The organism is Variovorax sp. PBL-E5 (genome assembly GCF_901827185.1).
Lineage (GTDB): Bacteria > Pseudomonadota > Gammaproteobacteria > Burkholderiales > Burkholderiaceae_C > Variovorax.
Genome location: NZ_LR594671.1, coordinates 5,334,403 through 5,389,137, shown reverse-complemented (window position 1 = coordinate 5,389,137; position 54,735 = coordinate 5,334,403). Strand labels below are relative to the sequence as shown.

Sequence of the window (54,735 nt, the reverse complement as noted above, 5' to 3'; positions counted from 1 at the left end):
GGGGGCACGCGTCGCCGCGCCAGTAGTTTTCGTAGACGAACACGAGCACTTCGAACATGCGACCAATATAGCCCACTCGCGCGACGGCGCCCGCCGCGTTGCACCATGGCGACGCCTTGCGGCTCAGCCTTGTGCGATCCGCTGGAACAGGCCGCCCGGAAGGCGGGCCACGCGGCCGGCGAGCTCCAGTTCGAGCAGTTGAGCCTGCAAGGCGGCAGCGCTCCAGCCGGTGCGGGCACACAGCGCATCGAGGCTGACCGGATCGAAGCCGAGTTCAGACAGCAGTCCGTGTTCTTCGGGCTGCGCGGTCCCGGGGTCCGCGGCGGTGGAAGTGTTCATGGCGAGCTTCTCCAGGCGAAGCTCCTCGAGAACGTCATGCACCGATTCGACCAGCTTGGCGCCCTGGCGTATCAGCGCATGGCAGCCGCGCGATTGCGGCGCATGGATGGAGCCGGGGATGGCGAACACGTCCTTGCCCTGCTCGCTCGCGAGCTGCGCGGTGATCAGCGAACCCGATTTCAGCGCGGCTTCCACCACCAGGGTGCCACGCGAGAGTCCGGCAATGAGGCGGTTGCGCTTGGGAAAATTCTGGCTGAGCGGCGGCGTGCCGAGCGGATATTCGCTCACGAGCAGGCCTTGTGCGGCAATGCGATGCGCCAGCGCGCGGTGTCTTGCGGGGTAGACGCGGTCGAGACCGGTGCCGACCACGGCCACGGTCGCCAGCCGGTCCGGCGCGCCGGCGGCCGCGTCGAGTGCGCCCTCGTGCGCCGCGCCGTCGATGCCGAGCGCAAGCCCCGAGACGACCGCGATGCCTGCCTCGCCGAAGGCCCGTGCGAAGGCGCGTGCGTTCGCCGCACCCTGCGGCGTCGGATTGCGGCTGCCGACGATCGCGATGCTGCGTTCCAGTTGCGTGAGATCGAAAGCGGGCGCCCCGAGCAGATAGAGCATCAGGGGCGGGTCGGCGGTTTCGAGCAGCGAGGCCGGATAGCCCGCATCGCCCAGCGTCACGATGCGCCGCGTGGCGCCATGCGCTTCCACACCTTGCAGCCATGCCGAGGTCTGATCGACCAGCGCGGACAGCGTCGCCGGCGCGTGCGCCAGCGCATCGGCCTGTGCCACCGTCACGACCTGTTCCAGCGCTGCGCGCGCTTGCGCGAAGACACCCGACGGAAGGCCGAAGGCCGCGAGCAGCTTGCGCGCGGCCGTGTTCCCGATCCCTGGCGTCAGCGCGAGCCGCAGCCAGTCCGCGAGTTCTTCGCGCTCCACGTGAAGGCCTGGGGCCTCAGGGATTGACCAGCCGATCGCCGGGGCGCGGCGCATCGCTGATCTCGAGCACCAGCGCGTACGAGACCTTCTCGAACGGCCGGAACACCATCAGCAGTCCGATGCGTTCGTTGGGCAGCTTCAGGGTGTCCTTGCCGCCGCCGGTCTTGTCGACGATGGTTTCGCCGTTCTTGAGAATGGCAAGCACGTCGCCGTTCTCGATGCCGTCGCGCGTGCCCTTGTTGATGGCGACGACCTGATTCTGTGCCGCGAATTCGACCGCGCTGCCGTACACCGACACGATGCGGCCATCGACCACGGGATCCGCCGGCGCGTGCGGCGCGTAGCTCAGCAGCTGGCGCGGCGGCTCGGGCAGCAGGCGGTCGCCGGCGCGGATTTCCTCGCGCGCGGCCACGATGTCGATGGTGGCGGGCACGACGTTGACGACCTGCTTGCCGTCCACTTCGTCCTCCGCAGTCGACTCGCCGCGCTGCAGCGTCGCCTTGCCGACATACTGTGCTTCATAGCCGAGGATCTCTCCCGTGCCCGGATCCTTCAAGGGCGTCGCATCGCGGAACACGCGGAAGGTCTTGATCGGGCCGGGCGCCTCGACCAGCGGGGAATTCTTGTCGCCGCGCGCATAGGCACGGTCGCCGCGCGCCAGCAGCACGCGGCTGTCGTTGCCGGCCACGATGCGCGGCGCGGTGAGCAGGGTCTGCTCGTCGACCACGATCGGTTCGGTGAGGAAGGGCTCGATCAGGCTCGGGTTGAGCGTCGGCAGCGCCATGTCGGCGAGCGACTCGTAGCGGGTGCGCGGGCTCAGCTTGATGGTGCCTTCGGGCGCGCCGGTGCCGCCCCGGCGCGTGCTCAGCCGGGCCCGGCCGCCGGTCTTGTCGAGGTAGAGGACCTGGCCCGGGTAGATGCGGTGCGGATTCGAGATGTCGCTGATGTTCATGCCCCACAGCTCGGGCCAGCGCCACGGGCTGCGCAGATAGAGGCGGGAGATGGCCCAGAGCGTGTCGCGGGGCTTGACGGTGTATTCGTCCGGCGCATTCGGTGTCAGTTCGCCGACCGGGATGCCGGCTTGCGCCGTTTGCTGCGCGGTGGCCCGCTGCTGCGGTGTGATGGGATAGTTCTGCGCCGCGGCCGTCGTGGCCGTGCCCACCATGGCAACCATCGCCAGCGCAGCAAGGAGGGTCGGACGCAGGCCTTCGTCGATTCGGAGTTTTTTCATGGTTTGATGGTGTGCACGCACTGCGCCGCGGAGGGCATACGAATCCTCACAATTTGCAACGAATTTTGCGCTGAAGCCCTTGATTGGGCAACGTTTATCAAGGTGCGGTCCCTCGGGCAGTCGCGGAAATGGCGAAAATAGCGACAACTTTTCCTCGTTTTCATGGCCAAGAGAACCATCCTGAGTTTCCCCGACAAACGGCTGCACACGGTCGCCAGGCCCGTGCAGGGCGTCGATGCGCGCATCAAGGCATTGGTCGTCGATCTGCTCGAGACGATGTACGACGCCAATGGCATCGGGCTGGCGGCCACGCAGATCGACGTGCACGAGCGCCTGGTGGTGATCGACATTTCCGAGGAGCGCAACCAGCCGCTGGTGCTGATCAATCCCGAAATCGTCTGGGCCAGCGACGAGAAGGTCTTGAACGAGGAAGGCTGCCTCTCGGTGCCCGGCATCTACGACGGCGTCGAGCGCCCCACCGCCGTGCGCGTGACCGCGCTCGATGCCGAGGGCGAGCCGCAGACGATCGAGGCCGACGGCCTGCTCGCGGTCTGCATCCAGCACGAACTCGATCACCTGCTCGGCAAGGTCTTCGTCGAATACCTCTCGCCCCTCAAGCGCAACCGCATCAAGAGCAAGCTGCTCAAGCAGCAGCGCGAGGACCAGCGGCTCGAGCAGGAACGCTGACCATGAGAGGCCGGCGTTTCATCCTGGCGCTGGCCGCCGCATTGGCGCTGGCCGCCTGCGTGAGCGAGCCGGCCAGACTGCCGCTCGGCACGTCGCGCGCCGAGGCCCTGCAGCGACTCGGGTCGCCGACCTCGACCTATCCCTTGCCCAACGGTGGCGAGCGCCTGCAATATTCCCGCGCGCCGGCCGGCTTCGAAGTGAACAACGTCGACCTCGACGCCAGCGGGCATGTGGTGTCCATACGTCAGGAGCTGTCCGAAGGCCTTTTCGACCGCACGATCAAGCCCGGCGTCTGGCGCGAGGCCGACGTGCTGCGCACCTATGGCCGTCCGCTGGAGATCACGCGGGTGAGTTCCTTCGACGGTGTCGTGTGGACGTGGCATTTCCTGTCGCTGAACAACCCCCGCTTCCTCTATATCTACATCGATCCGGCGGGCGTGGTCCAGCGCTACCACACCGGCGACGACATGCGGCGCAATCATCTGTCCCTGTGAGCGCAAAGGCCGCATGAAGATCGCATTCGCGGGTACGCCCGAGTTCGCCCGCGTCGCGCTGCAGGCCATTGCCGCCGCCGGTTTCGAGCTCGTGCAGGTGCTGACCCAGCCCGACCGGCCCGCGGGCCGCGGCATGAAGCTGCAGGCTTCGCCGGTCAAGCAGTTTGCCGTGGAGTGCGGCTGGCCCGTCGCGCAGCCGCGCAGCCTGCGGCTGGACGGCAAGTACCCCGACGACGCGGCCGCTGCACGCGCGGTCCTCGACGAAGCGAAGCCCGACCTCATGGTCGTCGCCGCCTATGGCCTGATCCTGCCGCAATGGGTGCTGGATGCGCCGCGCCTGGGCTGCCTCAACATCCACGCGAGCCTGCTGCCGCGCTGGCGCGGCGCGGCGCCGATCCATCGCGCGATCGAAGCCGGCGATGCCGAGACCGGCGTCACCATCATGCAGATGGACGCCGGCCTCGACACCGGCGCCATGCTGCTGCGCGAAGCGCTGGCGATCGGCGACGACAGCACCGCGCGCCTGCACGACCGGCTCGCGACACTCGGCGGACGGCTGATCGTGCAGGCGCTCCATCAGGCGCAGGCCGGCACGCTGCACGCCGAGCCGCAGCCGGCCGATGGCGTGAGCTATGCGCACAAGGTCGAGAAGCACGAGGCGCAGGTCGACTGGTCGCAGCACGCCGACGCGATCGTGCGCCGCGTCCGCGCCTTCGATCCCTTCCCCGGCGCCAGCAGCCTGCTCGACGGCGAGACGCTCAAGCTCTGGGCCGCGCACGCACGCCCCGGTGAGGTCGGCGACAAGCCCGGCACCATCCTCGCCGTCGGCCCGGCCGGCGTCGAGATCGCCGCGGCGGATTCGACGGTCGTCGTCACCGAGCTGCAGCGTGCCGGCGGCAAGCGCCTGCCGGTGGCCGATTTCCTGCGCGGCTTCGATCTGAAGCCGGGGCAGGTGTTCGGCTGATGTTCCTCTCCCCGTCCATCCGGCGCCTGCCCGAGTTCCGCGGCGGCCTGCGCGACATGTCGCCGGTCGCGCTCGGCATCGGCGCGTGGGGTCTGATGACCGGCGTGGCCATGGTCAAGTCGGGCATGAGCGTGTTCGAGTCCGTGGCGATGACGCTTCTGGTCTACGCCGGCAGCTCGCAGCTTGCGGCCATTCCGCTGCTCATTGCCGGTGCGCCGATCTGGGTCATCCTGGCCACGGCCTTCTGCGTCAACCTGCGCTTCGTCGTCTTCAGCCTGCACTTGCGGCCCTATCTCATGCACATGCCGCGCTGGCGCCGCATGACCCACGGCTATCTCACCGCCGATATGAGCTATGCGATGTTCACCCGGCGCTACCCGGCGCCGGCGGCGACCGAGCCCGGGCAGCGGGCGCAGGAGGCCTACCTGACCGGCAACTACTGCGTCACCTGGTGCGCGTGGATGGGACTGAGCCTGCTCGGCATCGCGCTGGCCAACCTGATCCCGCCATCCTGGGGCCTGGGCTTCGCCGGCGTGCTCAGCCTGGTCGCCATCGTCTGTTCCATGGCGACCACGCGCCTGCGCGTGCTGGCCGCGCTGATCGCCAGCGCGACGGCCGTCGCGGCCTTCGCCCTGCCGCTCAAGCTGAACATCGTCGCCGGCATCGGCGTCGCGGTGCTGCTGTGCTTCTGGCTGGAGAAGCAGTTCGGGCTCGATCCGGTGGCGGAGGACGATGCATGAGCGGTGGCATGGGCGGAACCGATCTGTGGACACTGGCCGTGATCCTCGGCATGGCCGGCGTCACGGTGCTCACGCGCTGCTTCTTCTTCATCTTCGATCGCCCCTGGGGCCTGCCCGAGTGGGCGCACCGCGCGCTGCACTACGCGCCGGCGGCCGCGCTCGCCGCGGTGATCGCGCCCGAGATCGTCATGACGCAGGGCCATCTGGTCGCCACCTGGCAGGACGCGCGGCTCTACGGCACCGCGGCCGGCGCGCTCTACTACATCTGGCGCCGCGGCGTGCTCGGCACGATGGGGGTCGGGATGGCGGTCTACCTGCCGCTGCATCTGGGGCTGGGCTGGTAGGGCCCGCGTGCCCTCACGCGGAGGCAGGGCCGCTGCGGCGAGATGCGAAACCTACAATGACCGCTGGCTCTCGAAGTCCCCTTCATCCGCTTTCACTTCCGTTTCCACCCATGAACGTTCTTCGATTCACCGACCTCTGCAAAGAGGGCAAAGCCGCCGGCCGCCGCGTGTTCATCCGGGCCGATCTCAACGTGCCGCAGGACGACGCGGGCCGCATCACCGAGGACACGCGCATCCGCGCCTCGGTGCCCTGCATCCGGCTGGCGCTCGAAGCCGGCGCCGCGGTCATGGTCACCTCGCACCTCGGCCGGCCGACCGAAGGCCAGTTCAAGCCGGAGGATTCGCTCGCACCGGTCGCCGAGCGCCTGGCCGAACTGCTGGGCCGCGAGGTGCCGCTGGTGTCGAACTGGGTCGACGGCGTCGACGTCAAGCCGGGCCAGGTCGTGCTGCTCGAGAACTGCCGCCTCAACAAGGGCGAGAAGAAGAACGACGAGGCGCTGGCGCGCAAGCTCGCCGCGCTCACCGACATCTACGTCAACGACGCCTTCGGCACCGCGCACCGCGCCGAGGCCACCACCTACGGCATCGCGCAGTTCGCCCCCGTGGCCTGTGCCGGGCCGCTGCTGGCGGCCGAGATCGATGCCATCACCCAGGCGCTGGCGCAGCCGAAGCGCCCGCTGGTCGCGATCGTCGCCGGTTCCAAGGTCAGCACCAAGCTCACCATCCTCGAGAGCCTGGCCGACAAGGTCGATCAGCTGATCGTTGGCGGCGGCATCGCCAACACCTTCATGCTGGCGGCCGGCCTGAAGATCGGCAAGTCCCTCGCCGAGCCCGATCTGCAGGACCAGGCCGAGGCCGTGATCGAAGCGATGCGCGCGCGCGGCGCGGCCGTGCCGATCCCGGTCGACGTGGTCACGGCCAAGACCTTCGCGGCCGATGCGCCGGCGACGGTGAAGGACGCGAACGACGTGGCCGACGACGACCTGATCCTCGACATCGGCCCGAAGACCGCCGAGCTGCTGGCCGCGCAGCTGCGCGAGGCCGGCACCATCGTCTGGAACGGCCCGGTGGGCGTGTTCGAGTTCGATGCCTTCGCCAACGGCACGCGCACCATCGCGCAGGCCATCGCCGACAGCGCGGCCTTCTCGATCGCCGGCGGCGGCGACACGCTGGCCGCGATCGCCAAGTACGGCATCGAGGACAAGGTCGGCTACATCTCGACCGGCGGCGGCGCTTTTCTCGAAGTGCTGGAGGGCAAAACGCTCCCCGCCTTCGAGATCCTGGAAAAAAGAGCTGGATAGGGCTCGCCCCCAGGCTTCGCGCACTTCGTGTCGCTACGCCAACCCCCTGCCCGGGGGCAACACCGGCGGACCGGCCAAGCCGGATCCGCGGTGTTTCTGGAAAGGGGCAGGCCAGGGCGCTGGAATTGCGTACTAGCCGCTGGCGGCCAAAGTGTATACAGTAGCGAATACAACCGGAGACCCGAATGAGCACGCCTCGCCTTCCCCGTCATGCCACCAAGATCGTCGCCACGCTCGGCCCGGCGTCCAGCACGCCCGAATTGCTGGAGCAGATGATCCATTACAAGGTCAGCGTGGTGCGGCTCAACTTCAGCCACGGCACCGCGCAGGACCACATCAACCGCGCCGCGATGGTGCGCGAGGCCGCGCGCCGCGCCGGCCGCGAGGTCGCGATCATGGCCGACCTGCAAGGGCCGAAGATCCGTGTCGGCAAGTTCGCCGAAGGCAAGATCTGGCTCGAGCCGGGCGCCAAGTTCGTGCTCGATGCCTCGCGCACCGAGCTGGGCGACGTCGGTGCGGTGGGGCTCGACTACAAGGATCTGCCGCGCGACGTGAAGCCCGGTGACAGCCTGTTGCTGAACGACGGGCTCATCGTGCTCACGGTCGATGCCGTCAAGGGCGACGCGGTGCACACCACGGTGCGCCTGGGCGGCGAGCTCTCGAACAACAAGGGCATCAACAAGCAGGGCGGTGGCCTCACCGCGCCGGCCCTGACGGCCAAGGACATGGAAGACATCAAGACCGCGATGAGCTTCCAGGCCGACTACGTTGCCGTGAGCTTCCCGAAGAACGCGACCGACATGGAAATGGCGCGCCAGCTGTGCAACGTGGCCGCCGCGGAGTTCGGCCACAAGCCCGGGATGATCGCCAAGATCGAACGCGCCGAGGCGATCCCCAAGCTGGAAGAGATCCTGCGTGCCAGCGACGGCATCATGGTCGCGCGTGGCGACCTCGCGGTCGAGGTCGGCAATGCCGCGGTGCCCGCACTGCAGAAGAAGATGATCCGCATGGCGCGCGACATGGACAAGGTCGTCATCACCGCCACGCAGATGATGGAATCGATGATCACCAACCCGGTGCCCACGCGCGCCGAGGTCAGCGACGTGGCCAACGCCGTGCTCGACGGCACCGACGCGGTGATGCTCTCGGCCGAGACCGCATCCGGCCGCTATCCGCTCGAGACCGTGCAGGAGATGAGCCGCATCTGCGAGGCCGCCGAGGCCGCGGAAGATCCGCACCTCGATGCCGACTTCAGCGGCCAGACCTATGCCCGCATCGACCAGTCGATCGCGATGGGTGCGCTCTTCACCGCCCATCACCTGGGCGCCAAGGCGATCGTGGCGCTGACCGAGTCAGGCTCGACCTTGCTCTGGATGAGCCGCCACCGCGCGCACATCCCGATGTACGCGCTGACCTCGCGGCTGGCGACCCAGCGCAAGCTGGCGCTCTACCGCAACGTGCGGCCGCTGCTGATGGATTCGGAAAGCGACCGCGACACCGCCCTCGAACGGGCGGAAGCCCATCTGAAGAAGCGCGGCATCGTGCAGACCGGCGACGTCTATGCGATCACCTGCGGCGAGCCGATGGGTGCGCCCGGCGGCACCAACATGCTGAAGATCTGCCGGGTCGGCTGAGGACGCGGCGCGTTCCCGCGAAACCGCTGCCGGGCGGCATGCGTACTGCCCGGATGAAGTTTCATCCGTTTTTCTTCCGCGTCCGCGGTCGTGCACTGCGGCTCGGCGTGCTCGCCGCTCGGGATCGTCAACAGCCTGGTGCCCGGCAACACCTACCGCTTCGAGGGCGACATCGCCTACGGGCAGGCGCTGCGCCAGCAGCTCGATGTCTACCGTCCGCTGCCTTCCGCTCTTCCGGCAGAAGGCAGCCGGCCGCTGATCGTGTTCTTCTTCGGCGGCAGCTGGAGCAGCGGCGATCGCGCCAGCTACAAGTTCCTCGGCGAGGCGCTCGCGGCGCGCGGCGCCGTGGTCGTCATCCCGGACTATCGGTTGTCGCCGCAGGTCGCCTACCCGGCGTTCGTCGAAGACAGTGCGCTGGCCGTGAAATGGGGCCTCGACCATGCGGCGCAATTCGGTGCCGATCCGCGGCAGGTCTACGTCGTGGGCCACAGCTCGGGCGCCTGCAACGCGGCCATGGTCGCGCTCGACGCGCGCTGGCTGAACGCGGTGGGCGCGAGTCCGAAGCAACTGGCCGGCTGGATCGGTCTGGCCGGGCCCTATGACTTCCTGCCGATCGTGCATGCCGCGTCCGGCGCGCCGCGCACGCCGCTCATGGCGGCGACGAAGGACACGCTGGTCGATCCGGTGCGAAATACCCGACAGATGGCCGACAAGCTGCACGCAGCCGGCGTCGAAGTGGCGCTGCGGGAGTTCGACGACCTCAGCCATGTCACCCTGATCGGCGCCTTCGCGAAACCACTCACCTGGATCGGCGGACCGGTGCTGTCGTTCATCGGGCTGTCGTCGGCGCCGTCCGACAAGGTCGCTCGCTAGAATCGACCGGAAGTCCCTACCGTCTTTTTTCTTATTCCCGCGAGGTATTCCCATGGCACTCGTCTCGATGCGCGAACTGCTCGACCACGCCGCCGCCAACGGCTACGGCATTCCGGCGTTCAACGTCAACAACCTCGAACAGGTGCAGGCCGTGATGGAAGCCGCCAAGGAAACCGGCGCGCCGGTGATCCTGCAGGCCAGTGCCGGCGCGCGCAAGTACGCCGGCGAGCCTTTCATCAAGCATCTGATCCTGGCGGCCATCGAGGCCTACCCGACCGTGCCGCTGGTGATGCACCAGGACCACGGCCAGAGCCCCGACGTGTGCCAGGGCGCGATCAATCTGGGCTTCTCCTCGGTGATGATGGACGGCTCGCTGGAAGCTGACGGCAAGTCGATCGCCAGCTACGACTACAACGTCGACGTCACGCGCCGTGTCGTGGACATGGCGCACAAGGTCGGCGTGACGGTCGAGGGCGAACTGGGCTGCCTGGGCTCGCTCGAAACCATGAAGGGCGACAAGGAAGACGGCCACGGCACCGACGCGACGATGACGCGCGAGCAGCTGCTGACCGATCCGGAGCAGGCCGCGGACTTCGTGAAGAAGACCCAGCTCGATGCGCTGGCGATCGCGATCGGCACCAGCCACGGCGCCTACAAGTTCACCCGCAAGCCCACCGGCGACATCCTGGCGATCGACCGCATCAAGGAAATCCACCGCCGCATCCCCAACACCCACCTGGTGATGCACGGCTCGTCGTCGGTGCCGCAGGATCTGCTGGCCATCATCCGGCAGTTCGGCGGCAACATGAAGGAAACCTACGGCGTGCCGGTCGAGGAAATCCAGGAAGCCATCAAGTACGGCGTGCGCAAGATCAACATCGATACCGACATCCGCCTGGCCATGACCGGCGCGGTGCGCAAGTTCATGGCCGAGAATCCCGAGAAGTTCGATGCGCGCGAATGGCTCAAGCCGGCGCGCGAGGCGGCCAAGCAGATCTGCAAGCAGCGCTACATCGAGTTCGGCTGCGAAGGGCAGGGGCCGAAGATCAAGGGCGACACGCTGCAGATCGTCGCCGCGAAGTACGCTAAAGGCGAACTCGCACAAGAAGTGGTCTGAGCCTTCCATCGGCCCGGGAAGCCACCCTCGCGGTGGCTTTTTTCTGCGCGCACAATCTGCGTCGTCTCTCGCCCATCGACACCGTCACTCCGCCATGACCACCGTCCACACCTCTTCCATCCAGAGCCTTCCGCTGCTCGCGCGCGGCAAGGTGCGCGACAACTACGCGGTCGGCAGCGACCGCATCCTGATGGTCGCGAGCGACCGCCTGTCGGCCTTCGACGTGATCATGGGCGAGCCGATCCCCGGCAAGGGCGTGATCCTCACGCAGATGGCGCTGTGGTGGTTCGACCGGCTCGGCGCGCTGTGCCCCAACCACCTGACGGGCGAGGCGCCCGAGAGCGTGGTCGCGCCGGGCGAGGTGGCGCAGGTCAAGGACCGCTCGATGCTGGTCAAGCGGCTCACGCCGATCCCGGTCGAGGCCGTGGTACGCGGCTACCTGGCCGGCAGCGGCTGGAAGGAATACCAGGAGGGCCGCGCGGTCTGCGGCGTGCCGCTGCCCGAGGGCCTGCGCAATGCGAGCAAGCTGCCGCGGCCGATCTTCACGCCGGCGGCCAAGGCGGCGGCGGGCAACCATGACGAGAACATCAGCTACGACAAGGTGGTGGAGGTGGTCGGCCCGAAGCTCGCGCAGCAGATCCGCGAGACCAGCATCGCCATCTACGAGGCTGCCGCCGAGATCGCGCTGGCCCGCGGGATGATCATTGCCGATACCAAGTTCGAGTTCGGCCTCGACGAGGCCGGCACGCTGGTGCTGATGGACGAGGTGCTGACGCCCGACAGCTCGCGCTACTGGCCGGTCGAAGGCTACGACGCGGCGCTCGCCGCCGGCACCAATCCGCCGAGCTACGACAAGCAGTTCGTGCGCGACTGGCTCGAGGCGACCCGGATCAACGGCAAGCCCTGGGACAAGACCCCGCCGGCACCGCGCCTGCCGGCCGAGGTGATCGAGAAGACGGCGGCCAAGTACCGCGAAGCGCTGGAACGGCTCACCGGCTGACGGGCGCCGTTCCGGCGCTCAGCGTCGCGACGGTGCGCCCGTTCGCATCCAGCAGCGCAAGCCGCGAGTGTCCCTGCAGCCGGTAGCTGGCGGTGGACTGCAGCGCAGCGAAGAACTGGCTTTCGTTGATGCGGGTCGCCTCGTCGGCGCAGGCCATGCGGGTCGCGCCCATCTGGCTCAGCTTGAGCGCGCTGCCGCTGCGCTCGAAGGTGCCCGAAATACGGTTGCAGCCGCCCGAACCGCTCACGCGGCCGCTGCTGCCGTCGAACTGGATCCGCGCAATGCGCTGCGGATCGCTGCTCGGTTCGATCAGCATGTCGCCCAATTGGTCGAGTTGCCAGACCGGCCCTTCGATCGGCTCGTCGAGGTTGATGCCGCTGCCGCAGCCGGTGGTCAGTGCGCAGGCGAGCAACGCCGCCGTGAGGAACAAGGAACGCATGGCCGGTTTTCCCTTTGCAACGAAATGATTCGGCTCCATCGTATGCGAGGCAGCACGTCGCGCCAACGCCACTCCCACTGCGAGTCCGGACCGGGCGCAACGTTCCGTTCCATGGCCGCTCCGCGCCGCATCGCGTGCCGGCCGGCGGCCGCCCCGATCAGCTCAGGACGACGCTGCTGAGCCGCCGCCGATAGGTCGCGACCGTGGGGTCGTCCGGCGGGATCTGGCCATCCGCCACCTTGGGCCGGGGCGGCTCGATGATCTCGAGGATGGCGATGTAGGTCTTGCGGGCGAGCTCCTCGCTCCAGCTCTTGTCGCGCATCAGGATGTCGAGCAGCTCGTCCATCGCGTCGGTCCAGCGCTGCGCGGCCATGAGCAGCCGGGCGCGGTCGAAGCGGGCCTCGAAGTCGCGCTTGTTGGCCGCGATGCGGGACTCGGCATCGGCCAGCGAGGGTGCCGCACCCTGGGCGGGCGAGGCGAAGTCGATCGCATCCATCCAGCGCTGCAGCGCATCGAAGCGGCGCACCTGCGTGGTCCTGGCGATCGCCGGTGCGAAGGCGACCTTGGCATCGTCGATGCGGCCTTCCTGCAGCAGCAGCTTCACGTAGTCGAAACGCGCGTCGTCGTTGGCCGGATCGGCGGCCACCGCATGCTGCAGCCGCTCGAGCGCGCCCTCGGTATCGCCTTCGGCCAGCGCCTCCTGGGCGGCTTCTCCCTGTTCGAGCGCCTCGACCTCGTCCGCGCCCGGCACGTGCTTGTCGAGGAAGGCACGGATCTGCTCGGCCGGGATGGCGCCGACGAAGCCGTCGACCGGCTGGCCCTCCTTGAACATCACGCAGAACGGGATGCTGCGCACGCCGAACATCTGGCTCAATTGCTGCGAGATCTGCGGCACCTTGTCGGCATCGAGCTTGGCCAGCGCGAAGCGGCCGGCATACTCGGTCTCGAGCTTTTCGAGCACGGGGCCGAGCTGTTTGCAGGGTCCGCACCATTCGGCCCAGATGTCCAGCAGCACCGGCGTGGTCATGGAGCCGTCGATCAGCTCGGTCTGGAAGTTTTCGAGGGTGATGTCGATCATCGTGGGAAGCTGAGGGTGAAACGTAAAATTGAAACCATGAAGCAAGCAATTCAGGTCGGCGTGGTCATGGGCTCGAACTCCGACTGGGAGACGATGCGCAATGCGGTCGAGATTCTCCAGCAATTCGGCGTCGCCCACGAAGCCCGGGTGGTCTCGGCGCACCGCATGCCGGACGAATTGTTCGCTTATGCCGAAAACGCCGCCCCGCGCGGCCTGGCCGCCATCATCGCCGGTGCCGGCGGCGCGGCCCATCTGCCGGGCATGCTGGCGGCCAAGACCCCGGTGCCGGTGCTCGGCGTGCCGGTGGCGAGCAAGCACCTGCAAGGCGTGGATTCGCTCTACAGCATCGTGCAGATGCCCAGGGGCGTGCCGGTCGCGACCTTCGCCATCGGCCCTGCCGGCGCGGCCAACGCGGCCCTGTTCGCGGTCGCGATGCTGGCGGTGGGCAATCCGGCCCTGCGCGCCCAGCTGGACGCCTTCCGCGCGAAGCAGACGCAGGCCGCCCAGGCGATGACCCTGCCGCCGCTCGATGCGCCGGCCGGCCGGGGTGCCGTGTCGCCGTTCTCGCCGCAGGGCGGGGGCGCGCTGTGAGCGCGCTGCTGCCAGGCGCCACCCTCGGCGTGCTGGGCGGCGGCCAGCTGGGCCGCATGTTCGTGCACGCGGCCCAGCGCATGGGCTACTTCACGGCCGTGCTCGACCCCGATCCCGACAGCCCCGCGGGGCGCGTGAGCCACCACCACATTCCCACCGACTACACCGATGTCGACGGTCTGGCGCGGCTGGCGGGCCTGGCCGATGCCATCACGACCGAGTTCGAGAACGTGCCCGCGCCCGCGCTGGTGCATCTCTCGGTCGCGCGGCCGGTCTCGCCCGCCGCGGAGGCGGTGGCGATCGCGCAGGACCGCATCCGCGAGAAAGCGCATTTCGTGGGCTGCGGCGTCGCCTGCGCGCCCCATGCCGTGATCGAGACGGCGGACCAACTGGCCGCCGTGTCCGGCGACCTGCTTCCCGGCATCCTCAAGACCGCGCGGCTCGGCTACGACGGCAAGGGCCAGCAGCGCGTGGGCACGCGAGCCGAGCTGGCCGCGGCCTGGGAGGCCACGGGCGACGTGCCCTGCGTGCTCGAGAAGCTGCTGCCGCTGGATTTCGAATGCTCGGTGATCATCGCGCGCGGCGGCGACGGCCAGATCGTGCACTACCCGCCGCAGCGCAACCTGCATCGCGACGGCGTGCTGGCCGTGACCGAAGTGCATGCGCACAGCATGCCCGAAGCGATCGCGCGGCAGGCGGTGGCGGCGACCCAGTCGATCGCGCAGGGGCTGGACTATGTCGGTGTGCTGTGCGTCGAATTCTTCGTGCTCGCCGACGGCGAACTGGTCGTCAACGAAATGGCGCCGCGCCCGCACAACAGCGGTCACTGGACGATGGACGCCTGCGACATGTCGCAGTTCGAACAGCAGGTGCGCACCCTGGCCGGCCTGCCGCTGAACATGCCGCGCCAGCACAGTCCGGCGATCATGCTGAACCTGCTCGGCGATCTGTGGTTCCTCGACGACGGCACCGAGCAGGCGCCGCGCTGGGCCGACGTGCTCGCGCTGCCCGGCATCCACCTGCACCTGTACGGCAAGGCCGAGGCGCGCCGCGGCCGCAAGATGGGTCATCTCACCATCACGGGCGCCGACATCGGCGAAGTCCGCAGCACCGCCGACTTCGCCGCTGCGCTGCTCGGCCTGCCGATCCCGCTCTCGGAGTGACCATGGGTCTCCACGCTCACCCGTTGCTCCCGCCGTGCGGCCCGGGCCGATGATCCTCGACGGCCGCACGCCCGACGCCATTGACGAGGCCGCGCGCGTGCTGCGTGCCGGCGGCCTGGTCGCGTTCCCGACCGAGACCGTCTATGGCCTGGGCGCCGATGCGGCCAGCGAGGCCGCTGTCGCCGGCATCTTCGCGGCCAAGGGGCGGCCGAGCGACCATCCGTTGATCGTGCACGTGGCGGCCGGTGCGCAAGGCACCGAGGCGCTGTCGCGCTTCGCGCTGCCGCTGGCGCCCTTCGCGCAAAAGCTGGTGCTCGCCTTCTGGCCGGGTCCGCTGACCTTGATCGTTGCGCGGCAGCCCGGCGTCGCTGCCGCTGCTGCCGGCGGACAGGACACCATCGGGCTGCGCTGTCCTTCGCATCCGGTGGCGCAGGCGCTGCTCGCGGCCTGCGCCGAGCAGGGCGTGCATGGCGTGGCGGGCCCGAGCGCCAACCGCTTCGGCCGCGTCAGCCCGACCACGGCCCGGCACGTGCAGGACGAATTCGGCGACGAGCTGCTGGTGATCGACGGCGGCCCCTGCGAGGTCGGCATCGAGTCGACCATCGTCGACTGCAGCCGCGGCGCGCCGGTGCTCCTGCGCCCGGGCGCCATCACGCGCGCCCGCATCGAAGCGGCCTGCGGCGAGGCGCTGCGCGACAAGGACGATCTCGCCGCGCCCGACCCGCGCGCCTCCGGCACGCTCGAATCGCACTACGCGCCGAGCGCCAAGCTGCGCCTGATGGATGCCAAGGCACTGCAGACCGGCCTCGACCTGCTGGGCGCGAACGCCGCCCACATCGCGGTCTGGTCGCGCACCGCGCTCAAGAGCCGTTCGCAGCGCATCGTGCAGCGCCGCATGCCCGACGACGCCGCTGCCGCGGCGCAGCAACTGTTCGCGGTGCTGCGCGCCTTCGACGACGAAGGCGTCAAATTGATCTGGGTCGAAACGCCCCCCGCCGAGCCCGAATGGGAAGGCGTGCGCGACCGTCTGCAAAGAGCGGCTGCATAGGTACACCCCCAGGCTGCGCGCACTGCGTGTCGCTTCGCCTACCCCCTTGCAGGGGGCGCAGCCTGCGGCCCGGCTGAGCCGGTTCCGCGGCGGCCCACGAACTCGGCGCGCGGTGCGCGGCCGGCAGTCTGGGGCGAGCCTATTTCACCGTGTCGAACAATGCGCGCGCCCGGGCGTGGCAGAACGGCGGCTCGTAGGTGCCGTGGTAGGAGCCGAAGTAGGTGGCATACGCGGCCGAAGCCGGATCGGTGGGCGCCTTGCCGCCGGGTCCGAAGGCGGCCTGCACCTGCGCGTCGACGTCGACCGTCGTGACCGTGGTCACGCCGCGCGAGTCGAAGTCCGCCTTCATCGGGATCAGGTGCACCGCCGGCGGCACGGTCGGGTCGCCAGCGCCGCCGCACAGCAGCGTCCTGGCGCGCGGGTTCCAGCCGAACAGGTCGTTCTTCTTCGCGTCGAGGAAGAGCGCGTTGTTCGGATTGGTCCGCACGTCGGTCAGGAAGCTCGCCTGGAACAGTTCGTCGCGCGCCTGGTCCGGCGTCTCGCCGTTGGCGCCAGGCAGCGCGCCGGTGGTCACCAGCGTCGTGTAGTTCAGCGTCGGGCTCGGCAGCAGGTTCTCGATGTTGGCTGCGTAGGGCGGCTTGAAGACGGCATTGACGTCCGTGTACACGTCGCCGTAGACCTTCTGGTAGGAGGTCACGATGAAAGGCACGAAGAACTGATAGCCGGCGATCGCTTCCGTGAGCTTGAACGATCCGGACAGGTTGTACGGCCCGGCCAGATGCGCGCCGGCCACCACGTTGAATTCGAGCGGATTGTCGCGCTCGGCGGCGCGCTGCGCCGCCATCGACGAATGCCCGCCCTGCGAATAGCCGGTGAACATCACCTTGCCGGAAAAGGTCGCGCCCGCGCTCAGCATCGCGGCACGCGCCGCGCGCAGCGAATCGAGCACCGAGCGCGCTTCCGAATCGGCGTGCAGGTAGGGGTGGTACGGGAAGGTCGACTTCGCATAGCCCAGGTAGTCGGTCGCCGTCACCGCATAGCCTTGCGCTGCATACATCGCGATCAGCAGGAAGGTTTCGGAATCCTGCGGATTGGCCAGGGTGCGCGGCTTCTGCACGTCCGTGCCCTTGGCATAGGCCACCAGTGGCGCTGCGGCGGTGCAGGCCGTGCCGGTCGGTACCAGCAGCACGCCGGATTCATTGGTCGCCTCGCCCTTCGGACCCACGGTGCTGTAGTTGAGTGCCACCACCTTCACGTCGCATTTGGCCTTGCCGCTGATCGCCTGCAGTCCGTTGGCTGCAGTGGCAGCGTCGATCTGCGCGGCGGTCAGCGTCACCAGCGTGGTGGCGGGTTCCTTCAAGGCACCGGTGCCCGGCCCGGCCACTGCGCCGCCGCCCACACCGACACCGAGGCCGAGGCCACCGCCGCCGTCCCCCCCGCCACCGCAGGCAGCGACCAACAGACTTGCCGTGGCAACGGCGCTCAGAAGATGCAGACGCTTCATGAATGTCTCCTCCGTGGAATGGGTGTGAAAGGCGCAATGCGCACGATCCTAGGCGCGCCCTTTGCAAAGAAGGACGAGGGAAACCCCGAGCCGGTGCGATGCGGGAGTCGCCTCGGCGACGCCGCGGTGCCTCAGTTGTCCTGCGAGGCCCAGTCGACCAGCGCATCGAAGGCCGGTCGTGCCGCGGTGGCGTTGCCGTTGTTGGCGATCGCGACGACCACCCAGCGATGGCCGCTGGCGCCGAGCACGTAGCCCGCGACGCCCGCCGCATCGCGCAGGGTGCCGGTCTTCATGTGGGCGGCGCCGCCCGAGCGCAGCGCGCGCTTCTTCAGCGTGCCGTCGACGCCCGAGGCGGGCAGCGAGGACATGAGTTCGGGCATCACCGGCGAACGCCAGGCCACCTGCAGCAGCCGGGCGAGCGCGGCCGCGCTGATGCGCTCGTCGCGCGACAGGCCCGAGCCGTTGTCGAAGATCGGCTGGCCCTCGCCGGTGCCGATGCGATCGTTCCACCATTGGCGCAGCGTGGTGCGCGACGCTTCCAGCGTGCCGCGCTTCTTCTGCTGCAAGCCGAGCGTGAGGAACAGCTGCTGCGCCATCACGTTGTTGCTGTACTTGTTGATGTCGCGGATCACCTCGGCCAGCGGCGGCGAGGCGACTTCGAAGGCGGGCGCGAGCGCGGGCGGCACGCGGCCATCGCGCACCTGGCCCGTGAGCCCTGCGCCCATCTCGGCCCACAGCCCGCCCACCGCGCGCAGCGCGTAGCTGCGCGGATCCGCATAGGCCACCGGCCACACCTTTTCGCCGCAGGCGGCCGGATAGCTGCCGGCGAAGTCGATGCGCGCAGGGTCCGCGAACTGGCCGCCCAGCGCGGCGCGCCAGTCGCCGCATTCGCCGTTCGACAGCGGCACCTTCGCCTGCATTGCCACGCCGGCCAGCGGCGGCTCGAAGTTGACCTGCGCGGTCTGCGTGCCGCGGCTCGGCACGAAGGTCATGACCACCGACTTGAAGTTGATCAGCAGCGCATCGGGCGCCGCGTTGTAGGGGCGCAGGCCTTCGCCGTCGAAGGCCGCCGGATCGGTGTCGGCCAGCTCGAAGGCGCTGCGGTCGAGCACGATGTCGCCGCGGATGGTGCGGATGCCCAGCCCCTGCACGCGGCGCAGCAGCAGCCACAGGCGCTCCAGCACCAGCGTCGGATCGCCCTGGCCCCTGATGTAGAGGTTGCCGTTCAGCACGCCGTTCTGCACCGGGCCGTCGACGTAGACCGGCGTGGTCCAGGTGAATGCCGGGCCGAGCAGGTCGAGCGCCGCGTAGGTGGTGACCAGCTTCATGACCGACGCCGGATTGACCGGCACCTGCGTGCGCCAGGCGAGCCGCGGCGGGCGCGTGCCGTCGGCATCGGCCACCAGCATCGTCACCGCGTCGCGCGGCACCTTGGCACGCGCCAGCGCGGCATCGACGTCGTTCGGCAGGCTTTGCGCGAGGGCGCTCGTCCAGGCCGGTGCGGCCAGTGCCAGGACGAGAAAAAACGTGCGGCAGGCGCGCTGCGCTGCGGATTGCGGGGCGAGAGGCATCGCGTGATTATCCGGGCCGTCGCCGAGGCCGCGCGTGCGGGCCGGCGGGCCTCGATAATCGAGGCATGCCCGCCGCTCTTCCAACCTTCGCACGCGCCTTCCGACGGAGCGCCGGCGATGCCTAGGCTGCTGGCCTTCGACACCAGCACCGAGACCCTTTCGGTCGCGGTGCGCCATGGCGATGCGCTGCTCGAACACAGCGGCGCGGGCGGACCGCAATCGTCGACCACGCTGATCCCGCTGATCCAGCGTCTGCTGGCCGAGGCCGGCCTGAGGCTGGCCGATCTCGACGCGATCGTCTTCGGCCGCGGCCCCGGTTCGTTCACCGGCCTGCGCACGGCCTGTTCGGTGGCGCAGGGCCTGGGCTTCGGCGCGGGCGTGCGGCTGCTGCCGGTCGATACGCTGCGGGCGGTGGCCGAGGAGGCCCGCCATCGCTTCGGCGACCGGCGCGTCGTCGCCGTGCTCGACGCGCGCATGGACCAGGTCTATGCGGCGCGCCATGACTTCGACGTTGCCCCGCCCGGCGGCATCGCCGAGGTGGAATTGCTCGCCCCCGAGCAGGTCGTGGTGCCCGTCGGCTGGACGCTCGCGGGCAATGCCTTCGGCGCCTATGGCGAGCGCCTGCCGCCGGCGGTGGCGCGCCGCGACGTGCTGCCCGCCGCGGCCGCGATGCTGCGCCTGGCCCCCGAATTGCTTGCGGCCGGCGCAACCGTTGCACCGGCCGATGCGTGGCCGCTCTATGTTCGCGATAAAGTGGCGCAGACCACCGAAGAGCGTGCCGCGATCAAGGCGGCCTCCAAGACCCTGACATGAGCGCAGTCCTGCAATCCCGCGAAGCCCGCCTCGAGCCGATCACGCTCGAGCGCCTGCCTGCCGTCGCCGATATCGAGCGCGACGCCTACAGCCATCCGTGGACGCGTGCCAACTTCGCCGATTCGCTGACCGCCGGCTATCACTGCCAGTGTCTCGTCGGCCCCGGATTCGACGCCGAGCCCGCGCCGGCGTCAGTGCGCGGCCGCCGCCCGCGATGGGGCCTGCCGAGCCCGCGCACCATCCCGGCCGAGGTCATCATCGGCTACTTCGTCGCGATGAAGGGTGTCGACGAGGTGCACCTGCTCAACATCACCGTCGCACCGCCTTTCCAGGGCCAGGGCTGGGCGCCGCTGATGCTGGAGGCGCTGGGCGGTTGGTCGCGCAGCCAGAACGCGCAATGGCTCTGGCTCGAAGTGCGGGCCAGCAACCTGCGCGCGCTGTCCATCTACGAGCGGCACGGCTTTCGCCGGGTCGGCGTGCGCAAGGGCTATTACCCCGCCTACGGCAACGCGCGCGAGGACGCGGTCGTGATGAGCCTGCGCCTCAACGAACCCATCAGCGCCTGGGGCGCATTGAAATGACGCTGCACACACTGAACCTCGATGCGCGCCAGCGCGCGATGCTGGACGAAATGGGCGTCAAGGTCTGGTGGCCGATGGCGCAGGTGGCGCAGCCCGATCAGCCCGCCGAGGTTCGGCCGGTTGCGGCTGCCGCGGCGCCTCCCGCGCCGATGGCGCAGGTGCGCGCCCGGCCCGCTGCGGCGGTGCCTGCCGGCGCGACGCCCGCCGCGCGGCCGGCCGTCGCTGCACTGCACGGCGCGGGCATTCTGGCCGAAGCGCGGCGCCGGCTCTACGGCGAAGAAGGCGCAGCGCAAGCTGGCTGGCTGATCGTTGCCGACATGCCGCCCGAACTCGACGGCCGCCACGGCGAACCGTTCGCGGGCGATGCGGGGCGCCTGCTGGGCAACATGCTGCGCGCCTTGCAGTTGCACGACGGCGCGCTGCCCGTGCACCTGATGCGCACCCACCGCGGCGTCGCCTCCGGGCAGCCCGCCAGCCCGCGCCCGCTGGCAGAGGTTTTTGCCGAAGCCGCGGCCGAACTGGCGCCGCGCATCGTGCTGGCCATGGGGCCACTGGCCGCGCAGAGCCTGATGCAGAGCAGCGAGCCGCTCGGCAAGCTGCGCGGCCGCGTTGCGCCGCTGGCGGTCATGACGGGCATGCAGGACGTGCCGCTCGTCGCGACCTACCACCCGGCCTACCTGCTTCGCAATCCGGCCGACAAGGCACGCGCCTGGTCGGACCTGTGCCTGGCTGCCGAACAGCTGGCGCGCTGAGCGGCCCGGCGGCATCGGGGTCGCGGCCTAGAATTCCGCGCATGAACTTCCTCGACAAGCTGCGCGCCGCCGAGCGCCTGAACGGCTCGCTGCTGTGCGTCGGCCTCGATCCCGAACCGACCCGATTCCCCGCCCGCCTCCAGGGCGACGCCAGCCGCATCTACGACTTCTGCGCGCGCATCGTCGATGCCACCGCCGACCTGGCGATCGCCTTCAAGCCGCAGATCGCCTACTTCGCGGCGCACCGGGCCGAAGGGCAACTCGAACAGCTGATGGAACACCTGCGCCGCAACGCGCCGCAGGTGCCGGTGATCCTCGATGCCAAGCGCGGCGACATCGGCTCGACCGCCGAGCAGTACGCGCGCGAGGCCTTCGAGCGCTATGGCGCCGATGCGGTCACGCTGTCGCCCTTCATGGGCTTCGATTCGGTCGAGCCCTATCTGCGCCACGCCGGCAAGGGTGCCTTCCTGTTGTGCCGCACCAGCAATCCGGGCGGCGCCGATCTGCAGGGCCAGCGCCTCGCGGGCGTCGAAGGCGAACCCTTCCTCTACGAACACGTGGCCAGGTTGGCGCAGGGGCCGTGGAACGTGAACGGACAGCTGGGCCTCGTGGTCGGCGCCACCTATCCGGCGGAGATCGAGCGCGTCCGCGCGCTCGCGCCCACGGTGCCGCTGCTGATCCCGGGTATCGGCGCCCAGGGCGGCGATGCGGTGGCCACGGTGCGTGCCGGCTGGCGCGCCGATGCGCCGATCGTGGTCAATTCATCGCGCGCCATCTGCTACGCATCGAACGGCGACGACTTCGCCGAGGCCGCGCGCCGCGAGGCGACCCGCACGCGCGACGCGCTCGAAGCGGCCAAGGGCAAGGCCTGAGCGAAGACGGTGGGCCTCGTGGCCCGGGCGATGTAATCTCCGGGTCCGACCCCAGACCCAGGAGACTTCGTTGCAACCCCTGCTGCCCCTGCTCGGCATCGCCGGCGCGCTCGCCGTCGGTGTCGTCAGTCCCGGACCGAGCTTCGTCATGGTGGCGCGCACGGCCGTCTCGCTGTCGCGCACCGAAGGCGTCGCCGCGGCGATCGGGATGGGCATCGGCGGCGCCTCCTTCGCCATCGCCGCGCTGGCCGGCTTGCAGGGGCTGCTGCTTGCGATTCCGCAGCTGTACGTTCTTCTCAAGGCGGCAGGTGGCCTCTACCTGGCCTGGCTCGGCGTGCGCATCTGGCTCGGCGCGAAGCAGCCGCTCGCGCTCGCCACTGCGCAGCATGCGGCTTCGGCGGAGGGTCACCCTCACTTCTCGCGCGCGCTGCTGGCCGGCCTGGCCACGCAGATCAGCAATCCCAAGACCGCCATCGTCTACGCCAGCGTGTTCGCCGCCTTCCTGCCGCCGGCATCGGGCCTGGGCTTCGGCATCGCCGTGGTGGCGGTCGTCAGCCTGCTGGAGACGAGCTGGTACACGCTGGTGGCGCTCGCCCTGTCGGCGCGCGGACCGCAGCAGACCTACCTGCGCTACAAGGCCTGGGTCGACCGCGCGGCCGGCGCGGTCATGGTGTCGCTCGGGCTGAAGCTCGTGGCTTCGGCCTACCGCGCATGAAGCAGAAAGGAGATCGACGATGACTTACCAGGGAAGCTGCCACTGCGGCCGCATCGCGTTCGAGGTCGATGGCGAAATCAACGGGGCGATGGCCTGCAATTGCTCGATCTGCTCGCGCAAGGGCTCGCTGATGTGGTTCGTGCCGCGCGACAGCCTGCGGCTGCTCACGCCGGCGGAGGACATGGCCACCTACCTGTTCAACAAGCACGTGATCCGGCACCACTTCTGCCCCACCTGCGGCATCCATCCCTTCGGGGAAGGCACCGATCCGAAGGGCAACAGGATGGCGGCCGTCAACATCCGCTGCCTCGAAGGCGTCGCGCTCGAAGCGGTGCCGGTCCAGCATTTCGACGGCCTCTCGAAGTGAACGCGCCGCGCTTGGCGCGCCACGCGCTCTGAGCGCCTTGCGCCTCACGCCGCTGCGGGCGCCGCGCCCAGGCTCTGCGACACCTGGCCCGCGCAAGCCTTGAGCGCCTGCGCGATCTCGCCGGTCCATCGGGTGTCGAAGATCGCGGTCGGGCCGATCGCCGTGATCGCCAGCACCATCGCGCCCGTGTGGTCGAACACCGGCGCCGACATCGCGCTGACCCCGGGCACGATCTCGCCCTCGGAGCGGCTGATGCCGTGCGCGCGCACCTCGCGCAGCTGCGCCTCGAAGCTTTTCCAGTCCGGCAGCGCCGGCTGCGGCGGCATGCCCGCGCGCCGTGCGGGTGCCGCGCTCTTCGCGCGCTGGCGTTCCTCGTCGAGCAGGCGCTTGACGACCGCGCCGTCGAGGTAGGCGCCGAACAGCCGGCCCGAGGCCGTGTTGGCGAGCGAGAACACCGTGCCATGGCGCATGGCCACGTGCACCGGCGACGGCGACTCGGCGATGCGCACGATGGTGGCGCCGCGCGCGCCCCAGACCGCGATCGCCGCCGTCTGCCCGATGCGCTGCGCCAGCTCGGCGATCAGCGGCGTCGCGAGATGCACCGGGTCGGCCTGCTGCAGGCTGATCAACCCCAGTTGCAACGCGAGCGGACCGAGCAGATAGTGGCCGCTGCCGCGGTCCTGCTCGATCAGCCCCAGGCGGCCGAAGCTGACCATGTAGGGATGCGCCTTGGCGGGCGACATGTCGGCCTCGCGCGCCAGGTCCTTCAGCGCCATCGGCCGGCCGTGATGCACCAGGGCACGCAACAGCTGGCCGCCCACCTCGATGCTCTGGATGCCGCGTTGCGCACGGTCGCTGTCGTTGGCCATGGCCTTTGCCGTCGTTCGTTGATACAGAAGGCATTAGACATTAACTGATCCCGGATTTACACTCCGATCATTCGTTCCATGCGAATTCATTTACCTTAGACAAATTTCCATCTGGAGACCCACGATGACCGAAACCAAGAAATTCGCCAGCCAGGCCGACCTCGAGGAAAAGCAGGTCACCTTCAGCCAGATCTCCGAACACGCCTGGGCCTACACCGCCGAGGGCGATCCCAACACCGGCATCATCGTCGGCGACGACTGCGTGCTGGTGGCCGACACCCAGGCCACGCCGGCGATGGCGGCCGACGTGGTGCGCCGCATCCGCGAGGTGACCGACAAGCCCATCAAGTACGTGGTGCTCACGCACTACCACGCCGTGCGCGTGCTGGGCGCCGCCGGCTACCAGCCCGAGCACATCATCGCCAGCCAGGACACGCGCGACCTCATCGTCGAGCGCGGCGAGCAGGACAAGGCCAGCGAGATCGGCCGCTTCCCGCGCCTGTTCCAGAACGTCGAGACCGTGCCCCCCGGCATGACCTGGCCGACCCTGACCTTCACCGGCAAGATGACGCTCTGGCTCGGCCAGCTCGAAGTGCAGCTGATCCAGCTCGGCCGCGGCCACACCAAGGGCGACACCGTGGTCTGGCTGCCCGAGGAGCGCACGCTGCTGTCGGGCGACCTGGTCGAGTTCGATGCCACGCCCTATGCGGGCGACGCCTATTTCCAGGACTGGCCGTATACGCTGGACAACATCGCCGCGCTCGGTCCGAAGGCGCTGGTGCCCGGGCGCGGTGCCGCGCTCACCACGCCCGAGCAGGTCGCCAAGGGCCTGGCCGGCACGCGCAGCTTCATCGCCGACGTGTATGCCAGCGTGCAGGAAGGCGTGAAGGCCGGGCGCGACCTCAACACGATCTACCAGGACACCTACGCGAAGCTCAAGCCCAAGTACAGCCAGTGGGCGATCTTCGACCACTGCATGCCCTTCGACGTGAGCCGCGCCTACGACGAGGCTTCGGGCCATGCCGACCCGCGCATCTGGACTGCCGAGCGCGACATCGAGATGTGGAAGGCTCTCGAAGGCTGAGCATTGGCTCCCTCCCCCAGCGGGGGAAGAGGCAAGACAAGGAGACCCAGAACGTGGATGCACCCGCATCAACCCCTGCGCCCACCGACTACCAGTCGCTGCGCTTCGACTACCGCCATCATCCGGACCAGGACGCCGGCACGCCCGTGCACCATCCGGTGATCGTCGTCGGCGCCGGCCCCGTCGGCCTTGCGCTGGCGATCGATCTCGCGCAGCGGCAGGTGCCCGTGGTGCTGCTCGACAACGACTGCACGCTGTCCACCGGCTCGCGCGCCATCTGTTTCGCCAAGCGCACGCTCGAGGTGTTCGACCGCCTCGGCTGCGGCGATTGCATGGTCGCCAAGGGCGTGTCGTGGAGCGTCGGCCAGGTCTTCTTCCGCGACGAGCAGGTGTACCGCTTCGACCTGCTGCCCGAGCGCGGGCACGAGCGGCCGGCCTTCATCAACCTGCAGCAGTACTACGTCGAAGGCTACCTCGCCGAGCGCGCCGCCGCGCTGCCGCTGATCGACCTGCGCTGGAGCAGCAAGGTGGTCGGCATCGCGCAGCACGTCGACCACGCGCTGCTCACCATCGAGACGCCCGAAGGCAGCTACCAGCTCGCCGCCGACCACGTCGCGGCTTGCGACGGTTCGCGCTCCGACCTGCGGCGGCTGCTCGGGCAGGAAGCCCACGGGCGCGTGTTCCGCGACCGTTTCCTGATCGCCGACATCACGATGGATGCCGACCTGCCCACCGAGCGCCGCTTCTGGTTCGACCCGCCCTTCCATCCGAAGCAGAGCGCGCTGCTGCACAAGCAGGCCGACGGCGTGTGGCGCGTCGACTTCCAGCTCGGGTGGGAGGCCGATCCGGTGGAAGAGCGCAAGCACGAGCACATCATCCCGCGCGTGCGTGCGCTGCTCGACAGCATCGGCCACCCGGGCCTGCGCTTCGACATCGTCTGGGCCAGCGTCTACACCTTCGCCTGCCAGCGCATGGCGCGTTTCCGCCATGGCCGCGTGCTGTTCGCCGGCGACGCGGCGCACGGCGTGTCGCCCTTCGGCGCACGCGGCGCCAACTCGGGCGTGCAGGACGCCGACAACCTGGGCTGGAAGCTCGCCGCCGTGCTGAAGCACGAAGCGCCCGAGGCGCTGCTCGACAGCTATGCGAGCGAGCGCGAGGCCGCGGCCGACGAGAACATCCGCCACTCCACGCGCGCCACCGACTTCATCACGCCGAAGAGCGATGTCAGCCGCCTGTTCCGCGACGCCGTGCTCGAACTCTCCAAGCGCCATCCGTTCGCGCGCGCGCTGGTGAACAGCGGCCGGCTCTCGGTCGCGACCACGCTGGACGCCTCGCCGCTCAACACGCCGGACCTGGATGCGTTCGCAGGACGCATGGTCCCGGGCGCATCAGCCGCCGATGCGCCGATCGTGCGCGTCGACGGCAGTACCGGCTGGCTGCTGCGCGAGATCGCACCCGTGTCCGACGCATCCGCCGCGACCCGCTTCACGGCCCTGGTCTTCGGCAACGGCGAGGCAGCGCAGCGCAGCCTGCAGGCCATCGCCGAGGCCGAGCTGCCGCTGCACGTGGCGCGCGTCGCGGCCTGTGGCGCGGGCGAGCTCGCCGCCGAGCGCTACGACGCGCAGCCGGGCACCGTCTACCTGCTGCGCCCCGACCAGCACGTCTGCGCGCGCTGGCGCCAGCCCACGCCGCAGGCGCTGCGCGCGGCCCGCGACCGCGCACTGGCCAAGGCATAGAAAGCGCATCATGGAACTGATCACCACCCCGCACCTCGACGCGCCCGACGACTTCTACGAAGCGCTGATCGAGGCGCACCAGAACCTGTCGAGCGAAGAAAGCCACGCCTTCAACGCGCGCCTGGTGCTGGTGTTGGCCAACCACATCGGATCGCTGGCCGTGCTGCGCGAGGCCTTCGCGGCCGCGGCGCGATCCGCGTGAATTTCAAGAGGACGCCATGACGACGAACGCATCCGCCACCGGGCGCCGCTACCAGAGCGGCTTCGGCAACGAGCACGCCACCGAGGCCGTGGCCGGCGCCTTGCCGCAGGGCCGCAACAGCCCGCAGCGCGCGCCTTTCGCCCTGTATCCCGAGCTGATCTCGGGCACCGCCTTCACCGCGCCGCGCCATGAGAACCGGCGCAGCTGGCTGTACCGGCGCCAGCCCTCGGTCGTGTCCGGCCGCTACCAGCCCTATGTGCAGCCGCACTGGAAGACCGGCGCCGACCGCGCCATCGCGCTGCCGCCCGAGCCGATGCGCTGGGCGCCGATCCCCTTCGAGGCGGCCGAGGTCGATTTCGTCGACGGCCTCCGCACGCTGGCCGCCAACGGCGATGCCGAGGCGCAGGTCGGCGTGGCCGCGCATGTCTACCTCGCGAGCCGCTCAATGGAACGCCGCGCGCTCGTCGATGCCGACGGCGAGATGCTCTTCGTGCCGCAGCAGGGCCGGCTCGTGATCACTACCGAGATGGGCGTGCTCGAGGTCAGGCCCGGCGAGATCGCGCTGGTGCCGCGCGGCGTCGTGTTCAAGGTCGCGCTGCCGGACGGTTTGTCGCGCGGCTACATCTGCGAGAACTACGGCGCACAGTTCCGCCTGCCCGAGCTGGGCCCGATCGGATCCAACGGCCTCGCGAACGCGCGCGATTTCCAGGCGCCGGTCGCGGCCTTCGAGCAGGATGCCGGCGGCTACGAGCTGGTGAAGAAATTCGGTGGCCGCCTCTGGTCGGCGCCGATGCAGCAGTCGCCCTTCAACGTCGTCGCCTGGCACGGCAATCTCGCGCCGGTGAAGTACGACACCGCCAACTTCATGGTGATCGGCTCGATCAGCTTCGACCATCCGGACCCGTCGATCTTCACCGTGCTCACCTCGCCGAGCGACACGCCCGGCACCGCCAACTGCGACTTCGTGATCTTCCCGCCGCGCTGGCTGGTGATGGAAGACACTTTCCGTCCACCCTGGTACCACCGCAACCTGATGAGCGAATTCATGGGCCTGGTCTATGGCCAGTACGACGCCAAGCCCGGCGGCTTCAAGCCGGGCGGCGCGAGCCTGCACAACTCGATGGTGCCGCACGGCCCCGACGAAGAGGCCTTCGACAAGGCGAGCCAGGCCGATCTGGCGCCGCACAAGCTGGACCACACGCTGGCCTTCATGTTCGAGAGCCGCTACCGTTTCATTCCGACCGAGTTCGCGCTGCAAAGCCCGGCGCTCGACACCGACTACGCCGACTGCTGGGCCGGCCTCAAGGATTCATTCAAGCCATGAACGACACGCTCAACGCCACCCACGACCCGCAACTGCGCAGCTGGGTCGCATCGGCCAACGAGGAAGGCTGCGACTTCCCGATCCAGAACCTGCCTTTCGGCACCTACAGCCGCGCGCCGCGCTGGGAGCCGCGCATCGGCGTCGCCATCGGCGACCAGATCCTCGATCTGCGCCTCGCGCGGCTGATCGACACCGACAACATGAACGAGCTGCTGGCCGCCAGCATCGAGCAGCGCCGGGGACTGCGCGCCGCACTGTCGGCAGGCTTGGCCGAGGGCAGTGCGAAGCAGGCCGAATGGGAAGGCGCGCTGGTGCGCCGCGACGCCGTGGCGATGCACCTGCCGTGCCGCATCGGTGACTACACCGACTTCTACACCGGCATCCATCACGCCACCACCGTCGGCAAGCTGTTCCGCCCGGACCAGCCGCTGATGCCCAACTACAAGTGGGTGCCGATCGGCTACCACGGGCGCGCCTCGTCGATCGCCGTCAGCGGCCAGCGTTTCAAGCGCCCGCAGGGCCAGACCCAGGCGCCCGATGCCGAGGCGCCGTCCTTCGGGCCGTCGAAGCGGCTCGATTACGAACTCGAACTCGGCTTTGTCGTCGGGCAGGGCAATGCCCTCGGCGAGCCGGTCGCGATCGCCGATGCCGAGCAGCATCTGTTCGGCGTGACGCTGCTCAACGACTGGTCGGCGCGCGACATCCAGGCCTGGGAATACCAGCCGCTCGGCCCCTTCCTGGCCAAGAACTTCGCGACCACGCTGTCGCCCTGGATCGTGACGATGGAAGCGCTCGCGCCCTTCCGCGCCAGGTTCGAGCGCCCGGCCGGCGACCCGCAGCCGCTGCCCTACCTCGACGCGCCCGCCAATCGCGCGAGCGGCGCGCTCGACATCACGCTCGAAGTCTGGCTGCAGACCGCGAAGATGCGCGCAGCCGGCGAGGCCGCCGTGCGCTTGACGCGCGGCAATACCGCGCAGGCCGCCTACTGGACCGCCGCGCAGCTGATCGCGCACCACACGGTGAACGGCTGCAACCTGCAGCCGGGCGATCTGCTGGGCTCGGGCACCTTGTCGGGCCCCAAGGCCGACGAGGCCGGCTCGCTGCTCGAACTCACGCTGGGCGGCAAGCAGCCGATCAGCCTGCCGAACGGCGAGCGCCGGACCTTCCTCGAAGACGGCGATACGCTGAGCCTGCGCGGCTACTGCGAGCGGGCGGGCGCGGTGCGCATCGGCCTGGGCGAGGTCAGCGGCACGGTGCTGCCGGCCGGCTGAGTGCCGGCCGCGGTCGATCCTGCGCCGCGCGGGCGCGCCTAGGCGTTGGCGCCCGATGCGACGCCCGCGGCTGTGCGCGAGGCCTCCAGATGCGTGCGGGCGCGCTCGGCCAGCGCCATCTCGCCCGGCGTGCCGGGCACGAAGGCATCGATCGGCAGCGTGCGGCCATGCGAATCGACCGAGACGAAGACGATCAGGCACTCGGTGGTGCGCTGCATCTCGCCGCCCTTCATGTCGCCGCTGCGCACCTCGACCGAGATGTTCATGCTGGTCTTGCCGGTGTAGGCCAGCCGGGCTTCGACCTCGACCAGGTCGCCGATCATGATCGGCCGATGGAAGCGGATGCTGCCGATGAACACCGTCACGCAGTAGCGCTTGGCCCAGCTCGTGGCGCAGGCATAGCCGGCTTCGTCGATCCACTTCATCACGGTCCCGCCGTGGACCTTGCCGCCGAAATTGACCGTGCTGGGTTCAGCGAGGAAGCGCAGGGTGATGAAAGACATGGCGTGCCCGGGCGATGAGTTGGAGGAGGCGCCCGCGGCGATTATGCGAGCGCCGGGACGGTTTGGGGACCAAAGAGTTGGGCCATGGTGCGCCGCAGCCACGCGTTGCCCGCATCCGCATGAAAGCGCTCGTGCCAGTGTTGCTTGACGGCATAGGAAGGCAGCGCAAAGGGCGGCTCCAGCAGCTGCACCGGCTCCTGCGTCGCCAGCACTTCGCCGAGGATGCGCGGCACGATCACGATCAGCTCGGTGTGCGCCACGATCCGCGCCACGCTCAGGAAGCTCGACAGCCGCGCCACCACGTTGCGCTGCAGGCCGAGGCGCGCGATCGTCTTGTCGACGATCGCATGGCCGGTGCCGGACGACAAGATGATGGCGTGCGCCTCGGCCTCGAAGCGCTTGCGCGTGAGCCGCGCGCCGATGCGCGGGTGGTTGCGCGCCGCCAGGCAAACGAAGTTCTGCATGAAGAGCGTCTGCTGGTAGAAGCCCGCGTCCAGCTGCGGCATGAAGCCGACCGCGATATCGACCTCGCCGTCTTCCAGCCGGCGGCCGCTTTCGGTCGAGATGATCTCGGTCTCGATGTGCACGCCCGGCGCGACGCGCCGCAGGTGGTCGAGCAGGGTCGGCAGCAGCACCACCTCGCTGATGTCGGTCATGCAGATGCGGAAATCGCGCCGTGCCTGGGCCGGATCGAAGCCGCCGCGGCTGCCGCGCGCCTGCTCGATGCGCGACAGCACCTCGCGCACGTGGACGCAGATGCGCTGCGCATAGGGCGTGGGCTGCATGCCCTGCGCCGTGCGCGTGAACAGCCGGTCGTCGAAATGCGCGCGCAGCTTGTTCAACATCGTGCTGGCCGCAGCCTGCGCGATGCCGAGCCGGTCGGCGGCCTTGGAGACGCTGCCGGTCTTGTAGATCTCGTCGAACACGCCGAACCATTCGAGATCGAGCTTGGCCATCGGAATCCTTCCTCGGGGATGCGGGACCCCATTATCGAAAATCGCGATTCAAGGTATTTCCCCTGCGTCTTGAACAAATAGTAGGGCAGGCCAACAATGTGCGCATTGGCGCCTGCCGCCAGGAGACACATCCCCATGACCACCGCCACCCAGCCCGCACGCACCGATGCGGCCGAGCGCCGCGCCTACTACGAGCGCATCCGCCCGCTGAACCTCACGCCGCTCTGGGAATCGCTGCACGCGCTGGTGCCGCGCGAGCCGCAGACGCCCTGCGTGCCGGCGCTCTGGCGCTACGACGAGATCCGGCCGCTGCTGATGGAATCGGCCGATCTCATCACCGCCGAGGAAGCGGTGCGGCGCGTGCTGGTGCTCGAGAACCCGGCGCTGCCGGGCCGCTCGTCGATCACGCAGTCGATCTACGCCGGCCTGCAGCTGATCATGCCGGGCGAGGTGGCGCCCTCGCACCGCCACGTGCAGTCGGCGTTGCGCTTCATCGTCGACGGCCGGGGCGCCTACACCACGGTGGCGGGCGAGCGAACCACCATGTACCCGGGCGACTTCATCATCACGCCCTCGTGGGCCTGGCACGACCATGGCAACGAAGGCATCGCCGGCCTGAGCGAGCCGGTGGTCTGGCTCGACGGGCTCGACATTCCGATGCTGCGCTTCTTCGACGCCGGCTTCGCCGAGAACGACGATGCCAGGGTGCAGCACGTCGCGCGGCCCGAGGGCCACAGCCTCGCGCGCTTCGGTCACAACATGGTGCCGGTACGGCACGACCATGTGTCGATGACCTCGCCGATCTTCAACTACCCCTATGCGCGCAGCCGCGAGGCGCTCGCGCAGCTGCACAAGCAGGAAGCGCCCGATGCCTGGCTGGGCCACAAGCTGCGCTACATCAATCCGCTCACCGGCGGTTCGCCGATGCCGACCATCGGCACCCAGCTGCAACTGCTGCCGGCCGGCTTCCAGGGCAAGACACAGCGCGCGACCGATGGCGCGGTCTACAGCGTGGTCGAAGGCCGGGGCGCGGCCGAGATCGGCAGCCAGCGCTTCGACTTCGGGCCGCGCGATACCTTCGTCGTGCCTTCGTGGGCGCCGCTGCGCTTGTCGGCGAGCGAGGAGGTCGTGCTGTTCAGTTTCTCTGACCGCCCCGTCCAGCAGGCCATGGGCATCCTGCGCGAGGCCTTTCTAGAAGACGCCTGAGCGGTCGCCGCTCGAGCGGCAAGTCTTTTTCATCCATCCATGCGCCGCTGCATGCGGCAGGAGTTCCCATGTCCTTCGTCTTCTCACCGCCGGCCGTCGTCGGCCTTCCCATCGCCGGTTCGACCGACCTCTTCCCGGTCCGCCGCGTCTACTGCGTCGGCCGCAACTATGCGGCGCATGCGCGCGAGATGGGTTTCGACCCCGACCGCGAGCCGCCCTTCTTCTTCTGCAAGCCCAACGACGATGCATCGATCGTGCCGGTGCCCGCGGGCGACACCGTCGGCATTCCCTATCCGGGGCAGACGGCCAACTACCACTTCGAAGCCGAGCTGGTGGCGATGATCGGCCGGGGCGGCCGCGACATCGCGATCGAGGACGCGGCGGCGCACATCTGCGGCTATGCGGCCGGCCTCGACATGACGCGCCGCGACCTGCAGATGAAGATGCGCGAGCAGGGCCGGCCGTGGGAGATCGGCAAGGCCTTCGATTTCTCGGCGCCGGTCGGCGTGATCCGGCCGCTGGCCGAGGCCGGCGAGATCGTCTCGGGCGCGATCGTGCTCGAGGTCGACGGCGAGGTGCGGCAGAAGAGCGATCTGCGCCACCTGATCTGGTCGGTGAACGAAGTCATCGCTCATCTGTCTACCCTGTTCGCGCTGCAGCCCGGCGACCTGATCTTCACGGGCACGCCGGAAGGTGTGGGCGCGGTGCGGCCCGGTCAGACGCTGACGGTGCGCATCGACGGCCTCGAGCCGATCACCGTACGCATCGACTGAATTCGAAACGAGGGGAGAAGACCATCATGCACACGACACCCAACGACAAACCCTCGGTGCTGCTGATCGGCGGCGGCATCGGCGGCATGGCCGCGGCGCTGGCGTTGGCGCGGCTGGGTCTGCCGATCGAGCTGCTGGAGCAGAGCGCCGCGATCGGCGAGATCGGCGCCGGCCTGCAGCTGGGCCCCAACGCGTTCGCCGCGCTCGATGCGCTCGGCGTCGGCGAGGCCGTGCGGCGCGGCTCGGTGTTCACCGACCGCCTGGTGATGATGGACGCGGTCGACTGCAGCGAGGTCGCCTCGGTGCCGGTGGGCGAGGCCTTCCGCGCGCGCTTTCGCAATCCCTATGCGGTGAGCCATCGCGCCGATCTGCACGGCGCGATCCACGCGGCGGTGCGGCAGCATCCGCTGATCCGCTTCCACACCTCGGCGCAGGTCGAGGCGCTCGACATCGGCGACGGCGGCGTGGTCGCCGTCACGCGCGACGGGCGTCGCTTTGCTGCCGATGCGGTGGTCGGCTGCGATGGCGTGAAATCGGTGGTGCGCGAGAAGCTGGTCGGCGATGCACCGCGCGTCTCGGGCCACGTGGTCTACCGTGCCGTGGTGCCAGCCGCCGACATGCCCGAGGACCTGCGCTGGAATGCGCCCGTGGTCTGGGCCGGGCCGAATTGCCACCTGGTGCACTACCCGCTGCGCCACGGCGAGCAGTACAACCTGGTCGTCACCTTCCACAGCCGCGAGCACGAGGAATGGGGCGTCACCGATGGCAGCAAGCAGGAGGTGATGTCGTACTTCGAGGGCGTGCACGCGCGGCCGCGCCAGCTGCTGGAGCGGCCCACCTCGTGGCGGCGCTGGAGCACCGCCGACCGCGAGCCGATCGCGAACTGGAGCCACGGCCCGGCCACGCTGCTCGGCGATGCCGCGCATCCGATGATGCAGTACCTCGCACAGGGCGCCTGCATGGCGCTCGAGGACGCGGTCACGCTCGGCGCCGCCGTCGAGGCCTGCGGCTTCGACCTGCCGGCCGCCTTCCGCCTCTATGCCTCGGCGCGCGTGGCACGCACCGCGCGCGTCGTGCTGTCGGTGCGCGAGATGGGACGCCTCTACCATGCGAAGGGTGTCGAGCGCCTGGTGCGCAACAGCCTGTGGACCGGCCGCTCGCCCGAACGCTACTACGATGCGGTCGAATGGCTCTATGCGTGGGACCCCGCGCACTGCCTTGCGGATGCGTCGCCGGCCCTGTCGTGATGCGAATGCAAAATCGAGCTTCTTCTCTCACACAGAAAAAAGGAAAACCGTTCATGCCGTCCCTGAAGAAACGCGCACTCCTGATCGCCGCCTGCGGCCTGACCCTCGGCGCCGCGCCGCTGGCTGCGCTGGCCCAGGCCCCCGCGTGGCCGACCAAGCCGGTGCGCCTCCTGGTCGGATTCCCGGCCGGCTCGACGCCCGACATGGCGGCGCGCGCCATCTCCGATCCGCTCGCCAGGGCGCTGGGCCAGCCGGTGATCGTCGAGAACCGCTCCGGCGCGTCGGGCAACATCGCGACCGACCAGGTGGCCAAGGCGACCGACGACCACACGCTCGGCATCGTGATCAACGGCAATCTCACCTCCGCCAAGATGCTGTATCCGCACCTGCCCTACAACCCGGCGCGCGACTTCAGCTACATCTCGCTGATCGCGACCGCGCCGCTGGTGCTGGTCGCACCGCCCACGGAGCCGGGCGGCGCGGCCTTCTTTGCCGCCGCGAAGAAGGGCGGCGACAAGTGGAACTACGGCTCGGTCGGCGTCGGCTCGGTCGGCCACCTGGGCATGGAGCTGCTGAAGACGAGGATGCCCGGCGTGCAGGCCGAGCACATTCCCTTCCAGGGCAACCCGGGCGTGGTGACGGCGCTGCTCGGCGGCCAGATCCAGATGGCGCTGGTGCCGCCGGGGCTGGCGATCTCGCAGGTCAACGCGGGCAAGCTCAAAGCCATCGGCCTCACCAGCGGCCGCAGCCCGCTGGCGCCCGAAGTGCCGCCGCTGGCCGATGCCGGCCTGAAGAACTTCGATCTCGAGGTCTGGACCGCGCTGATCGGACCGGCGCGCCTGTCCAAGGCCGCGCAGGCCCGGCTGGCCGCGGTCATGCCCGAGGTCATGCGCAATGCCGACACGCGTCGCCAGCTCTTCAACCAGGGCTGGCAGGCAGTGGGCACTTCGGCCGAAGGTCTCAAGAGCCGCGTGGCGGCCGAGACGGCGATCATGCAGTCCATCATCTCCGCCAAGGGCATCAAGCTCCAATGACCGCCACCTCGCTGCTCGAACCCGCGCGCAGCCTGCCGGTCTTCGGCGAGTTCGACGTCGTGGTGGTCGGCGGCGGCCCGGCCGGCATCGCGGCCGGCGTGAGCGCGGCGCGCCATGGTGCGCGCACGCTGCTGATCGAACGCTACGGCTTTCTCGGCGGCATGGGCACGGCCGGCGGCGTCACCAACTTCGCGGGGCTCTACGGCAAGCGCGAGGGCGAGATGACGCAGCTGGTGCACGGCGTGGCCGACGACCTGCTCGCGCGCATCGATGCGATGGGCGGCCTCAACAAGCCGCAGGACGGCATGCAGGGCCGCATCCGCGTGCGCTCCTACGACACCTCGGTCTACAAGTGCGCGGCCGACCAGCTGCTGCTGGACGCCGGCGTGCAGCTGCTGTTCCATGCCTGGGCCGCGAACGTGCTGATGGACGGACCCCAGCGCATCGCGGCGCTGGTGGTCGAGACCAAGTCCGGCCGGCAGGCGATCCGCGCCAACGCCTTCATCGACGCCAGCGGCGATGCCGATGTCGCCGCCTTCGCGGGCGTGCCCTTCGCGGTCGGCGATGGCCATGGCAGCGGGCTCTTTCCGTCCACCATGTTCCGCGTCGGCCACGTCGATGCGGCGCGCGCGCTGGCGGCCGTCGGCGAATTCAAGGCCATCAACGATCTCATGGCGAAGGCGCGCGAGCGCGATCCGGATGCGTACCGCTTTCCGCGCGAAGGCGCGATCCTGCGGCCGCAGATCGACCCGCGCGAATGGCGCGCCAACGTCACGCAGATCCGCAATGCCGCGGGCGGCGCGATGAACGGCGTCGACGCGCGCGAACTCAGCGACGGCGAGGTCGAAGGCCGGCGGCAGATCGGCGAGTACTTCCGCTTCTTGAAGGCCGAGGTGCCGGGCTTCGAGCAATCGGCCATCGTCGAGATCGCGCCGCAGGTCGGCATCCGCGAGACGCGGCGCATCGAAGGCCTCTACGCGCTGACCGGCGAGGACATCCTGTCGTCCGCGCGCTTCGACGACAGCATCGGCATCAATGCCTGGCCGATGGAAATGCATGCGGCCGGCAAGATCGAGTGGGCCTTCCCGCGCGACGAGCGCCGCACCTTCAACCAGCTGCCCTGGCGCATGCTGGTGCCGTGCGGCGTCGACAACCTGCTGGTCGCCGGGCGCTGCGCCTCGATGACGCACGAGGGCCAATCGGCCGCGCGCGCCAGCGGCGGCTGCTTCGTGATGGGGCAGGCCGCGGGCACCGCCGCGGCGGTGCTGGGCGCGGATGCCTTTGCCGCGGTCGACGTGCCGGCGCTGCAGCGCAAGCTCGTCGCCGACGGTGCGGACCTGGACCGTTGACGATGAGCGATCCCGCGACCACCGCCGCCCGCCGCGTCGCCGAGCTCGTCGCATTGATGGACCTCGAAGCACTGGGCGAGGACCGCTTTCGCGCGCAAAGCGAAGACATCGGCTCGCGGAGCGTGTACGGCGGCCAGGTGCTGGGGCAGGCGCTGGTCGCCGCGAGCCGCACCGTGGCGGCCGATCGCCCGATGCATTCGATGCACGCCTATTTCCTGCTGCCGGGCGAACACGCGCCCATCGAGTACACGGTCGACCGCGTGCGCGACGGCCGCAGCTTCACCACGCGCCACGTGGTCGCGCGCCAGCAGGAGCGCACGATCTTCGAGTTGTCGGCGTCCTTTCAAAGCGCGGCCTCGGGCATCGAGCACCAGGCCGCGATGCCCGAGGAGCCGGAACCTGAGAGCCTGCAAGGCGAACTGCAGCAGCGCATCGCGCTCGGCGACCGGCTGCCCGCGGCCTGGCGCGTCAAGGGCACCGAGCCGCAGGCCATCGAATACCGCGGCACCGACAGCAATGACCTGCTCGCGCCCGTACCGCGGCCGGCCGGCAGCGCGATCTGGATGCGCGCCACCGCGCCGCTGCCCGACGATCCGATCGTGCACCGCGCCTTGCTCGCCTATGCATCGGACCACGGCCTGCTGCGCGCCGCCCTGCGCCCGCACGGCCTGAGCTTCTTCGGCGGCAAGGTGCGCGCCGCGAGCCTTGACCATGCGATGTGGTTCCACCGCGATTTCCGCCTGGACGAGTGGCTGCTGTACGTGCTCGATTCGCCGAGCGCGGGCGGGGCGCGGGCCTTGTGCCGCGGCAGCGTGTTCACGCGCGATGGGCGGCTGGTGGCTTCGGCCGCGCAGGAGGGGATGCTGCGCGTGCGCGGTTGAAGGTGGCGCCCGCGCGGCTCACCACTGGTTGCGCAATTCCCGCAGCTTGACGAACACCGTCTTCGGATCCGGCTTCTCGGGCAGATCGGGAAAGGCCTCGCGCAGCGCCGCGATGACGCTCGGGCTGCTCAGGCGCAGGAAGGTGTTGATCTGCTTTTCCTCGTCGAGCGTCGTGACGTGCGCCTTGGCCGGATCGTGGCCCGTCGCCCGCGGCAACAGCGCCTTGGCCGCTGCGTTGTCGGATTCGCGCGCGAGCGTGAACTTGAGGTTGTTCTCGAGGTAGTCGTGCCCGGCATAGACGCGCGTGCCGCCCGGCAGCTTCGCGAGCTGATCGACGAAGGTGGTGTAGAGGTCTTCTGCATTGCCGCCGTTGTGGCAGTTGCCGGCGCCGGCATTGAACAGCGTGTCGCCGGAGAACAGCGCCGGCTGCTCGGTGTGCGAGCGCAGGCAGATGTGGCACATCGTATGGCCGGGCGTGTCCATGCATTCGAGCTCGACCGTCTTGCCGACCTTGATCACGTCGCCCGCCTTCACGCCGCGGTCCACGCCCGCGATGCGCGAGCCGGCGTTGTGGTGCGCGATCAGCTTCGCGCCGGTGGCCGCGACCACGGCCGCGTTGCCGCCGGTGTGGTCGTGGTGCTCGTGCGTGTTGAGGATCTGCGTGATCTGCCAGCCTTTGTCCTTGGCGGCGGCCAGGCACTTCTGGTGATCGAGCGGATCGATCGCCAGCGCCTCGCCGGTCTCGGGGCAGGCGATCAGGTAGTTGTAGTTGCGGTAGGCATTGCCGGTCCAGATGCGCTCGACGATCACGGGGTGCTCCAGGTGTCAGGTTCGACGTCGCGCGATCATGCCACCTTGACGCGCGTTCGAGCGCTGGCTGCCGCCGTTCGCAGTGACCGCGCCGAACAGCGCCTCGCCAGCATCTGTCCAAACTGCGGCGGAGAATTGCTCCAGCGCCCGATGGATGAGGTGCGACCGCTCATATCACCGAAGCAGTCATTCGGGAGGGGCCTCCCGGCGGCACCGACACTTTTAACGAGGTAAATCCAATTCGATCGGCGCGATCCATCACCCAAGGCTGGTGCAGGGCCTTGCAGCCCCATAGAATGATCAATGCAGCAACGGTATTCGCCGTGGATCCACATAGCCCCAGCGCGCGGTCCTTCGCCTGAGCGCGCTGTCCTTTCAGCGGCACGGCTGCCTCAGAGCTGAGACAGAACACTCGTGCAGAAAAGGCGCAACGGGACGGCGTGCCGAAAGCACTGGCCCGAATTGCCCAAGAATGCAATTCCACACCCAAGCTGGAGGGCCATGCGCGAAGACATCATCAAGCAGGCGGTTTCACTGCACTGCGGCGACGGTTCCGAACCTGGCCAGATTGCGGAGGCCATGACCGTCGTCTTGCGTCTGCTCCATAACGAGCTGACCCTGGTCGTTGGCGCTCAGGCATCAACCGCACTGGTCGCGCACGCGGTCCATCGCACGCGCACGCAGATCGAATGGGCCAAGCCACTCGCTGCCGGCCCGTTCGACATGCTGCTCAAGGCTTTGCGCGACGACTTGGCGGCGCGCACGTCCGCTGAATGCTCGTTCGCAGGAGGGACCCTCATTTCCACCTTGGTCGACCACCTCATTTCGCTCATCGGTGAACCGCTGACCCTTCGTATGTTGAATTCGGCTTGGAGTACGCATGGTGCGGACCAGTCCTCCCAGGAGAATTTCTAAATGACCAACAAAGTTGTCATCCGACGACTGCCTACTGGCGTGCCTGGGCTGGACGCTCTACTGCACGGCGGATTGGCGGAGTTTTCTTTCAACTTGATCGCGGGCGCGCCAGGGTCCGGAAAAACGACCCTCGCTCACCAGATCATGTTCGCGCTGGCGAACCCGGACCGGCGCGCCATCTTCTTCACAGTCCTGGGTGAGCCTCCCCTGAAAATGCTGCGCTACCAGCAGCAGTACAGCTTCTTCGACGCCGCCAAGGTCAACGACTCCATCCGTTTCATCAACCTGGCGGATGAGGTTGTCGCTGGCGACTACGACCGTGTCCTGAAGCGAATCGTGGAAGAGGTCGAACGCTTTGGACCCGCCCTCGTCATGGTCGACTCGTTTCGCTCCGTCGTCGAGTCGGCAAAGAGCGCCGGCAAATATGAGATGGATCTACAGCAGTTCGTCCAGCGCCTGGGCATGCTCCTGACCACATGGCAGGCCACGACCTTTCTGATCGGAGAGTACGTGACCCTTGAGAGCGAAGCCAATCCGATCTTCACTGTTGCAGACGGCATCGTGTGGATGGCGCAGTCCGTCGAGCGCAACTCGGTCGTGCGCAAGATTCAGATCATGAAAATGCGCGGCCACGCCACCATTCCAGGCCTGCACACCTTTCGCATCAGCGACGATGGACTCCAGATCTTCCCGCGCACGATTGCTGCGAGCTCGCAGCCGCTCGACAGCAACGCCTCGGGCGAGCGCGGTCCCGCGCCGCCACGTCTCTTGATGGGCGTGCCTCTGCTGGACGAAATGATGGGGGGCGGCCTGCCGATTGGCTACTCGTTGCTGGTCGCGGGCCCCTCCGGTTCGGGCAAGTCGCAGCTTGCCGCGGCTTTCTTGGCTGAAGGTGCACGAGCGGGGGAAAAAGGAGTCATCGCGGCCTTCGAGAGAACGCCCGCGCGATCGCACAAGGTGCGTCTGGATGAATTGATCGCCAGCGGCGAGGTCGGGATGATCGACACGCGCTCGCTGGATCTGTCCATTGACGAGACGCTTCACGCATTGACCGAACTGATCGAACGCACCGGGGCGACCCGGGTTGTCATTGACTCCATCTCGGGGTTCGAGCTCGCGTTGGCACCCACCTTCCGGGCGGATTTCCGAGAGTCCTTGTATCGCATGATTGCAGTGCTGACAGGCAAGGGTGCGGCCGTACTGATGATTTCAGAGCTGGAAGACCGCTACACCGACCTGCGCTTCAGCCCCTACGGCGCGGCATTCCTCACGGACGCGATCATCGTGCAGCGTTACGTCGAACTCGAAGGGCAACTCAGGCGCGTCATGGCCGTGGTCAAGATACGCAATAGCGACCACAGCCATGAACTTCGCCCCTACGAGGTCACCGATGCGGGCATCGTGATCGGCCCGCCCACACCCGGCATGGATGCGTTGTTGACGGGCCATCCGCGGCCATCATGACGCCCCTCACCCCGCCCAAGACGGCCGAGTCCGAAAACTCGCCAGCGCTCACGGAGGACGGCAATGGCGGTTTGATCCCGCAAGAGCAGTCCCTTGTGCAGCGCCAACACGAGGTGACGCGCCGCGAAGAAACCATGCACTTGTGGGAGCTGACGCGCTCGACTGTCGAGGCAGACAGCGGGGATTTGCGGGAGGCGAACGAACATCTGGTCATGGCGACGCTTGCCGCGGGGGAGCTGGAGGAAGCAACGCAAAAATCGAAGCGCCAACAGGATGAATTCCTCGCGATGCTGGCGCATGAACTGCGCAACCCCTTGGCGCCCATTCGAAGCGCCGCAGCACTGCTGGAGCGGCTCGATACGGTCGACCCCCGGTTGACGACGATCAGCGAAGTGATCCACCGCCAGGTCGAACACATGGCGCGGCTGCTGGACGACCTGCTCGACGCGTCGCGGGTGACGAGCGGCAGAGTCACTCTGCAGCGGAAAACGACAAAGGTCGGCGACTTCGTCGATCAGGCCGTCGAGATGTACCGCGGGCTCACCGATGCGCAGCACCAGCATCTCACGCTCGACATGCCGGTCAGCCCCATGTACGTGGACGGGGACCCGGCACGGTTGGCGCAGATCATCGGCAACCTGCTTCACAACGCCGCCAAGTACACGCCGCAGGGTGGCGCCATCGCTTTGAGCGCAAGGCCTGAGCGAGATACGGTGGTGATCCGGGTGACCGATAACGGAAGCGGCATCGCGGCGGAAACGCTGCCTCATATTTTTGACCTGTTTGCTCAGGAAGAGCGTTCGCTAAGCCGCAGTCAAGGTGGCTTGGGCATTGGGCTCACGGTGGTGCGCAGCATGGTCGAGCGGCATGGCGGAACGGTCCAGGCACGAAGCGCTGGGCTCGGCGCGGGCAGCGAGTTCACCGTGATCCTGCCGCGCGTGGAGAAGATCGACGAACCGGCCCTGGCGCCGGTGCCGGCGCTCAAGCCTGCGTTTGTTTCAGCGCGCATCTTGCTGGTCGACGATAACGTCGACGCGGGTGTCCTGTTGCGCATGTTGCTGGAAATGTCGGGGTATGAGGTCGAGGTCGCGCTGGATGGAGTGGGCGCTCTGGACGCATTCGAGAATCAGCGCTCCCAGATCGTGGTGTGCGACATCGGACTTCCCGGCATGAATGGATATGAAGTTGCCAAGCGCCTGCGTCAGCGTTGCGCTGGAAGCGAATCGTCCCCGCTGCTGATCGCCCTCACAGGCTACGAAAGTCCAGAAGACCACAAACGAGCGTTGGCCGCAGGATTCGATCATCACGTGGCCAAACCGGTCGACTTTGAGGTCTTGCTCAGGCTGATTGAAAAAGCCGTGGTCTCCCCGGGTGTGCTGTAGAGAGCGTCAAGGAAACCCGTTTTTCGGCCCGACGTCTCGACGTAGCAACGTCCGCTTGGCCTTTCAATTCGGTCGCTGGGCGTAGATGCTCGAACGACTGTAGTGGGCCCTTCACAGACATTCAGCGCGCACCTGCAAACTTCGGCGTCGAAGCGCCAGGCAGCCACTCAATCCAACGCTCACCCTCTATAGGGCCCCTTCACCTCACCCCATCCCCATGCAGGCATCGGTGCATCCTCCTGGACCTCGGCGCCGGCCTGTGAGTTGATGACGGCCAATCGGGAACCCCACTCCAGGTAGCCAATCAGCGCCGATCGAAATTCCGGGTCGTCCGGCATGCCCAGTTCGTCGGCCGTCTGCAGCAAGAGACCTACCCACTGCCGCCGCTGCGCCTGCTCGAGGTGACGGTTCAAGTGCTGGCGAATCATGTGCGGATGGCCGCCGTGGTGCTGCGAGTACGCGTCGGGACCGCCCAGGACCTCGCCAAGAAAGGCGGCAACGTGAGCCGGATGGTCTTCACCCATGTGCGCGAAGACCGGGGCGAGCACCGGGTCGGCCTTCACGTGCTCGTAGAAGCGCGTGGTCAGGCGCAGCAGGGCGGGTGCGCCGCCGAGCCATTCGTAGAGCGTCGGAATCCGGGTTTCGGTGGTCGAAGACATGGTGCAGGTCATTCTCCGCCGGGTCGTCGGCACCCGGTATGGCTCGCCGCGCATAACCGATGTGCGCCGCCCGCCATGGGCAGCCACGGCCTTGGCCGGGAGACTCGCTCCCCACAACGGAGACGACCTGATGGCATCACCCACAATCATCATCACGGGCAGCTCGCGCGGCATCGGCGCAGCGACGGCCCGGCTCGCGGCCCGGCGCGGCTGGAGTGTCGGCGTGAACTACGCGTCGAACCAGGAGGCCGCCGACGCGGTGGTCGCTCAGATCCGGGCCGAAGGCGGCCGGGCCATTGCAGTGCAGGGCGACAACAGCCGGCACGGCGACGTCGAGCGCCTGTTCGATCAGGTCGCCGAGGAATTCGGGCCGGTCGGCGCCCTGGTCAACAACGCCGGTGTGCCCGGGCAGATCTCCCGGGTCGAGCAGCTGAGCGAGGCCACGCTGCGCCGCACCCTCGAGGTCAACGTGGTCGGCGCCTTCCTCTGCGCGCAAGCGTTCCTGCGCCGCGCATCGACCCGCCACGGCGGGACTGGCGGCGCCATCGTCAACGTGTCGTCGATGGCAGCCAGGACCGGCAGCCCTGGCGAGCTGGTGCACTACGCCGCGGCCAAGGCAGCCCTCGAGGCCTTCAACTACGGTCTCGCTGCCGAGGTGGCACAGGAAGGTGTTCGCGTCAACGCGGTCAGCCTGGGCCTGTTCGCCACCGAGATCCACGCGGCCGCCGGCGATGCCGACCGGCTGCAGCGCTATGCCGCACGCATGCCCATGGGGCGCGCCGGCGAACCCATGGAAGCAGCGCAGGCGATCGTCTGGCTTCTGTCGGACGAAGCCAGCTACATCACGGGCGCGACCCTGCCCGTCGCCGGAGGGAGATGAACCCGTGTACGAACACTACCAACACCTGGACTTCGGCTATCGCGGCCGCATCCTCACCATCACCATGAACCGCCCCGAGGTTCGCAATGCAGCCAACGTGCGCATGCACCGCGAGCTGTCGACGGTGTTCCGTGACGCCGCCCGCGACCCCGCATGCGACGTGGTCGTGCTCACCGGCGCCGGCACTGCCTTCAGCTCGGGCGGCGACATCGTCGCCATGCAGGAGAAGATCGACGACCGCAGCAAGTGGGTCGACACGGTCGAAGAAGCCCGCGAGATCTTCACCGGCATGCTCGAGCTGCCCAAGCCGCTGATCGCGCGCATCAACGGCGCCGCGACCGGTCTCGGCGCGACCCTCGCGGTCTACGCCGACATCGCCGTCGCAGCGCAGAGCGCGGTCATCGGCGATCCACACGTGAAGGTGGGTCTGGTCGCCGGCGATGGCGGTGCGCTGATGTGGCCGCTGCTGGTCGGTTTCCAGAAGGCCAAGGAACTGCTCTTTCTGGGCGACGGCATCCCTGCCGAGGAGGCCGCGCGCATCGGGCTCATCGGCCATTGCGTGCCCGACGATGCGCTCGACGACAAGGTCTACGGCATCGCCGAACGACTCTGCAAGGTTGCGCCCCTCGCGCTGCGCTGGACCAAGCGCACCATCAACCACACGATCCGCCAGCTGGCCCACGGCACGATGGAGAACGGCCTGCTGATGGAAACGCTGTCGCAGATGACGCGCGATCACGCCGAGGCCGTTCATGCCTTCGGCGAGAAGCGGCCCGCGGTCTTCAAGGGAAGGTAGGCCGGCGATGAGCACCTTCGACCTGGCCAGCCTGCGGCCGCTGTTCGCGCCGCGCTCGGTGGCGATGATCGGCGCCTCGAACGACGAGAACAAGGTCGGCGGCCGACCGCTGGCATTCCTGAAACGCGCCGCTTTCGGCGGCACCCTCATCCCGGTGCATCCGGCGGCGGACACCGTGCAGGGGCTGCCTGCCTTCCGCTCGCTCGCGGCCGCCGGGCCGGTGGAGCACGCCATCATCGCGCTGGCCGCCAGGGACGTGCTGCCGGCACTCCGGGACTGCGCCGCGAAAGGTGTCAAGGCGGTGCAGGTCTTCAGCTCGGGATTCGCCGACGCCGGCCGCATGGCCGAGCAGGACGAGCTGCTGCGCACGGCGCGCGAAGCCGGCATGCGCATGATCGGGCCGAACAGCCTCGGGCTCTTCAATGCCGTCGACGGCTTCTTCGGCACCTTCGCCACGGCGCTCGACGGCGCGTGGCCGGCGCTGCGCCGCGATGGCAACAACATCGGCCTGGCGTCGCAGAGCGGTGCCTTCGGCTCCTATTGCTACGGACTGGCGCAGGCGCGCGGACTCGGCTTCAGCCACATGATCGCGACCGGCAACGAAGCGGACGTCGACGTCGCCGAATGCATCGCCTACCTCGCGCAGGACAACGCCACCCGGGTCATCGTGGCCACCTTCGAGGGTTGCCGCAGCGGCGACCGGCTGATCGAGGCGCTGCGCCTCGCGCGAGCCGCCGGCAAGCCGGTGCTGGTGATGAAGGCCGGTGCTTCGGCGGCCGGCGCGCAGGCCGCGGCCACCCACACCGGCGCGCTGGCGGGCAACGACGCCGTCTTCGACGGCATCCTGCGCCAGTACGGCGCGTGGCGCGCGCAAACGCTCGATGGCCTCATCGACATCGCCTACGCGCTGTGCGTCGACCGCCGGCGCGACCTGCGCCGGGAAGACGGCCGCCTCGCCGTGTTGACGACCTCCGGCGGCGTCGGCGTGCTGATCGCCGACGCGGCGAGCGCAGCCGGCCTGCAGCTGCCGGGCCTGCCGGCTGCGGCCAGGGCCGAGATGTCCGAATGGCTGCCGGCGGCCACGGCATCCAACCCGCTCGACACCTCGACTTCCGTCCTCGGCGATATGGCCCTGGTGGCCCGCGCCATGGGCTTGCTGGTCGAGCAGGTGCGGCCCGGCACGGTGCTCGCCTTCCTCGCTCACGTCGGCCGCAATCCGGTGCACTGGGCGCAGCTGCGTGGGCCCCTGCTGGCACTCGTCGCCGCGCAGCCCGGCACCCGCTTCATCCTGTCGATGCTGGCCCCACCCACGGTCCGCGAGGAACTCGAACAGCATGGCGTGGCACTCTTCGAGGCACCGGAGCGCGCCGTGGCCGCGATCCAGGCCGTGACCCGCATCGGCGCTGCCGTGTCCGATGCGGTGCGACGGCCACGCAGCCTCGGCCCCGCACGGCGAGGAAGCGGGACCGTGCTCGACGAAGCGCGATCGAAGGCTGTGCTGGCCGCTGCCGGCATCGCAGTGCCCTCGGAACGCGTGGCCCGATCCGCGGCCGCGGCGCAAACCGCCGCCGTCGAGTTGGGCGCGCCGCGCTACGCACTGAAGATCGTCTCGGCCGACATCCTGCACAAGACGGAGGCGGGCGGCGTCGTGCTCGATGTCGCCGCCAAGGACGTCGGCCCCTGCTGGGAAGCGGTCGTGGCCACCGTACGGGGCAAGTTGCCGCAGGCGCGCATCGACGGTGTTCTCGTCACGCCGATGGCGCGCCCCGGCATCGACGCCATCCTGAGCGCGCAATTCGATCCGGTCTTCGGCATGGTCGTGATGTTCGGCCTCGGCGGCACCTGGGTCGAGGTCTTCAGGGACGTCGTCTTTCGCGCTGCACCCTTCGACGCCGCGGAGGCGCGCCGCATGATCGAGCAGACGCGGGTCGCGGACCTGCTCGGCGGCGTCCGCGGCAGCGCGGCCATACGCATCGAGGAAGTCGCAGCGGCGATCGCGTCCTTCTCCGACCATGTCGCTGCGCGAGCCGGCGAAATCGAGAGCATCGAAGTCAATCCCTGGCGGCTGCACGCGGAGGGCGGTGTGGCACTCGATGCCGTGGTGGTTCAACGCCAATTGGAACCCGTCCAGGGAGTCGACGCATGAACGCGAAAAGCCGGATCAATCCAGCCCACCTGCGCACGCCGGGCCATAGCGCCGAGGTCAGCACCGCCGAGATGGCGAGTCGCATTGCCCGCTTCCGGGCGCTCGAGCCCGATCCCTACGCCTTCCCCGATCTCAGGCAGCAGAAGGGGCGGCGCTCGGTGAACTACGTCATCTCCCCCGGTGCGCTGGGCGGGCCTGCGCCGCTCACGCAGGCGCACAACTTCCATGTCTCCATCTCCTGCCTTGGCAAGGGAATCCGGCCGACCGTGCACTCGCATCCGTACAACGAGGTCTTCATCCCGATGGATGCGCGCTTCAAGGTCCTGTGGGGCGAGCATCTGGAAGAGAGCACGGTGCTGGAGCCCTTCGACATGATCAGCGTGCCGCCCGGCGTGTTCCGCACCTTCGAGAACCTGGACGATCACGACGGTCACATGATGGCCATCTTCGACCACGGTGGCGATCCGCACACCGGGATCGTGGTGCCGCCGGACGTCTACGAGAAGTTCTATCGCGGCTGGGTACCGGGTCAGGGCCGGCCCGCGAACTGAGGCGCGCGGCGATGTTCCGGATGGCATTCTCAGGGCGGCGGCATCGCCAGCGCACAGCGCCGCGCCAGCTCTCGCAGCCACTTGACCCCGGGATCCCGATGGCTGCGCTCGTGCCAGTACATGAAGATGCGGTAGCTCGGCACTGGCAGCGGCGGATCGATCATCGCCAGGTCCGTGCCCTCGAGGTAGTGCTGCGCCAGCCGACGGGGCATGAGAACCACCATGTCGGTCGACTGGACGATGTAGGGAGCCGCCATGAAATGCTGGCTCAGCATGCCGACGTTGCGCTTGAGGCCTGTCTCCGCAAGCACGTGATCGATGTTCGACTGGAAATGACCGAAGCCCGCCGGCGTGACGAGAATGTGCGGCAGTGCGACGAAGTCTTCGACGCTGCGGCCGCCGTCCAGGTAGGGATGGCCGCCGCGGATCAGGCAGACGATGCGATCGACGAACAGCGGCACGCTGCGCAGGCTCGGCGGCGGCTCCTCGAGGTGCCCGATGGCCAGTTCGATATCGCCTTCTTCGAGGGCCAGCACCAGTGCTTTCGGATGCACCGGATGCTTGATCGACAAGGTCGCCGACGGCGCTTCCTCGCGCACGCTGCGCGTCAGCAATGGCAGAAATGTCGCGTGCGTGTAGTCGGTCGCGATGATGCGGAAGGTCGACGTGCAGAGCGCGGGTTCGAAATGGATCGATTCACCGAGCACCAGATCGACGTCGGCGAGGATGCGCCGCGCGATGACCGCCAGCTCGATGGCACGCGGCGACGGAATCATCCCGGTCGCGCCGCGGATCAGGATCGGATCGCCGAACAGCTCGCGCAGCCGGCCGAGCACGCGGCTCATCGCCGGCTGGCCCATGCCCAGCTTGTCGGCTGCGCGGGACACATGCGACTCGGCCACCAGTGCGTCCAGGCAACGCAACAGGCCGAGGTCGAGCGGCTTGATCGACTCGGTCACGCGCGTGTCTCGAGCAGCCGAGCGCCGCGACACCCGCATTCGCAGAGAGAAAATTTCAGGAGACTCATATGAACAGAAGATCCTTTGTCCGCGCCAGTTCCGTCCTGGTTCTGCCTTCGCTCGTCGGCCGGGCTTTTGCAGAGGCAGCCTGGCCGGCCAAGCCGATCCGCATCATCGCGCCCTTCGCGCCCGGGGGCGGCCCCGACATTCTGGCGCGCCTCCTGGCGCAGCAGATGGGCCCGGCGCTCGGCAGCATCATCGTGGAAAACCGCGCCGGCGCCGCGGGCAATATCGGCGCCGACTACGTTGCCAAGGCCGCGCCCGATGGCTACACGCTCCTGCTGACCACGACCGCGACACAGGCCATCAATCCGGCGCTCTACGCTGCGATACCCTACGACCCGTTGCGCGACTTCACGCCGATTTCCATGGTCGCCAGTACGCCGCTGATGCTGGCCGCTGCGCCCGATTTCGAGGCCAACAACCTGAAGGAACTGCTGGCGCTGGCGAAGGCAAAGCCGGGAAAGATCAGCTTCGCTTCTGCCGGCATCGGCACCATGCAGCACATGGTCGGCGTCCTGGTCGAGCAACGCGCGCAGGTCGAGATGCTGCATGTGCCCTACAAGGGAAGCAGCCAGATCGTGTCGGACCTGATCTCCGGCCGCGTGTCGATCGTCTTCAACAGTACGGCGGCCCTCGGTCCGATGGTGCGAGACGGTCGGCTCAAAGCGCTGGCCGTGACATCGCCAAAGCGCCTGCCGGCATGGCCCGATGTGCCGACCATGTCCGAGGCCGGCCTGCCCGGGTTCGAGGCCTCTGCCTGGTACGCCGTGTTCGGCCCCGCGCATCTGCCGCCGGCGATCGTCCAGAAGCTCAACCGCGAACTCGTTCGCGCAGTCGCCTCGCCGGCCTGCCGCGACACCTACGCGAGTCTCGGCCTGGACGCCGTCACGTCGACGCCGCAGGAGCTTGGTGCCGTCACGCAGCGTGACCTGGCAACGTGGAGCGGCATCATCAAGGAAAAGCACATTCGTGCGGAGTGAGCGCGATGATCGTCGACGAACGGACCTACACCATCGCCCCCGGCCTGCTCTCGGAATACCTGGCCGAGCATCTTCGGGTGGCGCTGCCGATCATGCGCAAGCACCTGGGCGAGCCCTTCGCCTACTTCACGACGGAGACGGGAGAGCTCAACCAGTTCGTCCATCTGTGGCGCTACGAGAACATGGCGGACCGCGAGACGCGCAGGGAAGCCCTCTATCGCGACGCCGACTGGCTGGACTATCGGCGCAGCACCGGCGAACGCGGATGGGTCCGGCATCAGCACAACAGATTGCTGAAGTCGCTCGCCGGGGCGCCGACAGCGCTTGCCGAGGGACGCCATGACGCCCGCTGACATCGCCGCCTCCGACCGGACATCTTCGGGGCTGGCTTCGGACCTGCGAAGGCCTCACACTGCGTCGGACCGATCGGCTCGCCAACCGGAGTTCCAACATGAAGAATCGTCTCGCGTTGCTGATGGTGTTGTCGATCGTCGGACTCTTTGCCGGCCGTGCCGGCGCAGAGCCTGCATTCCCGCCGGGCTTCAAGACCCGCACCGTCGCCATGGCGGATGGCGCAAGCCTCTTCGTGCGCTCGGGCGGAAGCGGCCCTGCCGTCGTGCTCATCCATGGCTTCGGCGACACCGGCGACATGTGGGCGCCGCTGGCGCGAGAGCTCGCGAAGACGCACCTGGTCATCGTGCCCGACCTGCGCGGCATGGGGAAATCGTCGAAGGCGGCCGGCGGTTACGACAAGAAATCGCAGGCCGTCGACATCCGCACGGTCGTGACCGCGTTCGAGCAGGACAAGACCGCCGTCGTCGGCCATGACATCGGCACCATGGTCGCCTATGCTTATGCGGCAAGTTACCCCGACAAGGTCGGCAAGCTGGTCGTGATGGACGCACCCGTGCCCGGCATCGCGCCGTGGGACCAGATCATCCTGTGGCCCGCGCTGTGGCACTTCAACTTCGGCGGCCGCGATGCCGAGCGCCTGGTGGCCGGCAGGGAACGCATCTACCTCGACCGCTTCTGGAACGAGTTCGCCGGCACCCCGTCGAAGATCGACGAGGCCACACGGCGCCACTACGCCAGGCTCTATGCGCAACCCGGCGCCATGCGCGCGGCCTTTGCGCAGTTCAACACCATCGCCGCCAAGGACGTCGCCGACAACATCGCGTTCTCCAAGGACAAGCTCTCCATGCCGGTGCTCGCCATCGGCGGCGAGAAATCCTTCGGCGCCAACATGGCGGTCGTCATGCGCAATGCGGCGACCGATGTGCGGCAGGAGGTCGTGCCGGATGCGGGCCATTGGTTGATGGAAGAGAGCACGGCGACGACGGTGGGATTGATCAGCGGCTTCCTGGCGGTCTCGCCGTAGTCTGACATCGCGCCGCCCTTCACCCGGCCTTGCGCGTCATCCCGCGCGCCTCTTCCTCCACCGCAGCCCGCAACGACCGCACCATCGGATGCCCCTCCAGCTCCTGCAAGGTGAAGAAGCTCACCGGCGGCAGGTTCCAGCTCAACCGGTAGGGCAGCGCGGCCCAGTGCCCGGCGCGCTCCATCTCGGCCACCACGTCGCGGGCCAGGATGGAGATCGCGTTCGGCTCGGTGCGCAGCACCATCTCCATGCTGCGGATCGAGGTGCTCTCCAGCATCGGCACCGGCGGCTGCACGCCGGCGCCGACGAAGATCGCGTTGTAGGTCCGGCGCATGGGCGTGTTCGGCGGCGGCAGGATCCAGTCGAGCTGCGCGAGGCGCGCCCAGTCCAGCGGCCCGCGCGACAGCCGCTTGACGCTCTTGGCCGACACCACCAGGCAGGGCTCCTGCTGGTAGATCGCCTGCTGCACCAGCCCCGTCGCGTCGCCGTCGTACGAGCGGCCGATCGCGCAATCGAGCTCGCGCGCGACGAGGCCGGCGACGAGTTCGTCCGTCGTGCCTTCGCGCGTCATCACCGCCATGCGTGGCGTGCGATCGAGCAGGTGCGTGAGCGCCGCGGACAGCAGCTGCTGCGGCACCTGCTGCGTCAGCCCCAGGCGCAGCCGTCCGCTGCGGCCGGCCTCGAGTGAGGTGAGCACGCGCGTGGTGGATTCCAGTTCCGCGAGCCAGCGCCGCGCGTAGTGCAGCACGGCTTCGCCGGCCGGCGTGGGCATGAGGCCGCGGCTGGTGCGCTCGAAGAGCCGGTTGCCGAAGATGTCTTCCACCTCGCGCAGCGCCTTGGTGATGGCCGGCTGGCTGAGCCGCATCTCGGCGGCCACGCGGCCCAGCGTGCGATGCCGATCGACGGCCTGCAGCAGCGAGAGCTGGCGCAGCTTCAGGCGCGTGAGCAGCGCGTGCTGCAAGTCGGCGGCGGGGTCGCGGGCGGTCGGCAAGGCATAACTCCAGGGTTATCGCGTCATCAGAATTTAATCCACTTCGGTGAATTGCGAAGCCTAGACTTTCCCCATGCCCGCAGCCCACGCATCGGCCCTCACCGCATTCACTGCGAATCTCCTCGACGTGCTCGCCGAGGCGCGCGATGCCGATGCGGCACTGCACCAGGTGGACCTGTTCCGGCGCCTCATCGCGGGCGACAGCATCTTCAGCATCCAGCAGAACGTGACGACTGCGAAGGGCCCGGCCAACGAGATCCAGCTGCGCCGCTTCTATTCGTCCGAAGGCGAGCGCTATCCGGTGAACGGCGCCAAGCGCAAGACGCTCACGCCGTGGACCGAATGCATCTTCGTGCAGGGCCGCACGTTCGTCGGCGAGGGCGCGGACGTGCTGGCACGCCACTTCGACGACTTCGAGCAGATGCGCCCGCAGGGCCTGCAGAGCGTGATCAACGTGCCGCTGCTGCAGGGCCGGCTCTGCTACGCCACCTTCAATGTCTTCGGCACCCGTCCCCAGTGGCTGCCGCACGAAGTCCTGGGCGTTCGCCTCCTGGCGCTCGCTGCGGCGCGCTGGGTGCCGGCCGTGCCCGGCCTGTCGTACCGCTTCACGGATCTGTCCCTTTCCCTTCCCATGGAGACTTGACCATGCAAAGCAAAGTCCCGGTCGTGATCGTTGGCGGCGGGCCGGTGGGCCTGTCGATGGCGATCCTGCTGCAGCGCTTCGGCATCGACTTCGTGCTGCTCGAACGCAGCCCGACGACGACCGACCATCCCAAGGCGCGCGGCACCTACACCCGCACGATGGAGATCTTCCGCCAGTGGGGCATCGACGGCCTGATGAAGCGGCACGCGCTGCCCGACGGCGCCGACTTCTTCTCCTTCTGCGAATCGATGAGCGGCCACGAGTGGGGCCGCACCAACCCCGAGCCCAACCTCGGCCACTCGCCGTGCTGGAAGATCATCCAGTCGCAGGACACGGTCGAGATGGAGTTGATGGACCTCGCGCGCAAGAGCGAGGTCGGCCGCTTCCTGTTCGGCCACGAGTTCCTGCACTACGACGAGGGCGCGAGTGGCATCGCCGTGACCGCCCGCAAGCTGGACACCGGCGAGACCATCACCTGGCAGGCCCAATACCTGATCGCCGCCGACGGCGCTGCCAGCGCCGTGCGCCGGCAGGCCGACATCGAAATGCGCGGACCGGCCACGCTGGCCGTGATGGCCAACGAGTTCTGGCAGGCCGACCTCTCGCACGTGCGCGACGCTGCCACCTGCGCGGGCTGGCGCGTGTACGCGAAGGCTTCGCCGTACCCGATCACGACCGTGCTCAACACCAACGGCCGCGACCGCTGGCTCAACCTGCTGCCCGTGGGACGCGAGGTGGATGAGCGCGCCGGCGAGCGCAACGACGACGAGGTGGTGCAGCTCGCACGCACCGTCTCCGGCGTGCCCAACCTCGACGTCAAGGTGATCAACCGCTCGGTCTGGCGCCTGAGCCGGCAGGTGGCCGCGAGCTTCCGCAAGGGCCGCGTGCTGCTGGTGGGCGACTCGGCGCACCGCTTCCCGCCGAATGGCGGCTACGGCATGAACTCCGGCATCCAGGATGCGCACAACCTCGCGTGGAAGCTGGCCTTCGTTCTCACCGGCCGCGCCGGCCCGCGCCTGCTCGAGAGCTACGAGCGCGAACGCCGCCCCGTCGCCGAATCGAACGCCGACTTCAGCCTGCACAACGCGACACGCTTCACCCAGTGCGACCAGGCGCTGCGCTCCGGCAACGCCGACCGCATCGACTTCTGGATCCGCGACAGCGACAACCACATCCACAGCATCGGGCAGTCGCTGGGCTTCTGCTACGAGGACGGCGCGGTGATCCCCGACGGCACCGGCCGGCACGTGATGCGCGCGCGCTGGTACGAGCCTACCGACAAACCCGGCGCGCGCTTTCCGCACCTCTGGCTGGACCTCGCGCGGCGCCACACCACGCTCGACTGGTTCGACAAGGACTTCGTGCTGGTCGCGGGACCGAAGGCCGACGCATGGATGGAAGCGGCGCGTGCCGTCTCCGGCCACCAGGGGCGCACGGTGCAGGCGCATCAATTGGAAGACTCGCACGAGAAGGATGGCTTGCTGCTCGGCCTGCGCGGCGCGGTGCTCGTGCGGCCCGATGGCCATGTCGCCTTCCGCATGCCATGGACGCCCCCGGACCCGGCCGCCGAATTGTCGGCCGCGCTCGCCAAGCTGCTGGATTGAGGCCATGCCCGTCACCGCACTCCATCACTACACGGTCCGCTGCACGCCGGACGAGCTGCCGCCGCTCGTGGACTTCTACACGCGCGTGATGCGGCTGCAGATCGGCGCGCGGCCGGAGATTCCCGCGCCCGGCGCCTGGCTCTATGCGGACGGCCAGCCCATCGTGCATCTGTATGCGCATCTGGCGACGCCCGACACGGCGACGCAGCCGGTCACCGGGCACGTGGACCACATCTCGTTCCGCTCGCGCGGACTGAAGGAGATGCGCGAGCACCTCGGCGCGCTCGGCGTGCCCTTCACCGAGGCACCGATTCCCGGCTGGGACATTCACCAACTCTTCCTGCACGACCCGCGCGGGCTGAAGGTCGAGATGACCTTCTGGATGGACCAGGAAGAAGGAGGCGCGCCATGACCGAGTTCGTGCAGGCCGGCGAGCTGCGCACGGCCTTCGACCGCGAGGGCCAGGGTCCGGCTCTCGTGCTGATGCATGGCGCCGAAGCCTCGCGCCAGATGTTCGCCGCGCTGGTGCCGCATCTGGCGAAGCACTTCACGGTGATCGCCTACGACCAGCGCGATTGCGGCGAGACGCAGGGGCCGGAGCGCCCGGCGATGCTGGTGGACCTGGCGAACGATGCGCAGCAGTTCATCAAGGCGCTGGGCCTCAAGCGGGCACACGTGTTCGGGTCGTCGTATGGCGGCAGGGTGGCACAGGCGCTGGCGCTGCTGCATCCGCGCTCGGTCGATCGGCTCGTGCTGGCCAGCACCTGGGCGCTGCCGCGGCCGTATGCGGAGCTGTGTCCCGATGCGAGCCGCCTCGCCGAATTGCGGCGCGGTCTGCCGGAGACGGCCGAGGAACTGGCGACCTGGTTCTTCCCCGAAGCCTTTCTGCAGCAGCGGCCGGAGCTGCGGCGCATCTTTGCGACTGCGCGCCCGG

General features: G+C 68.7%; 59 protein-coding genes (2 of these 59 cut by a window edge). 45 read left to right on the top strand and 14 right to left on the bottom strand.

Annotated elements, in window-relative coordinates; genetic code table 11:
• From WDLP6_RS26265 to WDLP6_RS26255, 3 genes are all read right to left on the bottom strand, one after another.
• On the bottom strand, window positions 1-58 hold the 5' portion of the coding sequence (locus tag WDLP6_RS26265) for a DUF494 family protein (RefSeq protein WP_162594732.1). 458 nt of this gene lie to the left of the window's left edge; the window shows 58 of its 516 coding nt (coding positions 1-58); it begins with the start codon at window positions 56-58; its stop codon lies beyond the left edge, outside the window.
• A 65-nt stretch (window positions 59-123) separates the two neighbouring features.
• The gene (gene dprA, locus WDLP6_RS26260; RefSeq protein WP_162594731.1) at window positions 124-1,266 is read right to left on the bottom strand and encodes a DNA-processing protein DprA; all 1,143 of its coding nucleotides are present in this window, start codon (window positions 1,264-1,266) and stop codon (window positions 124-126) included.
• A gap of 16 nt (window positions 1,267-1,282) precedes the next feature.
• Entirely contained in the window at window positions 1,283-2,497 is a 1,215-nt protein-coding gene (locus WDLP6_RS26255; RefSeq protein ID WP_162594730.1) for a LysM peptidoglycan-binding domain-containing protein, read from the bottom strand.
• Between the two features lie 162 nt (window positions 2,498-2,659).
• On the opposite strand from WDLP6_RS26255, the gene def reads away from it, so the two are divergent.
• The 10 genes from def to WDLP6_RS26205 all read left to right on the top strand — a co-directional run bounded on the left by def (window position 2,660) and on the right by WDLP6_RS26205 (window position 11,651).
• Window positions 2,660-3,184, top strand: coding sequence for a peptide deformylase (gene def, locus WDLP6_RS26250; protein WP_162594729.1), 525 nt, complete (start codon window positions 2,660-2,662; stop codon window positions 3,182-3,184).
• Between the two features lie 2 nt (window positions 3,185-3,186).
• Entirely contained in the window at window positions 3,187-3,678 is a 492-nt protein-coding gene (locus WDLP6_RS26245; protein ID WP_232077331.1) for a hypothetical protein, read from the top strand.
• A 13-nt stretch (window positions 3,679-3,691) separates the two neighbouring features.
• Window positions 3,692-4,642, top strand: a complete 951-nt coding sequence (fmt, locus tag WDLP6_RS26240) for a methionyl-tRNA formyltransferase (protein ID WP_162594728.1) — start codon at window positions 3,692-3,694, stop codon at window positions 4,640-4,642.
• On the top strand, window positions 4,642-5,382 hold the full coding sequence (locus WDLP6_RS26235) for an AzlC family ABC transporter permease (protein ID WP_162594727.1): 741 nt from the start codon (window positions 4,642-4,644) through the stop codon (window positions 5,380-5,382). Before fmt ends, WDLP6_RS26235 begins: the two co-directional genes overlap by 1 nt.
• 8 nt (window positions 5,383-5,390) lie before the next feature.
• Complete coding sequence (locus WDLP6_RS26230) at window positions 5,391-5,726, top strand: AzlD domain-containing protein (RefSeq protein WP_162594726.1); 336 nt, start codon at window positions 5,391-5,393, stop codon at window positions 5,724-5,726.
• A 110-nt stretch (window positions 5,727-5,836) separates the two neighbouring features.
• Entirely contained in the window at window positions 5,837-7,027 is a 1,191-nt protein-coding gene (locus WDLP6_RS26225) for a phosphoglycerate kinase (RefSeq protein WP_162594725.1), read from the top strand.
• A 185-nt stretch (window positions 7,028-7,212) separates the two neighbouring features.
• Entirely contained in the window at window positions 7,213-8,661 is a 1,449-nt protein-coding gene (gene pyk, locus WDLP6_RS26220; protein WP_162594724.1) for a pyruvate kinase, read from the top strand.
• A 90-nt stretch (window positions 8,662-8,751) separates the two neighbouring features.
• Complete coding sequence (locus WDLP6_RS26215) at window positions 8,752-9,534, top strand: alpha/beta hydrolase (protein WP_232077329.1); 783 nt, start codon at window positions 8,752-8,754, stop codon at window positions 9,532-9,534.
• Between the two features lie 52 nt (window positions 9,535-9,586).
• Window positions 9,587-10,651, top strand: a complete 1,065-nt coding sequence (gene fba / locus WDLP6_RS26210) for a class II fructose-bisphosphate aldolase (protein WP_162594723.1) — start codon at window positions 9,587-9,589, stop codon at window positions 10,649-10,651.
• Between the two features lie 94 nt (window positions 10,652-10,745).
• Window positions 10,746-11,651, top strand: coding sequence for a phosphoribosylaminoimidazolesuccinocarboxamide synthase (locus WDLP6_RS26205; RefSeq protein ID WP_162570063.1), 906 nt, complete (start codon window positions 10,746-10,748; stop codon window positions 11,649-11,651).
• Here the strand turns inward: WDLP6_RS26205 and WDLP6_RS26200 are convergent.
• Complete coding sequence (locus WDLP6_RS26200; protein ID WP_162594722.1) at window positions 11,641-12,090, bottom strand: META domain-containing protein; 450 nt, start codon at window positions 12,088-12,090, stop codon at window positions 11,641-11,643. The genes WDLP6_RS26205 and WDLP6_RS26200 overlap by 11 nt on opposite strands.
• A 157-nt stretch (window positions 12,091-12,247) precedes the next feature.
• On the bottom strand, window positions 12,248-13,168 hold the full coding sequence (locus WDLP6_RS26195; RefSeq protein WP_162594721.1) for a tetratricopeptide repeat protein: 921 nt from the start codon (window positions 13,166-13,168) through the stop codon (window positions 12,248-12,250).
• A 36-nt stretch (window positions 13,169-13,204) separates the two neighbouring features.
• On the opposite strand from WDLP6_RS26195, the gene purE reads away from it, so the two are divergent.
• The 3 genes from purE to WDLP6_RS26180 are packed head-to-tail and all read left to right on the top strand — an operon-like array spanning window position 13,205 to window position 15,970.
• The gene (purE, locus tag WDLP6_RS26190; protein ID WP_162594720.1) at window positions 13,205-13,759 is read left to right on the top strand and encodes a 5-(carboxyamino)imidazole ribonucleotide mutase; all 555 of its coding nucleotides are present in this window, start codon (window positions 13,205-13,207) and stop codon (window positions 13,757-13,759) included.
• On the top strand, window positions 13,756-14,922 hold the full coding sequence (locus tag WDLP6_RS26185; RefSeq protein WP_162594719.1) for a 5-(carboxyamino)imidazole ribonucleotide synthase: 1,167 nt from the start codon (window positions 13,756-13,758) through the stop codon (window positions 14,920-14,922). Before purE ends, WDLP6_RS26185 begins: the two co-directional genes overlap by 4 nt.
• A gap of 49 nt (window positions 14,923-14,971) precedes the next feature.
• Complete coding sequence (locus WDLP6_RS26180; protein WP_162594718.1) at window positions 14,972-15,970, top strand: L-threonylcarbamoyladenylate synthase; 999 nt, start codon at window positions 14,972-14,974, stop codon at window positions 15,968-15,970.
• A gap of 139 nt (window positions 15,971-16,109) precedes the next feature.
• On the opposite strand, the gene WDLP6_RS26175 is transcribed toward WDLP6_RS26180, so the two are convergent.
• Window positions 16,110-17,474, bottom strand: coding sequence for a lipase family protein (locus WDLP6_RS26175; RefSeq protein WP_162594717.1), 1,365 nt, complete (start codon window positions 17,472-17,474; stop codon window positions 16,110-16,112).
• Window positions 17,475-17,605: 131 nt separating this feature from the next.
• Window positions 17,606-19,045, bottom strand: coding sequence for a D-alanyl-D-alanine carboxypeptidase/D-alanyl-D-alanine endopeptidase (gene dacB / locus WDLP6_RS26170; RefSeq protein ID WP_162594716.1), 1,440 nt, complete (start codon window positions 19,043-19,045; stop codon window positions 17,606-17,608).
• Between the two features lie 117 nt (window positions 19,046-19,162).
• On the opposite strand from dacB, the gene tsaB reads away from it, so the two are divergent.
• From tsaB to WDLP6_RS26140, 6 genes are all read left to right on the top strand, one after another.
• The gene (tsaB, locus tag WDLP6_RS26165) at window positions 19,163-19,858 is read left to right on the top strand and encodes a tRNA (adenosine(37)-N6)-threonylcarbamoyltransferase complex dimerization subunit type 1 TsaB (RefSeq protein ID WP_162594715.1); all 696 of its coding nucleotides are present in this window, start codon (window positions 19,163-19,165) and stop codon (window positions 19,856-19,858) included.
• The gene (locus WDLP6_RS26160) at window positions 19,855-20,439 is read left to right on the top strand and encodes a GNAT family N-acetyltransferase (protein ID WP_162594714.1); all 585 of its coding nucleotides are present in this window, start codon (window positions 19,855-19,857) and stop codon (window positions 20,437-20,439) included. Before tsaB ends, WDLP6_RS26160 begins: the two co-directional genes overlap by 4 nt.
• A complete protein-coding gene (locus WDLP6_RS26155; protein ID WP_162594713.1) occupies window positions 20,436-21,191 on the top strand; it encodes a uracil-DNA glycosylase family protein in 756 nt (251 codons plus the stop codon). The genes WDLP6_RS26160 and WDLP6_RS26155 overlap by 4 nt, the downstream gene beginning before the upstream one ends.
• A gap of 41 nt (window positions 21,192-21,232) precedes the next feature.
• Complete coding sequence (gene pyrF / locus WDLP6_RS26150) at window positions 21,233-22,063, top strand: orotidine-5'-phosphate decarboxylase (protein ID WP_162594712.1); 831 nt, start codon at window positions 21,233-21,235, stop codon at window positions 22,061-22,063.
• 70 nt (window positions 22,064-22,133) lie between these two features.
• On the top strand, window positions 22,134-22,778 hold the full coding sequence (locus WDLP6_RS26145) for a LysE family translocator (RefSeq protein WP_162594711.1): 645 nt from the start codon (window positions 22,134-22,136) through the stop codon (window positions 22,776-22,778).
• Window positions 22,779-22,797: 19 nt separating this feature from the next.
• Window positions 22,798-23,145, top strand: a complete 348-nt coding sequence (locus WDLP6_RS26140) for a GFA family protein (RefSeq protein WP_162594710.1) — start codon at window positions 22,798-22,800, stop codon at window positions 23,143-23,145.
• 44 nt (window positions 23,146-23,189) lie between these two features.
• Here the strand turns inward: WDLP6_RS26140 and WDLP6_RS26135 are convergent, their stop codons facing one another.
• Window positions 23,190-24,014 (bottom strand): IclR family transcriptional regulator, encoded by an 825-nt coding sequence (locus tag WDLP6_RS26135; protein ID WP_162594709.1) that lies wholly within the window; start codon window positions 24,012-24,014, stop codon window positions 23,190-23,192.
• A gap of 124 nt (window positions 24,015-24,138) precedes the next feature.
• On the opposite strand from WDLP6_RS26135, the gene WDLP6_RS26130 reads away from it, so the two are divergent.
• From WDLP6_RS26130 to fahA, 5 genes are read left to right on the top strand one after another with little or no spacing between them, the layout of a single operon-like run.
• Window positions 24,139-25,098: an MBL fold metallo-hydrolase gene (locus tag WDLP6_RS26130; protein ID WP_162594708.1), complete on the top strand. Its 960-nt coding sequence runs from the start codon at window positions 24,139-24,141 to the stop codon at window positions 25,096-25,098.
• Between the two features lie 53 nt (window positions 25,099-25,151).
• Window positions 25,152-26,834: an FAD-dependent oxidoreductase gene (locus tag WDLP6_RS26125; RefSeq protein WP_162594707.1), complete on the top strand. Its 1,683-nt coding sequence runs from the start codon at window positions 25,152-25,154 to the stop codon at window positions 26,832-26,834.
• A 10-nt stretch (window positions 26,835-26,844) separates the two neighbouring features.
• Window positions 26,845-27,036 (top strand): DUF2783 domain-containing protein, encoded by a 192-nt coding sequence (locus WDLP6_RS26120; protein ID WP_162570046.1) that lies wholly within the window; start codon window positions 26,845-26,847, stop codon window positions 27,034-27,036.
• Between the two features lie 16 nt (window positions 27,037-27,052).
• On the top strand, window positions 27,053-28,360 hold the full coding sequence (gene hmgA, locus WDLP6_RS26115) for a homogentisate 1,2-dioxygenase (RefSeq protein ID WP_162594706.1): 1,308 nt from the start codon (window positions 27,053-27,055) through the stop codon (window positions 28,358-28,360).
• Complete coding sequence (gene fahA, locus WDLP6_RS26110) at window positions 28,357-29,631, top strand: fumarylacetoacetase (RefSeq protein ID WP_162594705.1); 1,275 nt, start codon at window positions 28,357-28,359, stop codon at window positions 29,629-29,631. Before hmgA ends, fahA begins: the two co-directional genes overlap by 4 nt.
• 38 nt (window positions 29,632-29,669) lie before the next feature.
• Here fahA and WDLP6_RS26105 read toward each other — a convergent pair whose 3' ends face one another.
• Complete coding sequence (locus tag WDLP6_RS26105) at window positions 29,670-30,134, bottom strand: acyl-CoA thioesterase (protein ID WP_162594704.1); 465 nt, start codon at window positions 30,132-30,134, stop codon at window positions 29,670-29,672.
• 41 nt (window positions 30,135-30,175) lie between these two features.
• Window positions 30,176-31,090, bottom strand: a complete 915-nt coding sequence (locus tag WDLP6_RS26100) for a LysR family transcriptional regulator (RefSeq protein WP_162570042.1) — start codon at window positions 31,088-31,090, stop codon at window positions 30,176-30,178.
• A 135-nt stretch (window positions 31,091-31,225) separates the two neighbouring features.
• On the opposite strand from WDLP6_RS26100, the gene gtdA reads away from it, so the two are divergent.
• The 6 genes from gtdA to WDLP6_RS26070 all read left to right on the top strand — a co-directional run bounded on the left by gtdA (window position 31,226) and on the right by WDLP6_RS26070 (window position 37,580).
• Window positions 31,226-32,296 carry a gentisate 1,2-dioxygenase gene (gene gtdA, locus WDLP6_RS26095; protein WP_162594703.1) on the top strand — a complete coding sequence of 357 codons (1,071 nt, stop codon included), beginning with the start codon at window positions 31,226-31,228 and terminating at the stop codon, window positions 32,294-32,296.
• A 68-nt stretch (window positions 32,297-32,364) separates the two neighbouring features.
• Window positions 32,365-33,069 carry a fumarylacetoacetate hydrolase family protein gene (locus tag WDLP6_RS26090; RefSeq protein WP_162594702.1) on the top strand — a complete coding sequence of 235 codons (705 nt, stop codon included), beginning with the start codon at window positions 32,365-32,367 and terminating at the stop codon, window positions 33,067-33,069.
• Between the two features lie 26 nt (window positions 33,070-33,095).
• The gene (locus WDLP6_RS26085; RefSeq protein ID WP_162594701.1) at window positions 33,096-34,316 is read left to right on the top strand and encodes a 3-hydroxybenzoate 6-monooxygenase; all 1,221 of its coding nucleotides are present in this window, start codon (window positions 33,096-33,098) and stop codon (window positions 34,314-34,316) included.
• A 53-nt stretch (window positions 34,317-34,369) separates the two neighbouring features.
• Window positions 34,370-35,350, top strand: coding sequence for a Bug family tripartite tricarboxylate transporter substrate binding protein (locus tag WDLP6_RS26080; RefSeq protein ID WP_162594700.1), 981 nt, complete (start codon window positions 34,370-34,372; stop codon window positions 35,348-35,350).
• Entirely contained in the window at window positions 35,347-36,699 is a 1,353-nt protein-coding gene (locus WDLP6_RS26075; RefSeq protein ID WP_162594699.1) for an FAD-dependent oxidoreductase, read from the top strand. Before WDLP6_RS26080 ends, WDLP6_RS26075 begins: the two co-directional genes overlap by 4 nt.
• A 2-nt stretch (window positions 36,700-36,701) precedes the next feature.
• Entirely contained in the window at window positions 36,702-37,580 is an 879-nt protein-coding gene (locus WDLP6_RS26070) for an acyl-CoA thioesterase (RefSeq protein ID WP_162594698.1), read from the top strand.
• A gap of 18 nt (window positions 37,581-37,598) precedes the next feature.
• Here the strand turns inward: WDLP6_RS26070 and WDLP6_RS26065 are convergent, their stop codons facing one another.
• Complete coding sequence (locus tag WDLP6_RS26065; RefSeq protein WP_162594697.1) at window positions 37,599-38,390, bottom strand: hydroxyacylglutathione hydrolase; 792 nt, start codon at window positions 38,388-38,390, stop codon at window positions 37,599-37,601.
• On the opposite strand from WDLP6_RS26065, the gene WDLP6_RS35545 reads away from it, so the two are divergent.
• The 4 genes from WDLP6_RS35545 (at window position 38,286) to WDLP6_RS26050 (ending at window position 42,151) form a co-directional block, all read left to right on the top strand.
• Window positions 38,286-38,624, top strand: coding sequence for a DUF1272 domain-containing protein (locus WDLP6_RS35545; protein WP_443083433.1), 339 nt, complete (start codon window positions 38,286-38,288; stop codon window positions 38,622-38,624). The two genes, WDLP6_RS26065 and WDLP6_RS35545, sit on opposite strands and share 105 nt — an antisense overlap.
• A gap of 267 nt (window positions 38,625-38,891) precedes the next feature.
• Window positions 38,892-39,305 (top strand): hypothetical protein, encoded by a 414-nt coding sequence (locus WDLP6_RS26060; RefSeq protein ID WP_162594696.1) that lies wholly within the window; start codon window positions 38,892-38,894, stop codon window positions 39,303-39,305.
• Complete coding sequence (locus tag WDLP6_RS26055) at window positions 39,306-40,769, top strand: ATPase domain-containing protein (RefSeq protein ID WP_162594695.1); 1,464 nt, start codon at window positions 39,306-39,308, stop codon at window positions 40,767-40,769.
• Window positions 40,766-42,151 (top strand): hybrid sensor histidine kinase/response regulator, encoded by a 1,386-nt coding sequence (locus WDLP6_RS26050; protein ID WP_162594694.1) that lies wholly within the window; start codon window positions 40,766-40,768, stop codon window positions 42,149-42,151. The genes WDLP6_RS26055 and WDLP6_RS26050 overlap by 4 nt, the downstream gene beginning before the upstream one ends.
• A 179-nt stretch (window positions 42,152-42,330) precedes the next feature.
• Here the strand turns inward: WDLP6_RS26050 and WDLP6_RS26045 are convergent, their stop codons facing one another.
• A complete protein-coding gene (locus WDLP6_RS26045) occupies window positions 42,331-42,810 on the bottom strand; it encodes a group II truncated hemoglobin (RefSeq protein WP_162594693.1) in 480 nt (159 codons plus the stop codon).
• A 130-nt stretch (window positions 42,811-42,940) separates the two neighbouring features.
• On the opposite strand from WDLP6_RS26045, the gene WDLP6_RS26040 reads away from it, so the two are divergent.
• From WDLP6_RS26040 to WDLP6_RS26025, 4 genes are read left to right on the top strand one after another with little or no spacing between them, the layout of a single operon-like run.
• Window positions 42,941-43,690 (top strand): SDR family oxidoreductase, encoded by a 750-nt coding sequence (locus WDLP6_RS26040; protein WP_162594692.1) that lies wholly within the window; start codon window positions 42,941-42,943, stop codon window positions 43,688-43,690.
• 4 nt (window positions 43,691-43,694) lie between these two features.
• Window positions 43,695-44,486, top strand: coding sequence for an enoyl-CoA hydratase/isomerase family protein (locus WDLP6_RS26035; RefSeq protein ID WP_232077327.1), 792 nt, complete (start codon window positions 43,695-43,697; stop codon window positions 44,484-44,486).
• Window positions 44,487-44,493: 7 nt separating this feature from the next.
• The gene (locus WDLP6_RS26030; protein ID WP_162594691.1) at window positions 44,494-46,632 is read left to right on the top strand and encodes an acetate--CoA ligase family protein; all 2,139 of its coding nucleotides are present in this window, start codon (window positions 44,494-44,496) and stop codon (window positions 46,630-46,632) included.
• On the top strand, window positions 46,629-47,183 hold the full coding sequence (locus WDLP6_RS26025) for a hypothetical protein (RefSeq protein ID WP_162570028.1): 555 nt from the start codon (window positions 46,629-46,631) through the stop codon (window positions 47,181-47,183). The genes WDLP6_RS26030 and WDLP6_RS26025 overlap by 4 nt, the downstream gene beginning before the upstream one ends.
• 29 nt (window positions 47,184-47,212) lie before the next feature.
• Here the strand turns inward: WDLP6_RS26025 and WDLP6_RS26020 are convergent, their stop codons facing one another.
• Window positions 47,213-48,142, bottom strand: coding sequence for a LysR family transcriptional regulator (locus tag WDLP6_RS26020; RefSeq protein ID WP_162594690.1), 930 nt, complete (start codon window positions 48,140-48,142; stop codon window positions 47,213-47,215).
• A gap of 68 nt (window positions 48,143-48,210) precedes the next feature.
• On the opposite strand from WDLP6_RS26020, the gene WDLP6_RS26015 reads away from it, so the two are divergent.
• The 3 genes from WDLP6_RS26015 (at window position 48,211) to WDLP6_RS26005 (ending at window position 50,563) form a co-directional block, all read left to right on the top strand.
• Entirely contained in the window at window positions 48,211-49,185 is a 975-nt protein-coding gene (locus WDLP6_RS26015; protein WP_162594689.1) for a Bug family tripartite tricarboxylate transporter substrate binding protein, read from the top strand.
• A 5-nt stretch (window positions 49,186-49,190) separates the two neighbouring features.
• A complete protein-coding gene (locus WDLP6_RS26010) occupies window positions 49,191-49,538 on the top strand; it encodes an NIPSNAP family protein (protein ID WP_162594688.1) in 348 nt (115 codons plus the stop codon).
• 122 nt (window positions 49,539-49,660) lie between these two features.
• Window positions 49,661-50,563: an alpha/beta hydrolase gene (locus WDLP6_RS26005; protein ID WP_443083466.1), complete on the top strand. Its 903-nt coding sequence runs from the start codon at window positions 49,661-49,663 to the stop codon at window positions 50,561-50,563.
• A 19-nt stretch (window positions 50,564-50,582) separates the two neighbouring features.
• Here the strand turns inward: WDLP6_RS26005 and WDLP6_RS26000 are convergent, their stop codons facing one another.
• Window positions 50,583-51,554, bottom strand: a complete 972-nt coding sequence (locus WDLP6_RS26000; protein WP_162594686.1) for a LysR family transcriptional regulator — start codon at window positions 51,552-51,554, stop codon at window positions 50,583-50,585.
• Window positions 51,555-51,627: 73 nt separating this feature from the next.
• On the opposite strand from WDLP6_RS26000, the gene WDLP6_RS25995 reads away from it, so the two are divergent.
• The 4 genes in view from WDLP6_RS25995 to WDLP6_RS25980 are tightly spaced (at most 4 nt apart) and all read left to right on the top strand, a layout consistent with a single transcriptional unit that may run on beyond the window.
• On the top strand, window positions 51,628-52,197 hold the full coding sequence (locus tag WDLP6_RS25995) for a GAF domain-containing protein (protein WP_162594685.1): 570 nt from the start codon (window positions 51,628-51,630) through the stop codon (window positions 52,195-52,197).
• 2 nt (window positions 52,198-52,199) lie between these two features.
• Complete coding sequence (locus WDLP6_RS25990) at window positions 52,200-53,801, top strand: FAD-dependent monooxygenase (protein ID WP_162594684.1); 1,602 nt, start codon at window positions 52,200-52,202, stop codon at window positions 53,799-53,801.
• A 4-nt stretch (window positions 53,802-53,805) separates the two neighbouring features.
• Entirely contained in the window at window positions 53,806-54,213 is a 408-nt protein-coding gene (locus WDLP6_RS25985) for a VOC family protein (protein ID WP_162594683.1), read from the top strand.
• A protein-coding gene (locus tag WDLP6_RS25980; RefSeq protein WP_162594682.1) for an alpha/beta fold hydrolase crosses the window boundary here: on the top strand, window positions 54,210-54,735 show its 5' portion. 266 nt of this gene lie beyond the right edge of the window; the window shows 526 of its 792 coding nt (coding positions 1-526); its start codon is at window positions 54,210-54,212; its stop codon lies beyond the right edge, outside the window. The genes WDLP6_RS25985 and WDLP6_RS25980 overlap by 4 nt, the downstream gene beginning before the upstream one ends.

Coding starts and splice junctions, on each gene's coding strand:
- WDLP6_RS26070 (WP_162594698.1), top strand. CDS start 36,702: ATGAGCGATCCCGCGACCACCGCCGCCCGCCGCGTCGCCGAGCTCGTC.
- WDLP6_RS26225 (WP_162594725.1), top strand. CDS start 5,837: ATGAACGTTCTTCGATTCACCGACCTCTGCAAAGAGGGCAAAGCCGCC.
- WDLP6_RS26200 (WP_162594722.1), bottom strand. CDS start 12,090: ATGCGTTCCTTGTTCCTCACGGCGGCGTTGCTCGCCTGCGCACTGACC.
- WDLP6_RS26135 (WP_162594709.1), bottom strand. CDS start 24,014: ATGGCCAACGACAGCGACCGTGCGCAACGCGGCATCCAGAGCATCGAG.
- WDLP6_RS26105 (WP_162594704.1), bottom strand. CDS start 30,134: ATGTCTTTCATCACCCTGCGCTTCCTCGCTGAACCCAGCACGGTCAAT.
- gtdA (WP_162594703.1), top strand. CDS start 31,226: ATGACCACCGCCACCCAGCCCGCACGCACCGATGCGGCCGAGCGCCGC.
- WDLP6_RS26160 (WP_162594714.1), top strand. CDS start 19,855: ATGAGCGCAGTCCTGCAATCCCGCGAAGCCCGCCTCGAGCCGATCACG.
- WDLP6_RS26175 (WP_162594717.1), bottom strand. CDS start 17,474: ATGAAGCGTCTGCATCTTCTGAGCGCCGTTGCCACGGCAAGTCTGTTG.
- purE (WP_162594720.1), top strand. CDS start 13,205: ATGAAGCAAGCAATTCAGGTCGGCGTGGTCATGGGCTCGAACTCCGAC.
- WDLP6_RS26090 (WP_162594702.1), top strand. CDS start 32,365: ATGTCCTTCGTCTTCTCACCGCCGGCCGTCGTCGGCCTTCCCATCGCC.
- WDLP6_RS26130 (WP_162594708.1), top strand. CDS start 24,139: ATGACCGAAACCAAGAAATTCGCCAGCCAGGCCGACCTCGAGGAAAAG.
- WDLP6_RS26030 (WP_162594691.1), top strand. CDS start 44,494: ATGAGCACCTTCGACCTGGCCAGCCTGCGGCCGCTGTTCGCGCCGCGC.
- WDLP6_RS26005 (WP_443083466.1), top strand. CDS start 49,661: ATGGTGTTGTCGATCGTCGGACTCTTTGCCGGCCGTGCCGGCGCAGAG.
- pyk (WP_162594724.1), top strand. CDS start 7,213: ATGAGCACGCCTCGCCTTCCCCGTCATGCCACCAAGATCGTCGCCACG.
- tsaB (WP_162594715.1), top strand. CDS start 19,163: ATGCCTAGGCTGCTGGCCTTCGACACCAGCACCGAGACCCTTTCGGTC.
- WDLP6_RS26245 (WP_232077331.1), top strand. CDS start 3,187: ATGAGAGGCCGGCGTTTCATCCTGGCGCTGGCCGCCGCATTGGCGCTG.
- hmgA (WP_162594706.1), top strand. CDS start 27,053: ATGACGACGAACGCATCCGCCACCGGGCGCCGCTACCAGAGCGGCTTC.
- fahA (WP_162594705.1), top strand. CDS start 28,357: ATGAACGACACGCTCAACGCCACCCACGACCCGCAACTGCGCAGCTGG.
- WDLP6_RS26255 (WP_162594730.1), bottom strand. CDS start 2,497: ATGAAAAAACTCCGAATCGACGAAGGCCTGCGTCCGACCCTCCTTGCT.
- WDLP6_RS26155 (WP_162594713.1), top strand. CDS start 20,436: ATGACGCTGCACACACTGAACCTCGATGCGCGCCAGCGCGCGATGCTG.
- WDLP6_RS26195 (WP_162594721.1), bottom strand. CDS start 13,168: ATGATCGACATCACCCTCGAAAACTTCCAGACCGAGCTGATCGACGGC.
- WDLP6_RS26235 (WP_162594727.1), top strand. CDS start 4,642: ATGTTCCTCTCCCCGTCCATCCGGCGCCTGCCCGAGTTCCGCGGCGGC.
- fba (WP_162594723.1), top strand. CDS start 9,587: ATGGCACTCGTCTCGATGCGCGAACTGCTCGACCACGCCGCCGCCAAC.
- WDLP6_RS26040 (WP_162594692.1), top strand. CDS start 42,941: ATGGCATCACCCACAATCATCATCACGGGCAGCTCGCGCGGCATCGGC.
- WDLP6_RS26180 (WP_162594718.1), top strand. CDS start 14,972: ATGATCCTCGACGGCCGCACGCCCGACGCCATTGACGAGGCCGCGCGC.
- WDLP6_RS26010 (WP_162594688.1), top strand. CDS start 49,191: ATGATCGTCGACGAACGGACCTACACCATCGCCCCCGGCCTGCTCTCG.
- WDLP6_RS25990 (WP_162594684.1), top strand. CDS start 52,200: ATGCAAAGCAAAGTCCCGGTCGTGATCGTTGGCGGCGGGCCGGTGGGC.
- WDLP6_RS26045 (WP_162594693.1), bottom strand. CDS start 42,810: ATGTCTTCGACCACCGAAACCCGGATTCCGACGCTCTACGAATGGCTC.
- dacB (WP_162594716.1), bottom strand. CDS start 19,045: ATGCCTCTCGCCCCGCAATCCGCAGCGCAGCGCGCCTGCCGCACGTTT.
- WDLP6_RS26230 (WP_162594726.1), top strand. CDS start 5,391: ATGGGCGGAACCGATCTGTGGACACTGGCCGTGATCCTCGGCATGGCC.
- WDLP6_RS26205 (WP_162570063.1), top strand. CDS start 10,746: ATGACCACCGTCCACACCTCTTCCATCCAGAGCCTTCCGCTGCTCGCG.
- fmt (WP_162594728.1), top strand. CDS start 3,692: ATGAAGATCGCATTCGCGGGTACGCCCGAGTTCGCCCGCGTCGCGCTG.
- WDLP6_RS26025 (WP_162570028.1), top strand. CDS start 46,629: ATGAACGCGAAAAGCCGGATCAATCCAGCCCACCTGCGCACGCCGGGC.
- WDLP6_RS26085 (WP_162594701.1), top strand. CDS start 33,096: ATGCACACGACACCCAACGACAAACCCTCGGTGCTGCTGATCGGCGGC.
- pyrF (WP_162594712.1), top strand. CDS start 21,233: ATGAACTTCCTCGACAAGCTGCGCGCCGCCGAGCGCCTGAACGGCTCG.
- WDLP6_RS26050 (WP_162594694.1), top strand. CDS start 40,766: ATGACGCCCCTCACCCCGCCCAAGACGGCCGAGTCCGAAAACTCGCCA.
- WDLP6_RS26060 (WP_162594696.1), top strand. CDS start 38,892: ATGCGCGAAGACATCATCAAGCAGGCGGTTTCACTGCACTGCGGCGAC.
- WDLP6_RS26100 (WP_162570042.1), bottom strand. CDS start 31,090: ATGGCCAAGCTCGATCTCGAATGGTTCGGCGTGTTCGACGAGATCTAC.
- def (WP_162594729.1), top strand. CDS start 2,660: ATGGCCAAGAGAACCATCCTGAGTTTCCCCGACAAACGGCTGCACACG.
- WDLP6_RS26055 (WP_162594695.1), top strand. CDS start 39,306: ATGACCAACAAAGTTGTCATCCGACGACTGCCTACTGGCGTGCCTGGG.
- WDLP6_RS26075 (WP_162594699.1), top strand. CDS start 35,347: ATGACCGCCACCTCGCTGCTCGAACCCGCGCGCAGCCTGCCGGTCTTC.
- WDLP6_RS26015 (WP_162594689.1), top strand. CDS start 48,211: ATGAACAGAAGATCCTTTGTCCGCGCCAGTTCCGTCCTGGTTCTGCCT.
- WDLP6_RS26120 (WP_162570046.1), top strand. CDS start 26,845: ATGGAACTGATCACCACCCCGCACCTCGACGCGCCCGACGACTTCTAC.
- WDLP6_RS26140 (WP_162594710.1), top strand. CDS start 22,798: ATGACTTACCAGGGAAGCTGCCACTGCGGCCGCATCGCGTTCGAGGTC.
- WDLP6_RS25985 (WP_162594683.1), top strand. CDS start 53,806: ATGCCCGTCACCGCACTCCATCACTACACGGTCCGCTGCACGCCGGAC.
- WDLP6_RS26080 (WP_162594700.1), top strand. CDS start 34,370: ATGCCGTCCCTGAAGAAACGCGCACTCCTGATCGCCGCCTGCGGCCTG.
- WDLP6_RS25995 (WP_162594685.1), top strand. CDS start 51,628: ATGCCCGCAGCCCACGCATCGGCCCTCACCGCATTCACTGCGAATCTC.